The organism is Streptosporangium sp. NPDC050284, assembly GCF_044459525.1.
Lineage (GTDB): Bacteria > Actinomycetota > Actinomycetes > Streptosporangiales > Streptosporangiaceae > Streptosporangium.
Map to the genome: position 1 here is coordinate 115,344 of NZ_JBITIZ010000017.1, position 42,042 is coordinate 157,385.

Genomic DNA, 42,042 nt, shown 5'->3' on the forward strand with positions numbered 1-42,042 from the left:
AGCGTGCGGTGAAAAAGAAGAAGTGCTCGTCGTAGATCTGGTCGAAGGACCTCTTCTCCAGAATGTCGCCCAGGTAGGGGTCCTCGAAGACGAAGACGCCGTCGGGGGCGAGCAGCGCGTCGACGCCGCGGAAGACGGACTTCAGGTAGGGGATGTGGCAGATCGTGTTGGCTCCGTAGATGACGTCGGCGGAGCCCTCGCTCTCATGAACCTCGATCGCGCTCACCTCCTCGAAGAAGTCACCGCGCACCCGCAGGCCGCTCGCCCGCGCCACGTCGGCCACCTTGCCCGACGGCTCGAATCCAAGGTGCCGGACGCCGGCCTCGTGGATGGTGCGCAGCAGCACCCCGTCGTTGGAGCCGATCTCGACGATGAAGGGATCTGGGCCGGTCAGCTCGGTCTTCAGAAAGCGGCGCGCGGTGTCCTCGAAGTGCTTCTGCATCACCGACGATCCGGAGGAGTAGTACGGGTAGTCCTCGTGAAACATCTTCTCCCTCGGCACCTCCTCCACGAGCTGCACCATCGTGCAGTCCTCGCACACGCCGACGGCGAGGCGGTAGAAGAACTCGCCGGGCAGGCCGGGTCCGCTTCGGAAATGGTCGGAAAGCGGCTGGCGGCCGAGGTCAAGGAACTCCACGACGTCGCCGTCGCACACCCGGCACGTGCTCATCACGATCTCCTTCGGTTTCACGGTGTTGTCAACACCTCACGCAGAGCGTCGATCACTACGACCTGGACATCAAGGGATATCGGTGGACACCGGCGGACGCTCCGCGGCCTCGCTCCGAATCCGCACCGAAGCCGGCAAACAGGCCGACCATGGTCCCGCCCTCCGGCCCGATCGACGCCCCGGCCCTGTCGTCGACATCGCACGTTTCCGTTTCCACAGTTTCGGCCGGTTATGCCGAGCCCTCCACGAAGCCCTGGCACAGAGCACCATAAAATATGTTGACGGACCGATTTGAAAGCATCCAATTAAAGATGATCAAGGAGTCTAGGAAAACACTTAATCTTTCCGGGGCGTTGTGCGGCGGCCGCCCGGTTGAATATACATTTAGCCGACCCGGATCGGAGGACTTGTGAAGATACTCTTTATCGCCGGACCGACGAAGTCGAGCGTATTCGGCCTCGCCCCCCTCGCGACCGCCGCCCGGGCGCGCGGCCATCACATCATCCTCGCCTCCTCACCGGAGGCCGTGTCCGCGGCCGTGGGCATCGGCGTACCGGCGTTCTCGATGACTGCGCTGACCCTGACGCAGCTGATGACACTGGATCGCGCGGGCAACGACCTGCGCGTCCCGCAGAACGAGGCGGAGATACCGCTCTTCGTCGGCGGCATGTTCGGGCGGCTGGCCGCCGCCGGCTTCGACCGCCTGCACGACCTGGTGACCGACTGGCAGCCCGACCTCGTCATCGGCGGCCCGCATTCCTATGCCGCGCCCATGCTGGCCGGCCCGCTTGGACTGCCGTGCGTACGGCACCTGCTGACCGGGAACACGGCCGACAGGGAAGGCGTCCATCCCGGAGTGGAGGAGGAACTCCGCCCCGAGCTGGACAAACTGGGGCTGGAGCACATCCCCGCCTTCGACCTGACCGTCGACATCTTCCCAGCGAGCCTCCGGCCCGAGGGCGCCGGCCCCGTGCAGCCATTGCGGTGGACCCCGACGAACGAGCAGCGTCCACTCGAACCATGGATGTTCAACCGGGGAGAACGCCACAGGGTGGTGATAACCGCGGGCAGCCTCGCGACCACCAACCACAGCCTGGCCTTCCTCCTCGGTCTCGTCGACGTCTTCACGGCCCTGGACGTCGAGGTGATAGTCGCGACGCCGGACGAGGTGGCGGAGAGGTTGCGCGGCGAGCACGGCATCGCCCACGCCGGCTGGTTCCCGCTGGACGCGGCGCTGCGCACTTGTGACCTGATCGTCCACCACTCCGGCACCATGACCGCGCTGGCCGCGCTGAACTCCGGGGTGCCGCAGCTGATCATCCCGCAGGAGAGCAGGTCCGTCGGGTGGGCGCAGATGCTCGCCGCCGCGCACGCCGCGATCACGCTGCCCCCCAGGGAGGACAGCCCTGACGTTCTGGCCGCCGCCGGCCGGGAACTGCTGAACAACCCCCTGTACACCCGGGGTGCGGGCGAGATCTCCAGGGAGATCGTCGAGATGCCCCCGCCCACCGACGTCGTCGGCGTCCTGGAAAAGCTCGTGGGAGCCTAGGAGTAGCATGCGCGTGCTCGTGACCGGTGGATGCGGGTTCATAGGTTCACATCTGACGGACGCGTTGTCCGAGCGAGGTGATGCGGTAACCGTTCTCGACGACCTGTCCACCGGCCTGGCCGGACGTGTGGACCCGCAGGTCGTCGTCCACCTACAGTCGATCACGGACGCCGCGGCGCTCACCGGGGTGGTACAGCGGGTCCGCCCGGCCGTGATCTGCCATCTGGCGGCCCAGGCCGACGTGCGGATCTCGGTCGCCGCGCCCGCGACGGACGCGGGGATCAACGTGGTCGGCACCGTCAACGTGCTGGAGGCCGCGCGCGCGGTCGGCGCCAGGGTCGTCTTCGCCTCCACCGGCGGCGCCCTGTACGGCACCGCCACCGAGAGCCCCTCCCCCGAAGGGCTCACGCCCAAGCCCGAGTCCCCCTACGGCACCGCCAAACACTGCGCCGAGCAGTACATCGGCCTCTACAACAGGTTGTACGGCACCGGCCACGCCGTGCTCCGGCTCGGCAACGTCTACGGCCCGCGCCAGGACCCCTCGGGAGAGGCCGGCGTCGTGGCGATCTTCTGCGGCCAAGTCCTGCGTGAGCAACGGCCGACCGTGTACGGCGACGGCAGGCAGACCCGCGACTACGTTTACGTCGGCGACGTCGTCGAGGCCTTCCTCGCCGCGATCGACCACGGGGGGCCCGGAGTATGGAACATCGGCACCGGGAAACCGGCCACCGTCCTGGACGTCCTGGAGGTCATCGGACGGGTCGCCGACCGTACCCCTGAGCCGTTGTTCGCCCACCCCCGCGCCGGCGAGTCGCTGCGCTCCGCCCTGGAGGTGAGCAGCGCGGCCGCCGAGCTGAAGTGGCGCGCCCGCACCTCCCTCGGCGAAGGGATCGCCCGGGTTTACGCGTGGGCGGCGGCCGGTAGTCCGATTCGCGCCCAGCGCTGATATTTGGGGTTCTCCTCAGTTTTCCGGAGATTTCCTCCGCGTACAGTGATGCCATGCCTTCATCGGGAAAGGGAGTTCCTTGACGAGCGCACCGGAACGATCCCGTCACCTTTATCGAGAGATGCGCCTGATCCGCGAATTCGAAGAGCGCTGCCTTGAAATGGCCATTTCCGGGGAACTCGTGGGTGGAATTCATCCGTACATCGGCCAGGAGGCGGTCGCGGTGGGCGTGTGCTCCAGCCTGGCGGTGAACGACGTCATCACCAGCACACACAGGGGACACGGGCACGTGCTGGCCAAAGGGGCCGATCCGAAGCGGATGCTGGCCGAACTGTGCGGCAGCACCGAGGGCCTCAACCGCGGCCGCGGCGGCTCGATGCACGCGGCCGACGTCGGCCTGGGGATCTTCGGCGCGAACGGGATCGTGGGAGCGGGCGCACCCATCGCGGTCGGCGCGGCGTGGGCGGCCAGACGGGCCGGCCGCGATCAGGTGGCGGTGAGCTTCTTCGGCGACGGGGCACTGAGCCAGGGGGTCGTGCTGGAGGCGTTCAACCTGGCCGCGCTCTGGTCACTGCCTGTCGTGTTCGTCTGTGAGAACAACGGGTACGCGACCAGCCTGCCGGTGACCACGGCGCTGGCGGGCGATCCGGTACAGCGGGCCGCCGGCTTCGGCGTCACAGCGCGCACGGTTGACGGCATGGACGTCGAGGCGGTGGCCGAGGCGGCGGCCGAGGCGGTCGACGGCTGCCGGCGCGGCGCCGGCCCCTACTTCCTGGAGTGCCGGACCTACCGCTTCAACGGCCATCACTCTTTCGAGCACCAGGTGGGACTCAACTACCGCGACGACGACGAGGTCGCCCGCTGGCGCGATCGCGACCCGCTGACGCTGCAGGCCGACCGTCTCCCGGCAGATGTCGTCGACGCCGCGGACGAGGAGGTCGCCGCGCTCGTGGCCGACGCCGTGACGTTCGCCCGATCAAGTCCCACGCCGGATCCGGGAGACGCGCTGCTCTACCTCTACGCCAACCAGATGAAGACACGAACCGGGGCGGTGCTCTGATGGCGCATCTGACGTACATCGCCGCGCTGAACCAGGCTCTGCGCGACGAGATGGGCCGCGACGAGCGGGTGTTCGTCCTCGGTGAGGACGTCCGGCTCGGCCTGACCGGCATCACGTCAGGGCTGGCCACGGCCTACGGCGAGGACCGCGTGGTCGACATGCCGCTGTCGGAACAGGGCTTCACCAGCCTCGCGACCGGCGCGGCGATGGCGGGCCAGCGCCCGGTCGTGGAGTACCAGATCCCGTCCCTGCTGTACCTGGTGTTCGAGCAGATCGCCAATCAGGCGCACAAGTTCTCGCTGATGACCGGCGGCCAGGTGAGCGTTCCCGTCACATACCTGGTGCCGGGCTCGGGCTCGCGCTCAGGCATGGCCGGGCAGCACTCCGACCATCCCTACAGCCTCTTCGCGCACGTGGGAATCAAGACCGTCGTGCCGGCAACGCCGTCGGACGCCTACGGTCTGCTGCTGTCGGCGATCCGCGACCCCGACCCCGTCGCCGTGTTCGCCCCCACGCTCCTGATGGGAACGGCCGAGGAGATCACCGGAGAACCGGGGCCGGTTCCGCTCGGCAGTGCCAGGGTCCACCGCGAGGGCACCGATGTCACTGTGGTCGCCATCGGTCACCTGGTGCAGACCGCCCTGCAGGTCGCGGCCGAGCTGGCCGACGAGGTCTCGATCGAGGTCGTCGACCCCAGGACCGTCTACCCGATCGACTGGGCGACGCTGGGTGCGTCCGTCGCGAAGACCGGGCGGCTGGTGGTGATGGACGACTCCAACCGCGCGTGTGGCCTGGGCGGCGAGATCCTGGCCACGGCGGCCGAGGAGTTCGCGCTGGTCGCCCCGCCGAAGCGGGTGTCACGGCCGGACGGGGCAGTCATCCCGTACGCGCTCGCGCTGGATCACGCGCTGCTGCCCAGCGCGCGACAGCTCACCGAGGCCCTTCGCGCCGTACTGAAGTGATACGCGTGATCGACGCGGCAACGAGGCCGGACAGGCCCGCGGCACAGGCCGGGGATGTACTGCGGACAGCCACCCTCCATCGTCGCGTCGTCGGCGTCGTCGGCGTCGTCCGGGTGCCGAGCCCCGGCGCGTCCGGCGCGGGTCCGTTCGTGCCTCGTCCTGGCGCCACCGGGCCGGCGCGCCCTACCTCGGCGGTCTCGAAATCGCGTGCCGTGGAATTCGGGTTCCTGCGCCGGAATTCCGCCGGTGAAGGTTCTCCCTTCACCCGCATTACTTCCCCCGGGGAAAGCTCCCGGCCACAGACGATACAGGGGGCCGGGAGACGAGTCGCGACTTTATGCCGGAGAATAGGGAATCAACTAGTTTTGTCGGAAAATCCATGGTCACAGTCGATTATTGAATAATAGCCGTGCAAGACTCGCCACGATGCCTTGATGATGCTGGAGCGAGTTGTCGTGACTGGATACAGTGCCACCGCGTTGGATGTCGGCGGAGTCATTTACTATGACGAGCCTTTCGAGCTCGCCTGGCTCCAGGGCACGTTCGAACGGCTGTGCGCCACCGACCAGGGAATGACCCTCGGGACTTTTGCCGAACAGGTCGAGCGGCACTACTCGGGGGATGAGATCCTTGCCCGTTCCGAGGAGGCGGCGGAGAGCTGGATACGCGTCCGTGGCGCCTGGGGCGAACTCGCTCAGGAGATTCCCGGCGCGGTGCGGGCCGTCGCCAGGCTGTCCAGGGAGATGCGCACGGTCATCGTGGCCAACCAGCCACCGGAGTGCGCCGGCGTCCTTTCTGCCTGGGGGGTCAGCGCCGCCTGCGAGGCGGTGTTCCTCGACTCGCTCGTGGGGGTGGCCAAGCCTGACCCGGCGCTGCTCGGGATGGCCCTGGACCATCTCGGCGTGCCTCCGGCCGACCTGCTGATGGTGGGCAACCGGGTCGATCACGATGTCCTGCCCGCGCTGGGCCTGGGATGCGCCGTGGCCTTCGTCATGGAGGACTCGGGTTACCGCCGCCCCTTCGGGGTGCATCCGGATCTGGAGAGGGCGTATCGCGCGATCCGCTCCTCCAGGCCCGTTCCCACCGAAGGAGAGCGGATCACGATCACCGCCTCCCTGGCCGAGTTGAGTACCGGCTCTTACTGACCGAGAGGAAGGAGCGCACGTGCGAAAGCGCCCGTCGGCAGTGATCGGGGCTACCGGATTCATCGGATCCCGGCTCGTGTCCGGGCTGCGCCGGGCCGGGCACGAGCCGGCCTCGTTCAACCGCACCTGCCCGCCCGTGGCCGACGGCCGTCCCGCTCCGGGGCTGTGTGAAGCCGAGATCGCCTTCTTCCTCGCGACGCGGACGACCCCGGCCCTCGCGGAGTACCAGCCCGGGGAGATCCTGGCGGAGCGGGCGCTGCTCATCAGCGTGCTGGAGGAACTGGCGAAATCGGGCCGCCGGCCGCTGTTCGTGCTGGCCAGCTCGGGAGGCACGGTCTACGCCCCGCACGCCTGGCCGCCGCACGCCGAGTCCGCCCCCACGGGGCCCACCTCCGCGTACGGCCGGGCGAAGCTGCAGTTGGAGCGCGATCTGCTGCGCTACGCGGACCGGGTGCAGCCGGTGGTGCTGCGGCTGGGCAACGTCTACGGACCCGGCCAGCGGCCCACGCAGGGCTTCGGCGTGCTCGCCAACTGGCTCGCGGCCGCGGCCCGCGACGAGCCGGTCCGCCTCATCGGCGACCCCCAGGTGGTCAGGGACTACGTACACGTGGACGACACCATCAGGCTCCTGGGGATGCTCCATCAGTGCGTCAGGGAGGACAGGGCCGACAAGGTGCCCTCCATCCTGAACGTCGGCTCCGGCGTGCCCACCTCCCTGGCCGGGCTGCTGGACATCGTCTCGGCCGCGGTCGGGCGCGAGCTCACCGTGATCAGGGAGCGCGGCCGGTACTTCGACCAGCGCAGCACATGGCTGGACTCCTCCCTGGCCGCCGCCTCGCTGGGGTGGCGGGCGACGATCAGTCTCAAGGAGGGCGTGCGCCAGTACTGGAAGCAGATACTGGAGGCCCAGTCCAGCGTGGACGTGATCGGCAGCCTGTGATCACACCTGGTCGGACCGGTACCGGGAGGACGTCGGCGTGCGGGGCCGACGCAGTCTCAGCAGGATCTCGTGGACCGCGCCGACGGCGGTGGCCGCACCGTACAGGCAGGCCAGTGGCCAGCCTGCGGTGCGGTGCCTGTTCCACTCTTTGCGCAGTCCCGGGACCGTCTCGTTCCTGCCGGCCTCCGTCCTCCCCTGCCAGTAAGCCCGCCGCAGGAGATAGCGCAGCCGCAGCCTGCCGCGGTCCACGTCGTGCACGACGGAGTACTCCGGCAGCAGCGCTTCCCGCCCGCCCGCCTGTTTCATCAGCTTGATGAAGGTGGTGTCCTCACCGGACTGGAGGCTTTTGCCGGTACGGCTGAGCTTCAGGTCGAAGCGGAGCCCGTGGGCATGGGCGAAGGCGGTGTCCACCGCCATACATGCTCCCCAGATCTTGATCTCGCCTTCGTCGCGGTGCCAGCCGACGAGGTGGAACTGCCCCGAGGTGAAGTACCACGGCAGGCGCCACGACGGCCGACACAGCCGGACGCCGGCCATGTGAGCACCGGCGCGCAGGGACTCACGGACGGCGGTGACGGCCGCCTTGTCGAGCCGGACGTCGTCGTCGGCGAACATCACATGATGCTCCGGCCATTCCGCGAGCACTTCGTTGCGGGAGGCCGACAGCCCTCGGGTGGCACCGACGACGCGCATGGTTCCGCCCGCCGCGCGCACCTCGGCGACCGCCTTCTCCGCCTCCGGGCTCATAGGCCGGTCGAGGAGCACGAAATACTCGTCTCCCGACAACTGCGCCAGGTTATGACGCACGTGTTTGAGCACGTTCTCGCAGCGGAAAGCGCAAATCGCCACCACCATCGGTCGGTCCCGCGGGCCGTCGTCTCGCATCGTTCAGTCTCCACCCGTTGGCGTTAAAAATTCGAGGCCGGCCTTGTCGTCGTTTTATAGGGGAATTCCCAGTGTATTGCCGAGCCGGTTACGCGCACGCCGGATAACATGAACGCACGCCTATTCCACCTGAAGGCCGGGCCTGTTTCCACAGGCATGCCGACCGGCTGCAGGAGATCCGCCGCCCACCTTCCGCGGCGCGGTGTCACCGCGGGAAACCGAGAACGGCATCGCGCCACGGCGGACACCTTTCGCCGACCACCGGTTTTTCTTCCCGAAGGTGGTATGGGCCGGGCGGCGACGCCCTCGGGAGCGCGGGGACGTTCGCTACCGACGCGAAACGACTGCACCGCCGTTACACGGTCGGGCCGGCACCCCGAGGCGGAGGGATCCCCGTCGTCGGGTACGTGAAGGTCACAGTGGGCCAAGACCTCGTGGCGGGCGCTGCGATCGAGACGAGGGGCGGTCCGCGGCTTCCCGATGGACAAACCACCCGTCGAGGAGAAACCAACAGAACCGAGACCGCCGCGCCTGAACCGGTTCGTGCTACAGGCGTGGACATGCCGGCCAACGCTGTCGTCCGGCCGGACATCTCATCGGCTCGCAGGGAGTGCACCACGGTTCTCCGAGTCACAGGGGCGGGGAGCCCTTCTCGCTCGGTCGCCCCCGACTCGCCACAGTCACCCGGTCTCCGAAACCGGATCCGGCCTCATCGGCCGTGGGAGCGGGCTGCCACTCACAGCCGCTCTACAACCTGCCGACGGATCTCATCACCCGCCGCGCTCGTCGACATCCACGGCACGCGCGGTCGCAACAAGTTCACCTACCAGACGCAGCCCGCAGGGCCTGCCCGACTTGTCCGGGACAAACATCCAAAAACTCCATTCGTCGTCGTGTCGCATCCCTGGTCACCCCGGCACAACCGCTTCGAGACCCCGGGCGTTTTCTCGGTGAGGCAGCTTTGGAGCACACCCGCCAGGTGGTGGAGCGGCTACGCGAGCACAGCGACGCGAATTTGTCCTGTCCAACGGTCCGGATGTGTCCGGAGCAGAATGGGAGAGCTTGTATTTGGAGTCGCGGGCGTCGACCCGGCGCGCTTCAACGGGTCGGCCACGACATCATGGCAGAAGCCTTCCGGCGATCTCGTTCCGGCTCTTAAGGAACGGTGAATCTCTCCAGCCGGGGCGGCGGGATGCGGCCGTCTTTCCGCGGAGCTTCGGGCGGCCACGTGCCGGGAAGTAAAATTCCCATCGAATACGCTTTGGCGACGAGCGCCGGACGGTTCGGCACCCGAAGCTGCTGCAAGAGCTTGCTGACGTGATATTCGACCCCTTGGCGACTCAGATAGAGTTTGCCGGCGATCTTGAGTGTTCGTTCACCTGCAGCGATACTTTCTATGATTTTGACGTGTAGTTCCGATAAGGGGGTAGTAGAGTTGGATTGCATGATCCTCTTATCTATCGGCCTTATCCATTCCTATCGACGCCTGTCGATGTGATCGACGATCTCGTCTCTAATTTGTTCTCACATGGCATCCCCCTCTCGCCGGACAGAGATCCGGTCATGCCGTATTACATAGTGATGTCGTGTCGCTACACAGAGAACACGGAACGCGTCCAGGCACGACTTTACAACCCATACCCCACAAGAAACTCATCTGTCAAGGTCTGGGTAACTAGGCCTAACTCAAGCAGTTAGGAATACATGGCAACAATAACACGGAAGACCGGGCCAACAATGATCTTGAAATCGCTCTAGTGGATTTACTAACATTGGTTGCGGAAAACCGAATCGGTCACTGATCCAGATGTGATGGAATCGGTGTTGATATGCCGGTTGGCGGCGGTGTCCGAGTGGCGCTCGACCTGGGGACCACGGCATCCGCCGGTGGTCGTCCGGTAATTACGTCACCGATGTGCCGGCCTGGCCGCCGCGGTACGGAGAACGCGCCCGGTCCCTGATCTGATCGACCAACCGCGACTGAACGCGGATCGCCACTTCCGCGTCGGCCGACGGCTCGGAAGCGCTCACAGCGCGAAGGAACGCGCGGAGGGTATTGGCGAACTGGTCCTCGGGCGGCAGGATCACCTTCCGCACCTCGTTCTGGCGCTCCAGCCGGATCACCGGGTGCCAGGTCGGCGGAGGCGTGTAAGCGCGGTCGACGAAGATCCGCCCTTGGCTGCCCCACAGCGCGTAATCGCAGCGGTAGACATGCTCGAACCCGAAGGCGATATGAGCCGTCCTGCCGTCGGGCGTGGACAGCAACGCGTTGCCCGCCACATCGACACCGTACTTCGGATCCTCCTTCAGCGTCGCGCCGACCACCTCGAGATCGGGGCCGAGGAAACGCTGGGCCGCGCTGAGCGGGTACACGCCGACGTCGAGCAGGGCGCCGCCGCCCAGGTCCGGCCGGTAGCGGATGTCCTTCGGGCTGAGCGGCGGGAAGCCGAAGGTGGCGCTGAGCATGCGCAGCTCGCCGACCTCCCCGCCGGCCACCAGGTTTTGGACGGCGGCGTGCAGGCCGTGCCGGAGAAATGTGAGGTTCTCCATCAGCGTCAGCCCTCGTGCCCCGGCCAGCTCCAGAACCTCGACCGTGTCGACGTATCGTGTGGTGAGCGGCTTCTCCACGAGCACGTGCTTGCCCGCGTTCAGCGTCCTGACGATCCACTCGCGATGTAGTCCAGCGGGCAGCGGGATGTAGACGGCGTCGATGTCCGGCCGTTCCAGGAGCGCCTGGTAGTCCTCCACGGCCTTGCCGCCGAAATGATCGGCGAACACCTTGGCCTTGGCCATGTCCCTGGCCGCGACGGCCACCAACTCGACCGCGGGCTCGCACTGGATCACCGGTAGGGTGCGACGCCAGGCGATGTCGGCGCAGCCCAGCAGGCCGAGCCTGATCGGATGCGTGGACATGACGCTCACCCCAGACTGTGCAGGCAGGTCAGCAGGCTGCGTGCTTCCACGTTGACGTAGTAGCCGTGCCGTAGCAGGGCGGTGAGCTGGTGGGCGGTGACCCAGCAGAAGTCCTCCGGTATCTCCAGCGGGAAGTCTTCGTCCGCTTCCACCAGCAGGTAGCGGTTCTGCGAGTGATGGAACCTGCCGCCCTCCTCGGCGAGGATCGTGTCGTACAGGATCCGCTCGGCGGAGACGCTCAGCACGTAGTCGAGGAAGATCGGCGGGCCCTCGGGATAGTTCTCAGGGTTGCACTGGACGGTGGGCCCCATCTCCATGGCGTCCAGCAGGCCCGCCTGGAAGCGCGCGTGAACGAGCAGGTGCGCCACCCCGTCGATGTTCTTCACCACGAAGGCGACCAGTCCGCGCCCCTGCGGGTGCAACAGCGGCTGGTCCCACTCGGTCACCTCGCGGTGGTTCGCGCGTACGGTGACCCCGATGATGCTGAAGTGCCGTCCGTCATCATGGGTGATCTCGTCCCCGGTGTCGCGCCAACCCGGCAGCCCGCGCAGAGGCACCCGGCGGACGGCCAGCTCGTGACGGCTCTTGGCCGAGGTGAACCAGCTCAGGACGCCCACCATGCCGTGATGGGCCGTGCCCTGCCCGTTGACGGAGCGGGCCAACGCCGCGGCCATCCCCTCCTCCTCCGCGAGCGTGCTGCCGACGTGGGAGAAGAAGGCGGGCAGGCAGGACAGCACGGTCCTGGTGTCCATGTTCACGAGCCCGTCGATCCGCAGTAGTTTCCTGATCTCCCGCAGGGACAGCCAGCAGTGCTCGTCGGAGACGGGCAAGTCCTCGTTGACCTGGACGACCATGTTCCTGTTGCGCTTGCGCAGGAACCAGGAGCCCTGCTCCGACTGCAGGACGTCGACCAGGACCCGCCGGGCGGGCGGGTGAGTGAAGTACTCGAGGTACTTCGTGCGGCTGCCGCGGTGGACGCGGGTGTAGTTGCTCCGCGTGGCCTGGACGGTCGGCGAGAGCTGCATCGTGTTGAGGTTGCCCGGCTCCATCTTGGCCTGCATCAGGCAGTGGGGCACGCCGTCCACCATCTTCACCAACAGGCCAAGGATACCGATCTCCGGCTGGTTGATGATCGGCTGGCTCCACTCGCGAACCGCGCCGTAGCTCGTGTGGACATGCAGCCCTTCGACCACGAAGAACCGACCGCTCTCGTGCGCCAGGTTCCCCGTGGCCTCGTCGAACGCCCATCCGCGCAGCTCGGTCAGCGGCGCGCGGTCCACGTGGCAGCCGGACATCCGGGTCCGCTCCGCGAACCAGGAGAGGAATCCCTCCCTTTCGCCACCTCCGTGGGCAGCAAGGTTACGGTGGCTATCCAGATCTGCTGAGGTCATCACGTGTCCTTAGGTCTTTGGGCCGTCCGGCACGAGGGCTCACCACGACGAGGCCACCTCGGGCACCTGAGAGTTGAGGTCGTGGCGCGAGTCCCGCAGCAACCGCATATCGCTGTCCACCATCATGGCGACCAGTTCCTCGAAGGGGACGGCGGGCTTCCAGCCGAGCCTCTCCCCCGCCTTCGCCGGGTCGGCGCACAACTGGTCGACCTCGGCCGGACGCAGCAGCAGGGGGTCCACGACCACGTACTTGCGCCAATCCAGACCGACGTGCGCGAAGGCCGATGCGACCAGCTCTTTCACGCTGTGCGTGACGCCGGTGCCCAGCACGAAGTCCTCCGGCTCGTCCTGCGCCAGCATCAACGCCATGCCCCGCACGTAGTCGCCGGCGAAACCCCAGTCGCGTTCCGCGTCCAGGTTGCCCAGCTGCAGGGAGTCGCGCAGGCCGAGTTTGATGGCGGCCACACCGAGCGACACCTTCCGTGTCACGAACTCGGCGCCGCGTATCGGCGACTCGTGGTTGAACAGAATGCCGGAGACCGCGAACATGCCGTACGACTCACGGTAGTTCTGCACCGTGTAATGGCCGAACGTCTTCGCCACGCCGTACGGGCTGCGCGGATGAAACGGCGTGAGCTCGTTCTGTGGCGTTTCTCTGGTCTTTCCGAACATCTCCGACGAGGATGCCTGATAAAAGCGCGGCTGCCCCGGCCCCGGAGTCTGGGAGGCGGTTACCCCGCTGACGATCCTGAGCGCTTCCAGACCGCGAAGAACGCCCATCCCGGTGATCTCCGCCGTGGTCGCCGCCTGCTGCCACGAGATGGGGACATATGACAGCGCACCAAGGTTGTAGACCTCGGCCGGCTGCACCTTCTCGATCGACGCGATCAGGCTGGACTGGTCCAGCAGATCACCGCTGACGAGCCTGACCTCCGGATTGGGCCGCTTCCTGTCACGGGTGGCAGGCGGCGCCTGACCCCGTATCATCCCGAATACCTCATAACCGGCCGCGAGAAGGTACTCCGCGAGATAAGTGCCGTCTTGGCCGGTAATCCCAGTGATCAGTGCGCGCTTAGTCAGGATAATCTCCAGCCATGAGGACATCCGCGCGAGGTATCACCTTACGCCGACGGTCAACTGTCATCCAGCCATAGTTGAAACGGGCACATTGCCCATATCACGGCTCACGATACGCAATATTCTTTCCGACATCACGAATCAGGAAAACAGTTTAGTGAATTTACTAGTGAATGCCGAGGCGCCTGGCGCGTCCGCCCTGGGCGGGCACCGCCACAGTCGGCCGGCGCCAAAATCTAGCATTTCCCTCAGCCCCAATCCCGCTAAGGCACGTTAACCTCGGTTACTCCTGTGCCCAGAGGAACGAGCCGAGTGGAAGTTGTATGAAAATCGAAGTCCTCAAACCGTCCTGCAACTTGGATACCGTCAGAGACGGGCGCGGCGGCATTTTCACCTGGGTGCCGCCCGACCCCATCTTGGAATTCAACATGCTGCACCTGCACCCCGGAAAGGTCCGCGGCCTGCACTACCATCCGCACTTTGTCGAATACCTGCTCTTCGTCGAGGGTGAAGGCGTGCTGGTCACCAAGGACGACTCCAACGACCCGAAGTGCCCCGAGGAGTTCATCCACGTCTCTCGCGGGGTGTGCACCAGGACACCGATCGGGGTCATGCACGCCGTGCACGCCATCTCGTCCCTGACGTTCATCGCCATGCTCACCAAGCCGTGGGACGAGTGTGACCCGCCGCTGGTGCAGGTCGAGCCCTTGCCACACACCCTGGAGCGCGTGTGAGAGTCGCCGTCGCCGGCGCGCGGGGCTTCGTCGGATCGGCCATCGTCCGCGCCCTCGGCGGCGCGGCGGTGCCCGTCGGTCGCGAGAACTACGAGGAGGCACGCCGCAGCGGCCCGTTCGACGTGCTGATCAATGCGGCCTGCCCGTCCCGCCGCTACTGGGCGCGCCACCACCCCGAGGACGACCACCGCGAGACGGTGGTCAAGACCGAGGCGTTCCTGCGCGACTGGGAGTGGAAGAGGTTCCTCCAGATCAGCACCATCTCCGCGCGCACCCAGCTGGACACCCCCTACGGCCGGCACCGGGCCGAGGCCGAGGAGCTCTGCGCGGGTCGGCTCATCGTCCGCCTGGGCCCCATGTACGGCACGGGCTACACCAAGGGTGTCCTACAGGACATCCTCGGCGACCAACCGGTTTACGCGGCGGGGTCGTCACGGCAGAGTTTCGCACCGGTCGACTGGTGCGGCCGGTGGGTGGCCGACCATCTCGACGCCGAAGGGCTGTGGGAACTGGGCGCGCGGACGACGATCACCTTGAGGGAGATCAGGGACGCCGTCGGCTCGCGCTCCACCTTCGACAGCGACCGGGTCGATGACCAGTTCCCCGTGGTCACCGAGCCCGAGGCCGACTGGCCGGACGCCTCGGACGTGGTCTGCTGGCTCAAAGATCACAGCCGAGCACGTCTTGGAGAGACATGACAGACCAGGCGCACATGACGGTCATCGACCGCTGCCGCATCTGCGACAACACCGACCTGCTGCCCGTGCTCGACCTGGGCACGCAGGCGCTCACCGGCGTCTTCCCGCGTACCCTCGACGAGCCTGTGCCACGGGTCCCGCTGGAGCTGGTGGTCTGCTCGCCGAGCGGCTGCGGACTGGTGCAGCTGCGCCACACCGCGGACTTCGGTCTCATGTACGGAGAGCGCTACGGCTACCGGTCAGGTCTGAACCGCTCCATGGTCGAGCACCTGCGCGGCAAGGTCGCCGCCATCACGGACATGGTCGAGCTCGGCGCCGGCGACATGGTCGTGGACATCGGCAGCAACGACGGCACCCTGTTGTCGGCCTACCCCGCCGACGGCCCCACCCTGGTCGGCGTGGATCCCGCGGCCTCCGCCTTCGCCGAGTTCTATCCCCCGCACATCGAGCGGATCACCGGTTTCTTCTCCCGCGACCTGCTCGGCGGACGCCGCGCCAAGGTCGTCACCTCCATCGCGATGTTCTACGACCTGCCTCGCCCGCTGGACTTCATGCGCGAGGTACGGGAGCTGCTGACCGACGACGGCATCTGGGTGATCGAGCAGAGCTACATGCCCGCGATGCTCCGTGCCACCGCCTACGACGTGGTCTGCCACGAGCACCTGGACTACTACGCGTTGCGCCAGATCGAGTGGATGGCCGAGCGCGCGGGGCTGAAGGTCCTGGACGCCGAGCTGAACGCGGTGTACGGCGGAAGCCTGTCGGTCGTCCTGGCCAGGCGTACGGCCCGCTCCCAGGTCAACGAAGCGGCCCTGGCGACCATCCGCGGCGGAGAGAAGGACCTCCCGCTCGCCTCGTTCGCGCGGCGGACCGTGGAGCACCGCGACCGCCTGCTCGACTTCCTCGCCGAGTCGCGGAAGAACGGCCTGCTCACCCTCGGGTACGGCGCCTCCACCAAGGGCAACGTGATCCTGCAGTACTGCGGGCTCGGCGAGGCCGACCTGCCGTGCATCGCCGAGGTGAACCACGACAAGTTCGGCTGCTACACCCCGGCCACCGGCATCCCGATCGTCTCCGAGGAGGAGGCCAAGGCACGCCGCCCCGACCAGTTCCTGGTCCTCCCCTGGATCTACCGGGAGCCGGTGATCGCCCGCGAGCGCGACTTCCTGCGCTCCGGCGGGAGACTCGTCTTCCCACTGCCCGAGCTGGAGGTGGTGAAGGCATAGGGTGACCTACTGGAGCGGTCGGTCGGGCTGAAAGACATCCCAGGTCATAACTGTGTCAAGTCGTAGCGATTCAAGGATGATGCGATCAGGCGGTTGCCTCCTCGGGGAGCCCGCCGGTTTTGAGGCGGCCAAAGCGGATGCCGACGAGCCGGCCCCCACGTCCTCGCCCGAGCGCTCCATTCTCCCGGCCAACCAGCGGGGTGCTGTCTTTCGGCAGGATTCAAGGCCCAGGACACAGAAGTGCCCACCCGCCGGACGGCTACCGACCAGCGAGCCGCCCTACGGCGACCCGCTACGACCGATGAGGACACACGTGCCGGCGATTCGGCGAATCACCACGCGCAATGCTCGGTTCCAGCAGTGGGAGTCTCTGCTCACCAACCGCAACAAGCGGACCCGAGCCCGCGAATTCCTGGTCCAGGGAGTCCGTCCGATCTCGCTCGCGGTGAAACACGGCTGGCCCGTCCACGCGCTCATCCACAACGAGCAGCGCAATCCTTCGAAGTGGCTGGAGGAGCTGCTGCGCACGGTGCGAGTCGACCGGATCGCGATGGATCCCGAGATGCTGGCGGATCTGGGCGAGAAGAACGAGGCGCCGCCCGAGGCCGTCGCCGTCGTGGGAATGCCCGACGACGACCTCGGCCGCATCGCGGTCGAGGACGACTTCCTGGGCGTCGTGTTCGATCGCCCGACGAGCCCCGGCAACATCGGCAGCATCATCCGCTCGGCCGACGCCCTGGGCGCGCACGGGCTGATCGTGGCCGGTCACGCCGCCGACGTGTACGACCCGAAATCGGTCAGGGCGAGCACGGGCTCGTTGTTCTCCCTGCCGGCGGTCCGGGTGCCCGCGCCGAGCGACGTGCTGGGCTGGGTGGTCGCGCAACGTAAGCGCGGCAAGCCGATCGTCGTGGTGGGCACCGACGAGCACGGCGACTGCGACGTCTTCGACTTCGACTTCACCCAGCCGACGCTCCTGCTGGTCGGCAACGAGACCAGCGGGCTCAGCAGCACATGGCGCGAGGCGTGCGACACGATGGTGAGCATCCCCATGGTCGGGGCGGCGAGCTCGCTGAACGCCGCGAACGCGGCCACCGCGATCCTCTACGAGGCGTCCCGGCAGCGGATCACCGTGGCGAGGACCGGCCGGCGGCAGTGAGGTCGGCGGCGGCGAAGAAGGCGACCGCTCTGGTACCGATCCGCAGCAGCTGACGGGGGCGGACGCCCGCCCCCGCGGGCACGCGACGGCCCCGGACGGCCACGGCGACCACCGTGTGCGGTGGCAGGACCTCCCCCAGCGCCGCCATCATCGCCGGCAGGTCCTTGTCCTGATGGCCTCCCTGCCAGTTGGTCTGCTCGTTGTAGGGCGGATCGGTGATCACGATGTCCGGCTCGTGACCGTCGATCGCCGCGCCCAGCTGGGCAGGGTCGAAGACGTCGGCCCGCCGGAGCCGGTGGGGCACCGGGCCGCCGCCCGCGGCCAGCCGGCGGGCGAGCCGCTCCGCCGCCTCGGCGGCCTGCGCGTAGCCGGGTTTGTCGAAGCGTTCCGCCTTATCCGCCAGTTCCGCCGCCCTGTTTTGCAGGCCGCTCTCGGTCAGCAGCTCCAGGTTGGCCCGTGCCGTACCGAGTGCGTCCTCAGAAAGGTCGGAGGCGAGCAGTGCCTTGACGCGCGGGCGGTGGAGGAGGGCCAGCACGGTCAGCAGGTAGCCGCTCCCGCAGCAGGGGTCCCACACCACGGCCGGCTCCGCGCCACCGCGCAGAGCCAGGGCTCGCTGGAAGATCTCCGCGGCGAGCCGTACCGGGAAGGCGGGCATGCCGGGGGCGGAGTGGAGAACGGAGCCGCTGGCGAGGTCGCTGTGATCCACCCGTGCCGTCTCGTACAGGTACACCAATCTGCCCGTCCTTGTCGTCGAGGCCCCCCAGGTTACCCCGGCCGCGCCTCGATCCAGCAGAAGCCGGTTGGCGGCAGTGGCTCGATCCCGGTCAGGGTGAGGCCGCCGCTGTCGCACAGCCGCTCGAAGTCGGCACGAGTCCGCTCCAGGCCGTGGCCGTTGACGAGCAAGTTGAGGTCGTTGAGATAGGTGAACGGATTCGCGTCCGGTGGTACCTCGTCGGGAAGAACGTGCTCGATCATCAGGATCCGTCCGTGGGGGGCGACGCTTTGCCGGCAGTGCCGCAGGATCGTCCCCGCCCGGTTGTCGTCCCAGCCGTGCACGATGCTCTTGAGCAGGTAGAGGTCGGCGCCGCCGGGAACGCCGGCGAAGAAGTCGCCGGTCTCGACCGCACAGCGTTCCGCCACTGCTGCTCTGTCAAGGGTCTGCTTCGCCGCTGACGCGCCCGCGGCGCTGTCGTAGACCACTCCTGTCAGCCCCGGGTGCGCCCGCAGCACGGCAGAGATCAGCGTGCCGTCTCCACCGCCCACGTCCACGACGGTCTCGAATCCGCTGAAGTCATAGCCTTTCGCGACCGCTTCGGCCACACTCAGCGTGCCCTGGCTCATCGCGGCGTTGTACAGCCGCGACAGCTCGGGGTGATCGGCCAGATAACCGAAGAAGTCGGTCTTGAACGTCTCCTCGAAGGCGGGGCTGCCCGTGCGCAGGCTGAACTCCAGGTTCTGCCAGGCGCTCAGCATTGCGGGCTCAGTGATCATCCGAGCGAGCGCGTACATCGACCCGGGCCGATCGGCGCGCAGGAGCTCGCCCACCTGGGCGACGCCGAAGCGGCCTGGACTCGCCTCCGTCAGGACCTCCAGCGCGACCAGCGCGCGCAGCAGCCGGAGCATCGCGTTCTCGCGCATGCCGTACTCGGCCGCGAGGTCGGCCGCGCCGCGCTCGCCGTCGCCGATCGCGTCGGGCAGCTTGAGCCGCGCCGCCAGGCCCACCACCTGCGTGGCCATGCCTCCGAAGACGAGCCCCACCAGGCTCTGCCACGGGGGATTCTTCGTCCGTTCTTCCATGGCGCTAACGCTCGTCCTCCCTGCCCAGGCCGAGGCGGATCGCACGCTCGACCGGTGAACACTCTCCATCCGCCCGGTCGAGGTCCAGCTCCCCGACCGGCAGCAGCGACGGCTGGGCCATGAACCGGGGGCGCAGGCCCGTGTTGGAGATGGGCGTGTGCACCAGGAACGGATGGCAGAGGTAGGCATCGCCCGCCTCGCCCGTGGCCAAGGTGAGCGGCCTGTGCGCTCCCACGCCCGCCGCCTCCAGGTAGGTCCCCTCCGGGCCGTACGGCGCGAGCAGCGGCGGCACGTCCAGATGGGAACCAACGCGCAGGAGCGTCGGCGCGTCACGCTCGCCCGTGTCGGTGTAGAGCAGGAGCAGCAGCAACGACCGGCCCCGCGAGGTCACGTTGCAGCGAAGGATCTTGTCATAGTTGGGTGGGACGAGCGCCAGTTCGCCCTCCCAACTCAGCGCGTTCGCCGCCTCCGCTTCGGCTGTCAGGAAACTGGCGTCGATGTGCCAACCGTAGTCCTCGGCCTCCTCCGGCGGCTTCGCCCGGGGAAATCGCACCGGAAATGTGCCGACCTTCTCGATGGGCGTCCATCGTCCGGGCCCGACCAATTGATCGAAAGCGGCGTGCAATTCCGGAGTGTTGGCACTGCGCACGAACGGCTCGGCCTCCTGGAGCCCCAGTCTGACCACTTCTCTGGTCCACGTCCCCGGGTCGTCCGGATCCATGTCGAGCTGCTTCCACAGCAGGCCACACGCCTCGGCGGCAAGATCTCTGGGGAACGCGCCCTCCACCTTCACGAATCCGTCCTGGACGAACCTTTCGATTTGCTCGTCTGTCAGCAACCGGGCACCCATCGCGCTCCTTACTGGAGAGGAGTATCCCGCTCGTTTATATCCACGGAATCGGCTCCGGGCGCGCGTTGACGATAAGAACTAGAATTTTCCTCAGACCCGTGACCCAATGCCGTTTAGATAGGGATTTTGACTGATACTTTCCCTTGATGGTGGGGGCATTGAGGTCGGCCGTCCGACTGACGGATCGGGTGGCGCTGCCGTCGTCTGCGGTGCCGAACCAGAACCGGCTTTACGGTCACGTCACGAGTTCCACGGCTTCGGGAAAGCCGCTCGGGACCCACAGCGCCGGACGGCCGGGAGGCCCGCCGCTTCACTCGCGGTGGCGATGCGGCGGGCTCGGATGCGAAACCGATGCCTTGACGACCTTGGATCGCGGGAGGTCGCTCTCGGCGTAGCCCGTGAACCGTCTTCTCACCCGAGCCGATATCCAGATCGGCACCGCGGCCGGATCATGGCGAACCCGCGCGACCCGGCCATCGGCCTGGCTCGCCTGATCGGCTGGACCGATATCGTCGCCGCGCCCCTACCGTCGCCATCCCGCGGACGGTCAGGTCTCACAACCCGAGAACGCTTCGGCCCCGAGGCCGTACCGGCCGTAGCGAGGGGGACCAGCCCGCACGCCCGGGGTTTGGCCATCCCACCACTTGGGGCGCGCACGGGGGAACCCAGGACGCCCGCCTGGTCGCATGCGGACCTGGAGGACAAATCGGACACCGTTGAACGCGGGCGACGTTCGTCGTTCCTTCCGCGCCGCTCACCACGAGAGCGGGGCCGGACGCGGAGAGGCGGAGACCTCTGGAGGCGTGGCGGCCGGGTCGGATCTTCCCTGGCATCCCCGAGGCGGCGTGGCCGCACGACCCTGTCATGAACAGAGGAGGGCCCCTCGGCTGGTGTCAGCCGAGGGGCCCTGACCTGCGACTTGCTAGTGTGGGCGATACTGGGATCGAACCAGTGACCTCTTCGGTGTGAACGAAGCGCTCTCCCGCTGAGCTAATCGCCCGCCCTGTGCGGCCCCTCACGGTGCCGACGTGGAAAACCATACAGCAATCCGGGAGCACTCGCGAAGCGGTGTTCGCCACTAGAATGATCTTGAAAGACGACACGGTCGGGAGGCAAAGGTCCGAGGATGCATCCGGCGGGGGGCTACGGTGTCATAGCATCGTCCTGATCCGTAGAAGCACCGAACGACCCGCGCTCGACCCGAATCACCCGAGACGCCCTGCCAGGGAGTCGACGGTGACCAAAACGAGACGCAAAACCCTTGCAAATACGGCCCTGTTGGTGATGTTTAGCCAGGTAGATGCCCAAATGTCGCGCTGTGATGTGTGTTACAGAAGGGCGTGGAGGCGGAATCTTTCCTACAGGTTTCTTTGTTCCGCGTGGTAGCTCACGAGGGACGAAGCCGTTCGCAGCAGTGAGAGCAGTGAAAGCCCCGCAGAGGGGACCGACGACGAAAAAGGTTTGGCTGACGATGAACAGCGCCACCGTCTCTGCCGAGCTAGGCCTTCGGCTTGTGGTCCCCGACCGTACCACCGTCCCCCTGCTCGCCGGACTCAGCTATACGGCCGGTGATCCGTACGCGATCAGGATGGCCTTCCACGTGGGCAACGACGAGCCCGTCGAGTGGATCTTCGCTCGCGAGCTGCTGACGGTCGGCATCGTGCGGCGGGTCGGCGACGGGGACGTCCAGGTGTGGCCGGCGCGCGCCGACGGCGAACGCACGTTGCACATAAGCCTCACCTCGCCGTTCGGCCAGGCCCTGTTCGAGGTGCCGCTGGCTCCGCTCACGGAGTTCCTGCACCGGACCTACGAGCTGGTCCCCGCCGGTCGCGAGACCGACTTCATGGACCTCGACGCCGAGCTCAGCAACATGCTCTGGAGTTCCTGACCCGCGCCCCGCGGGGCCGTGCCCGGCTACCGAAATCGTCCGCGGCGCTCCGCCCCTCAGGCCGGGGAGCACGTCAGGTTCCGGATCTGAGCAGGTCCCGCATCCGGGCGATCTCGATGCCCTGGCCCGCCACGACGTCCTTGGCGGTGGCCAGCATGGCCCGGTCGGCGCCCTCGCGCAGCTGGAGCCCGGCCATCGTGACCGCCGCCTCGTGATGAGTGATCATGAGGGTGAGGAAAAGCGTGTCGAAGGCCGTCCCCCTGGCCGCCCTGAGCCGGTTCATCTCCTCCAGCGGGAGAGTGTGCGCGTCGTGGCCGCCGTGTTCGCCCGGAGTCCTTCCCACCGTCTTCAGCCATGAGGTCATGGCCGCGATCTCGGGTCGCTGCGCGGCGGTGATCCGCTCGGCGAGCCTTCGCAGGGACGGGGACGACGATCTGGAGGGCACCAGCGCCGCCATCTCCAGCGCCTGCCGGTGGTGCGGGATCATGCCCTCGGCGAACCTCACGTCGGCCGCGGTGACGCGCGCCTCGGACTCTCCCAGCCTCTCGCCCGGTCTCGCCGTGCGACCGCTCTCTCCAGGGCCACCAGGGATGATCACGGACACGCCGGATTCGGCGACGAGCGGGGCAGGCCGCTCCGATCCGGTCTCCGCGCATCCACCGAGAACCGATATCACCATGATCATGGCGATAACCTGACTCGGCACACGCATCCTCCGCATAGCTTCAATAATGGGGCAAGTGGACCGACATATTGGGGGCACCGTGCGACCGATCGTGGCATTCGGCCTGGCCGGGTTACTTCTCGTGGCCGGGTGCGGGGCGGATCCGACCCCCGCGGCCTCGCCACCGTCCGCCGCCACCTCGGCCCCTCCGGCCACGCCGGAGGAGAGCCCGAGCTCCACGGGGCAGACGACCTCCGCTCCCGACATCTCCGGTGACGGCATCCACAGCGACAACATCACGCATGTGGCCAACGTGCCTCCCGGCGCCCCGCTCGACGGACCCCAGGCGTGGGGGACCGACCTGGCCTTCCAGGGGGACTACGCGTTCGTCGGCAACTTCGACGGCTTCACCGTCTTCGACATCTCCGAGCCGTCGAGTCCCTCGGTGGTCAGCCGGGTGCTCTGCCCCGGTGAGCAGAACGACATCTCGGTGAGCGGGGACCTGCTGTTCCTCTCGATCGACTCCGTCCGGGCCGGCACCGAGTGCGACGCCCAGCGCGGAGAGCCGGAGTCCGACGGCTTCGAGGGCATCCGGATCTTCGATATCTCGGACAAGAGCCACCCGAGGTTCGTCTCGGCGGTCCGTACCGACTGCGGCTCCCACACTCACACCCTCGTGCCCGGCAAGAGCTCGGACAAGGTCTACCTCTACATCTCCTCCCCTGGCCCGGAGCCCGAGTCGACGACCTGCCCCGCGCCGCACAACAAGATCTCCGTGGTCGAGGTGCCCGTCAAGGCTCCGGAGACCGCCAAGGTGGTCTCGAAGCCGGTGCTCTCCGACCAGCTCCCCGAGGACGGGATCGGCGGCTGCCACGACCTCACGGTCTACCCGGAGAAGGACCTCGCCGCCGCCGCCTGCTTCGGCGACGGGATCCTGCTGGACATCGCCGACCGGGTCAATCCCAAGGTGCTCCAGCACGTGAGCGACAAGGAGAACTTCTCCATCTGGCACTCGGCGACGTTCAACAACGACGCCACCAAGATCATCTTTGGGGACGAGCTGGGCGGCGGCGTCAGCGCGACCTGTGACTCCAACACCCCGAAGACCAAGGGCGCCAACGCGGTGTACGACCTCGGCAAGGACCGCAAGCTCACGCTCCGCGGCTACTTCAAGATCCCGAGGGAGCAGGCCGCCGAGGAGAACTGCGTCGCGCACAACGGGTCGCTGCTGCCGGTGCCGGGCAAGGACATCATGGTCCAGGCGTGGTACCAGGGCGGGGTGTCCGTCTGGGACTTCACCGACGCGGACAAGCCCCGGGAGATCGGCTTCTTCGAGCGGGGCCCGATCCCGGGGCTCGGCGGATCCTGGTCGGCGTACTACTACAACGGCCACATCTACTCGAGTGACATCACCAGGGGCCTGGACGTGCTCCGCATCGACGACCCGCTCACCGATCCGGCCTCCAAGGTCAAGATCAAGGAGCTGAACGCGCAGACCCAGGTGTCCTACTAGCCCCGTTTCCCACACGTGCCACATCGTCGCGTCTCAGCGGTGATGTCCGATCGACGCGGCAGGTGAGTCCTCGCGTCGATCGGGGGGCGCGTGCGGGATACGGGATCGGCGAGCAGCCGGACGACCGGCCCGGTGAGGGCGCGCCCTCACCGGAGCCGGGAGCCGGGGCTCAGGGGTCGCTCAGGGATCGAGGTCGGCGGCGGAGCGCTCGGCGAAGACCCGCATGGCCTTGGCGGTGATCGGGCCGGGCGCGGCGGGCAGCACGGTCTGGTCGACCGCGCGGATCGGCTGGATGTCGCGGGTGGTGGAGGTGAGGAACGCCTCCTCGGCCTCGTACAGGGCCGAGAGCGGGACGTCCTCCTCGATGCCCCCGCACCACTCCAGGGCGAGCGCGCGGGTGACCCCCGCCAGGCAGCCCGAGGCGAGCGTGGGGGTGAGCAGCCTCCCGTCGCGTACGACGAAGATGTTGCTGCCGGTGCCCTCGCAGAGGTCGCCCGCGAGGTTCTCGAAGATCGCCTCGCCTCCGCCCCTGGCCTTGGCGTAGAACAGCGCCTTGGCGTTGTCGCCGTAGGAGGTGCTCTTCACCCCGGCGAGCGCACCGCGCTCGTTGCGCGGCCAGGGCACGACGGTGACGTCGGCGGTGGCCGGGAACGGCTTCTGCTCGTCGACGATCACCACGGTCGTGCAGCCCTGGTCGCCCCGGTCGGAGCCGAGCGGTCCCGGGCCGCTGGTGTAGGTGACGCGGACGCGGCCGAGCTTCCAGGGCGGGGCCTCGGCCAGGCAGGCGCGGACCCCGTCGGCGATCGCCTCCACGTCGGGGTCGGGCAGATCCATCCGCCGCGCCGAGAGCGTGAGCCGGTCGAGGTGGCGGGTGAGCGCGAACGTGGTGCCGTTCACGCACTTGATGGTCTCGAACACCCCGTCACCGACCATCAAGCCGTGATCGAATACCGAGACGGTGGCCTGATCCGGAGCGACAAGTGCCCCGTTAAGCCATATAGGTACGTTCATCCGACTCCTTCTGAACCTGATGTTGATGCCAGCGCGATGAGCCGGGAGGCCTTCAACTCGGTCTCGTCCCATTCGCGTCGCGGGTCGCTCCCCCAGGTTATGCCCGCGCCGGTACCGAAACGGATCTCGTCGGACGACAGCCAGAACGTGCGGATCCCCACGGCCAGGCAGGCCCGCCGCCGGTCGGCGTCGACCCAGCCCACGGTCCCACAGTAGGGCCCGCGCGGCTCTGGTTCGAGCTCATCGATGATCCGCAGGGCCGAGGATTTCGGGGCCCCGGTCACCGAGCCCGGCGGGAAGGTCGCGGAGAACAGGTCCGGCCACCCGTACTCCGGCGCGAGCCGCGCCCGGACCGTGGAGACCAGGTGCACGAGACCCGGGTGCTCCTCCACCTCGCACAGGGCGGGCACGCTCACCGAACCGACCACCGCGACCTTGCCCAGGTCGTTGCGGACGAGATCGACGATCATCACGTTCTCCGCGTGGTCCTTCTCCAGCAGATCCCCCGCGGTGACCCCGGTTCCCTTGATCGGCCTGGACTCGACCACATCGCCGTTCCTGGACAGGAAGAGCTCCGGGGAGGCCGACACGACGGCCAGTCCCGGCAGGCTCACCGTGGCGGCGTAGGGGGCGGGGTTGCCCTCCGCCAGCCGTACGGCCAGGGCGAGCGGGTCCGGCTCCTCCCCCGCGGGGAGCGGCGCGGTCAGCACCCGGCAGAGGTTGGCCTGGTAGACCTCGCCACGCTCGATGTGGGCGCGGACGCGCCGTACGCCGTCCTCGTAGGCGGCCCGGTCCAGGGAGGTGCGCCACGACGACGGGTGCGGCCCCCGCCAGGGGCCTCGCGGCGCGGGCAGCGGTGCCCTGCGGACGTCGCCGAACCGGGCGCACGTCACCTTGCCCTCGTAGTCGACCACGACGGCCCACCACCCCTCGCCGTCCAGCGCGGCGAGATCGGTGGTGAGGTCCCGGAGCCCGGTTGCCAGATATCCGGTGACATGCGCAAAAGAATCATGCACTTCCCTATTGTCCCGCTGCTCCGGCCGGCAGCCGTACCAGGGTGCGGGCGGCGGACAGGAGCCGGTGACGGCGGCCGCGCCCGCCGGCCCCGTCGGCGGGCCGGGAGCCGCCGGCCCGTGGCGGCGCCGTACCGGCCCTACGACAGCGGACCGGTGATCGTCTCCGCTGCGGCGACGATCGCGTTGGCCGCGACGAGCTGGACCACCGTCTCGATCTCCGGAGCGAGGAAGCGGTCGGGGCCCGGCCCGGGAACGGACTGGCGCAGGGCGTCCACGACGGCCGCGGTCGCCGGGGCCGGCCGCAGCGGGGTGCGCAGGTCCAGGGCCCGCGCGGCGGTGAAGACCTCCACCGCGAGCACCCGGGTGAGGCCGTCCACCGAGCGGCGCAGCTTGCGCGCGGCCGACCAGCCCATGGAGACGTGGTCCTCCTGCATCGCGGAGCTCGGGATGGAGTCGACGCTCGCGGGCGCGGCCAGGCGCTTGAGCTCGGAGACCACCGCCGCCTGGGTGTACTGAGCGATCATGTGGCCGGAGTCGACGCCGGGGTCGTCCGCGAGGAAGGCGGGCAGGCCGTGGTTGCGGGCCACGTCCAGCATGCGGTCGGTGCGGCGCTCGGAGATGCTCGCCATGTCCGCGACCGCGATGGCCAGGAAGTCGAGCACGTAGCCGACGGGGGCCCCGTGGAAGTTGCCGTTGGACTCCACACGGCCGTCGGCGAGGACCACCGGGTTGTCGATCGCGGAGGCCAGCTCCCGCCCGGCGACCAGGGCGGCGTGCGCCAGGGTGTCGCGGGCGGCCCCCGCGACCTGCGGGGCGCACCTGAGGGAGTATGCGTCCTGGACGCGGGTGCAGGTGCCGTCCCGGTGGGAGTCCATGATCTGCGAGCCGTCGAGCAGTGCCCTGAGGTTGGCGGCGCTGGCCGCCTGCCCGGGATGCGGGCGCAGGGCCTGCAGGTCGGCGGCGAAGACGCGGTCGGTGCCCAGGAGCGCCTCCACGCTCATGGCCGCGCTCACGTCGGCGGTCCTGAACAGGCGGGTGAGGTCGTCCATCGCCAGGATGAGCATGCCGAGCATGCCGTCGGTGCCGTTGACGAGCGCGAGCCCCTCCTTCGCCGCGAGCTCCACGGGCTCGATCCCCGCCTGCTTAAGCGCCTCCGCGGCGTCGGCCCGCTCCCCCACGGCGTCGCGGACGACACCTTCGCCCATGATCGTGAGGGCCACGTGGGAGAGCGGCGCGAGGTCACCGGAGCAGCCGAGGCTTCCGTACTCGTGCACGACGGGGGTGATCCGCGCGTTGAGCAGGCCCTCCAGCACCCTGGCCGTCTTCGGGCGCACGCCGGTGTGGCCGGTGGCCAGGGTGTGCAGGCGCAGCAGCATCATCGCCCGGGTGACCTCGATCTCGACCTCGGGGCCCGACCCGGCGGCGTGCGAGCGTACGAGGGATCGCTGCAGCTGGGCGCGGAGCGAGGGGTCGATGTGCCGGGTGGCCAGCGCGCCGAACCCGGTGGAGACGCCGTAGGCGGGGGTGGGGCTCTCGGCCAGCTCGTCCACCCGGGTGCGGGCCGCCGCCATGGCGGCCACGGCGTCGTCGCCGAGGCGTACGGGGGCACCGTGCCTGGCGACCCTGACGACCTCCTCGAAGCTCAGCGGCTCCGGCCCGATGGTCACGACCTCGTTGTCGCGCATGCTGCCAACTCTCTCGCGTAAGGTGAGTCGCGGTAACTGGTGAAACCATACCTGGCTCCTTACATCTCAAGATAGCGGCCGTATTCGGTTTGGGGAGTCGCCGGGTATTCGCTAGAGTTCTCACAGTGAGTCCGGGCCGGTCCCGGAAGCACGCGGAAGTGGCTCAGTGGTAGAGCATCACCTTGCCAAGGTGAGGGTCGCGGGTTCGAATCCCGTCTTCCGCTCGGAAAAGGGGCATCCGCCCCCCACTCGGTGGAGTGGCCGAGAGGCGAGGCAACGGCCTGCAAAGCCGTCTACACGGGTTCAAATCCCGTCTCCACCTCTGGTTTTCAGCGAGGACGATTAGCTCAGCGGGAGAGCGCTTCCCTGACACGGAAGAGGTCACAGGTTCAATCCCTGTATCGTCCACCATCCGCCACTGATCATGGCGAAAAGACCGTCAACGCCCCCTCGGGAGTCGTTGACGGTCTTTTTCTTGTTCCAGACCGATCTTCCTGCTCCGAGCCGATCACCGTCGGCCCGGTCGTGGTCTCCTGTTCCGGAAGGCGAGCGGTGTCGGTACCCGAGAGGCCGCTGGTGCACCCAAGGTGCCGCCGGGCCGGGTGAGCCCGGCGGCACGGTTCTCAGCGGTCGCCGGGCGGCGACTCCAGCGACTCCAGCCAGCCCTCGATGGCACGGGCCATCGAGGGAGACCTGTCCTCCAGCATGGTGTAGTGGTCACCCTCGACCTCACGGAGGACGTGGTCGGTGTGCCAGGAGGCGCGCCAGCCGTCGGTGACGGGTATCTCACCGTCGAAGCCGGTCAGCGGGGTGTCCGGGTGCAGGAACAGGATGGGCGCGCGCACCTCGCCCACCGTGCTCTCACGGAACAGGCGGTAGTAGCGGCCCATCGCCGCCAGCCGTGCGCTGGTGAACGGGCCGAACGACGCCTCCCTGTCGAACATGCCCCGCACCAGTTGCATGCCTATGTCGTCGATGACCTTGTCATCGGGCATGAAGGTGTCCAGCAGGATCAGTCCTCGCGGGTTGATCCCGATGCTCTCCAGGTAGCCGACGGCGGCGTGCGCGAAGATACCGCCCGCGCAGTAGCCGAGGACCACGAACGGCTCGTCCCCCGCGGCCCGGCGTACGGACTCCGCCCACACCCGCACCGCGGCGTCGACCGTGCCGGGGAGCCTCTCCTCCTTGGCGAAACCGGGCACCGTGAGCGCGAAGAGGTCCCGTACACCGCGGAAGTTCGCCGCGAGCCGGGCGAACTGGGTCGCCCCGCCCAGCGCCATGGGGGTGCTGAAGCAGAAGAGCGCGGATGTGCCGGGACCGGAGGCGAGCTTGACCGGCGGCGGGATCTCGTCGAGCTCCCCGACCGAGGAGAAGGAGGGACGCAGGTCGGCCATCGCCCGCAGGAGCCCCATGGCCTCGTGCATCTTCCCCGCGCGGGCGGCCTCGTGGAACAACGCGCTGGGGGTCTCCGAGGGATCCGCCCCGCCCGGCGCGTTCTCCCCGGCACCGTCCAGGCGGGCCGCCAGCTCGCCCAGGAGATGTTTTGCCAGGTCGGAGGGGTTGGGATAGTCGAAGACCACCGTCGCGGGCATCCGCAGCCCGGTCGCCTTGACAAGGCCGTTGCGCAGTTCCATGGAGGTCAGGGAGTCGAAGCCCGCCTCCAGGAAGTTCTGGTGCGCGTCGACCGCCTCGGGGCCGGGGTGGCCGAGCACCCTGGCGGCGTGCACCCGTACCGCCTCGCGGAGCACGTCCAGTCTCTCCTCCTCGGGCAGCCCGGAGAGCCTCGCCGTCAACGGCGCTCCGTCCGCCTCCTCCTCACCGTCGCCGTCGTCGAGGATCGCGGTGACCTCGGGAAGGGCGCGCAGCAGCGGGCGGGACCTGGAGAGGGTGTACGCGGGGGCGAACCGGCTCCAGTCGATGTCGGCCACCACCAGGTGGGACTCGTCGTGGTCAAGGGCCTGGCCGAGCGCGGCCGTGGCCGCGGAGGGCTCCATGGCACGCACGCCGAGGCGGCGCAGCCGGGAGCCGACCTCGTCGTCCACCATTCCGCCGCCGCCCCAGGCACCCCAGGCGACGCAGGTGGCCGCCGTTCCACGGGCGCGGCGCCGAGCGGCCAGCGCGTCCAGGAACGCGTTCGCCGCGGCGTACGCCGCCTGTCCCCCCTGCCCCCACACGGCCGCCCCCGAGGAGAACAGCGCGAACAGGTCCAGCGGCCGGTCGCCCAGCAGCTCGTCCAGGTGACGCGCGCCCGCCACCTTGGCCAGCCCGACCTCGGCGAACTCCTCGACCGTGGTGCCGGGCAGCGGCGCGCCGTCCCTGACGACGCCGGCCGCGTGGACCACCGCGCGGAGCGGGTACTCGGCGGGCAGTGAGTCCAGCAGGCGGCGGAGATCCTCGCGGTCGGCGACGTCGCACGCGGCGATCGTGACCGTGACGCCCAGGGCCGCAAGCTCGGCCTCCAGCTCGACGGCGCCCTCGGCCGCGCGGCCGCGCCGGCTGGTCAGGAGCAGGTGCTCGACGCCCCGGCCCGCCAGCCAGCGGGCCACGTGCGCGCCGACCCCGCCGGTTCCACCGGTGACGAGCGCGGTACCGCTCAGTCGCCGGGCACCGCCGGAGCCGGAGGCGCTTTCGACCGCGCCGAGCGGTGCTCGCACCATCCGGCGGGCGAGGATCCCGTTCTGCCTTACCGCCAGTTGTTCCTCTCCGCCCGGCCCTGCCAGCACGCCGCAGAGGCGGTCGACGGCCCGCTCGTCCGGAGAGGGGGGCAGATCGACGAGGCCGCCCCAGGTGTCCGGGTGGTCCAGGGCGAGGACGGTGCCGATCCCCCAGACCTGCGCCTGGAACGGGGCGGCGCCCCCGCTTCGTCCTGGCTCCGCCCGAGAGGTCTCCGCGGCCCCCGATGGGCCGGTGTCCACCGCGCCGGAGGTCACGGCCCACAACGGCGCCGTGACGCCCGCGTCGTTCAGGGCCTGGACGAGGGTGACGGTCGCCGCCGTGCCGCGTGAGAGTCCCGGGTGCACCGGGTGGAGGTGTTCGTCCAGCGCCAGCAGGGAGAGCACACCGGTTACGGACTCGTCGGCGAGCCGGTCGCGCAGCGCCGAGGTGAGCGCGGCGCGGTCCTGCCCGCCCACCTCGAAGGGAATCACCCGGGCGCCGTTCCTGGCGACCCCCGCGACGACCGCGTCCACCGCGGGGGTGCCGTCCGCGGGCAGGGCGACCAGCCACGAGCCGGTGAGCGGGCCACCCGCCGGCTCGCCGACCGGCCGCCAGGCCACCCGGTAACGCCAGGAGTCGATCGTGGCCCGCTCCCGCGTGCGCCGACGCCAGGAGGACAGCGCGGGCAGCATCTCCTTCAGGACATCGGGAGCGAGGTGCAGGTCGTCGGCGAGGCTCAGCGCGTTCCCGTGCTCGACCGCCTCCCAGAAGGCGGTGTCCACCGGGTCGGCGGCCGGGGCCCGCACGGCCGGTGAGGACTCCAGCCAGTAACGTCGCCGCTGGAAGGCGTAGGTCGGCAGGTCCACCGGGCGGGCCCCGGGATACAGGCCGGACCAGTCGACGGTGACGCCCCGGACGTGCAGCTCGGCGGCGGAGGCGAGGAGCCGGGGCAGCCCGCCCTCGTCGCGGCGCAGGGTGCCGGTGACGACGGCGTCGTGGCCGAGCGCGTCGAAGGTCTCCTGCAGGCCCATGGTGAGCACCGGGTGCGGGCTGGTCTCGACGAACACGCCGTACCCCTGCGCGGCGAGCGCGCGGACGGCGCCGTCGAAGCCGACCGTGCGGCGCAGGTTGGTGTACCAGTACTCGGCGTCGAGGCCGGTGGTGTCGATCCAGTCGCCGGTCACCGTGGAGATCATCGGCACCTCGCCCGAGCGGGGCTCGATCGGCCCGAGGTCACCGAGCAGGCGCTCGCGCAACTCCTCGACCTGCGCGGAGTGTGAGGCGTAGTCGACGGGAACCCTCCTGGCCCGCACGCCCTCCCCGGTCAGCTCGTCGATCAGCTCGTCGAGGGCGTCCGGGACGCCGGAGACCACGACCGAGCGGGCCCCGTTCACCGCCGCGACGGAGATCCGGTCCCGCCAGGGCTCCAGCCGCGCGGTCAGCTCATCGACGGGCAACCCGACGGAGACCATGCCCCCGCGCCCGGCGAGCACGTCGCCGATGGCTCGGCTGCGCAGGGCGGCGACGCGGGCGCCGTCGCCGAGGGAGAGCGCCCCGGCGACCGTGGCGGCGGCGATCTCACCCTGGGAGTGGCCGATCACGGCGTCGGGGCGGATTCCGTAGCCGCTCCAGAGCCGGGCGAGCGACACCATGACCGCCCACAGCACCGGCTGGACCACGTCCACCCTGTCCAGCGGGGGTGCCCCCGCCTCCCCGCGCAGCACACCGGACAGCGACCAGTCCACGAACGGCGCCAGTGCCCGCTCGCAGTCGGCGATGTGCGCGGCGAAGAGGGGGGAGGCGGCGAGCAGTTCCGTGGCCATCCCGGCCCACTGCGAGCCCTGACCGGGGAAGACGAACACCGTCTTGCCCGGCGTCCCGGCCGCCACCCCGGTGACCGCGCCGGTGACCGGGCCTGTGACGGTGTCGCCCGAGACCAGCCCGCGCACTCCTGCCAGCAACTCCTCGCGGTCGCGTCCCACGACCACGACCCGGTGCGGGAAGGCGGTGCGCGCGGCCAGGGCGAGGCCGATGTCGGCGACCGGCCGTCCGGGGTGGTCCTCGGCGTAGACGAGAAGCCGGTCGAGCTGTGCTCGCAGGACGGGCGCGCTCTTCGCCGAGACCGCCCACGCCGCCGCGCCGCCCGGCAGCGCGAGCATCGGCACGGTCTCCCCTGCCTCCCCTGCCTCCCCTGCCTCTCCCGGCTCCCCGGACGGGCCTTCGGCGGCCGGGGCCTGCTCGACGATCACATGGGCGTTGGTGCCGCTGACACCGAAGGAGGAGACGCCCGCACGGCGGGGCCGGTCGACGTCGTCCGGCCACTCGACGGGTTCGGTCAGCAGCCGGACGTTTCCCGCCGTCCAGTCCACGTGGGAGGAAGGCTCGGACACGTGCAGGGTGGCGGGCAGGACACCGGCACGCAACGCCATCAGCATCTTGATCACGCCCGCGACCCCGGCGGCGGCCTGGGTGTGGCCGATGTTCGACTTGATCGAGCCCAGCCAGAGCGGCCGGTCCTGCGGACGGTCTCCGCCGTACGCGGCGAGCAGGGCCTGCGCCTCGATCGGGTCGCCGAGGGTGGTCCCGGTGCCGTGCGCCTCGACGGCGTCCACGTCGAACGCGGCCAGACCGGCGTTGGCCAGCGCGCGGCGGATGACCCGTTGCTGGGACACCCCGTTCGGTGCGGACAGGCCGTTGCTCGCACCGTCCTGGTTGACCGCGGAGCCGCGGATGACCCCGAGGATCGGGTGACCGTTGCGGCGCGCGTCGGACAGCCGTTCCAGCAGCAGCATGCCCGCGCCCTCACCCCACCCCGTACCGTCGGCGTCGTCGGAGAACGCCTTGCAGCGGCCGTCTCGCGCGAGACCCCGCTGGCGGCTGAACTCCACGAAGGCCTCGGGCGTGGCCATCACGGTCACCCCTCCGGCCAGGGCGAGCGTGCTCTCCCCGCGCCGCAGCGACTCGCACGCCCAGTGCAGCGCCACCAGGGACGACGAGCACGCGGTGTCGACGGTGACCGCCGGGCCCTTGAGCCCGAACACGTAGGCGACCCGCCCGGAGATCACGGCGGTGGAGTTGCCGGTCAGCAGGTGGCCCTCCACGCCCTCCGGCAGCGCGTCCAGGCCGGTGCCGTAACCGCTGGAGAAGGCGCCGACGAAGACACCGGTCTGGCTGCCCTTCAGCGAGGTCAGGTCGACGCCGGCCCGCTCGAAGGCCTCCCACGACACCTCGAGAAGCAGCCGTTGCTGCGGGTCGGCGGCGAGCGCCTCACGCGGCGAGATACCGAAGGAGCCCGCGTCGAAGTCTCCGGCGTCGTAGAGGAAACCGCCCTCGCGGGTGTAGCTGGTTCCCGGCCGGGTGAGCTCCGGGTCGTACAGGGTCTCCAGATCCCAGCCCCGGTCGCCGGGGAACTCCGAGACGCCGTCGCGGCCCTCCGCGACGAGCCGCCACAGGTCCTCGGGGCTGCGCACCCCCCCGGGGAATCGGCATCCCGCCGCGATGACCGCGATCGGCTCGCGGTCCTTGGCCTCCACCTCGCGCAGCCGCTGCTGGGCCTGCTGGAGGTCCGCGGTCACCCGCCGGAGATAGCCGAGGAGCTTCTGCTCGTCCGCCATGTCACGTCACCTTCCCCACACGTCGAGCCGGGCGCCCACCGCTGGGGCGTTCGGTACGGAGAGACCGTTCATCACGGCAGGAAAATTCGGGAACACGGGGCTCAGAGCCCCTTGTCGATCAGTGCGAACAGCTCGTCGGCGCTCGCCGACTCCACGCCCTCGCCGACGGCCGTGCCGTTCGCGTACGGCTCGGGCCTGTCTCCGCGCCACTGGGCCAGCAGACCTCCCAGACGTGTGGCGATCGTGAACCGCGTCTCCTCGTCGGGTGTGATCTCGGTGAGCACCCGGCCCAGCCGGTCGAGCTCCCGCAGGACCTGCGCCTCGGTCGGTGCCTCGTCCGGCACCAGTTCCGCGCGCAGGTAGTCGGCGAGGGCGGTCGGGTTCGCGTAGTCGAACACCAGCGTGGCGGGCAACCGCCTGCCGGTCGCGGTGTTCAGCCGGTTGCGCAACTCGACCGAGGTGAGCGAGTCGAAGCCCATCTCGTCGAAGGCCCGGTCGGCCTCCACCTGGTCGGTGGAGGTGTGGCCGAGCACGGCGGCGACCTCGGCCCGCACCAGGTCGAGCAGCATCCGGTGACGGTCGGCCGGAGGGAGCGCGGCCAGGCCGGCGAGCAGGTCCGCACCGGTCTGTCCACCCCCGGCGGCCGTCGCGGTACGGCGGGCCGGCGCGCGCACCACACCCCGCAGCAGTGGCGGCAGCCGGTCGCCCTTGGCCGCCAGCGCCTTGGCGTCGAGGCGGATCGGCACCAGCGCCGACTCCGGCCTGCCCGCCGCGGCGTCGAGCAGTGCCAGGCCCTCCTCCGGTGTCAGCGGCACGACACCGTCGCGGGCCATCCGGCCGATGTCGGCGTCGGTGAGGGTGCCGAGCATGCCGCCGACCTCGGCCCAGGGGCCCCAGGCGAGCGAGAGCGCGGGCAGTCCCTGCGCGCGCCGCAGCCCGGCCAGCGCGTCCAGGAACGCGTTGGCCGCCGCGTAGTTACCCTGCCCGGTGCTGCCGAACGTGCCGGCCACCGACGAGAACAGTACGAACAATGACAGGTCGAGGTCGCGGGTCAGCTCGTGCAGGTTCAGCGCGGCGTCCGCCTTGGGGCGCAGCACCCTGTCCACCCGGTCGGGGGTGAGTGAGGCGATCGTCCCGTCGTCCAGTACGCCCGCGGCGTGCACCACCGCGGTGAGCGGATGCTCGGCGGGCACCCCGGCCAGCAGCTTCGCCAGAGCGGTCCGGTCGGCCGCGTCGCAGGCGACGATCTCGACGTTCGCCCCCAGGGCCGTCAGTTCGGCACGCAGCCGCTCCGCCCCCTGGGCGGCGGGACCGCCACGACTGGTCAGCAGGAGGTTGCGGACACCGTGGGCGGTCACCAGGTGGCGGGCGACGAGGCCGCCGAGGCCGCCGGTGCCGCCGGTCACCAGCACGGTGCCGTCCTGGGCGAGCGGCACGGGCAGGGTGAGCGCGACCTTGCCGACGTGTCTGGCCTGCGACAGGAAGCGGAACGCCTCGGGGGCACGGCGGATGTCCCAGGCGGCCACCGGCAGCGGCCGGATCACCCCCCGCTCGAACAGGTCGAGGAGGGCACGCAGCATCTCCCCGATCCGGTCGTACCCGGCCTCGACGAGGTCGAAGTCGCGGTAGCGGACCCCGGGATGTTCGGCGGCCACGGCCTCGGGCGCGCGAACGTCGGTCTTGCCCATCTCCACGAAACGGCCGCCGCGCGGCAGCATCCGCAGCGAGGCGGCGACGAAGTCGCCCGCCAGCGAGTTGAGCACCACGTCGACCCCTCCCCCGCCGGTCGAGGCGAGGAAGGAGGATTCGAAGTCCAGGGTGCGCGAGGAGGAGATGTGGGCCTCGTCCAGCCCCATGGAGCGTAGGACGTCCCATTTGCCGGTTCCGGCGGTTCCGTAGACCTCGGCTCCGAAATGCCGGGCGAGTTGCACGGCCGCCATGCCCACTCCGCCCGCGGCGGCGTGGATCAGTATCTTCTCCCCCGCCTTCAGGCCCGCCAGATCCACCAGCGCGTAGTACGCGGTGAGGAAGGCGACCGGCGTCGACGCGGCCTGGGCGAAGGTCCAGCCGCCGGGTACGGCGACCAGCTGGCGGTGGTCGGTGACGGCCAGCGGGCCGAACGCGCCGCCGTCGAACATGCCCATCACCCGGTCGCCCTCGGCGAACGCGGTGACGCCGGGACCGACCTCCACGACGCGGCCCGCTCCTTCGAGGCCCATCGCGCCCGCCTCGCCCGGATACATGCCGAGCGCGTTGAGCACGTCCCGGAAGTTCACCCCGGCGGCGCGGAGCTCGACCCTGACCTGTCCCGGCGCCAACGGGGCGACGGCCGCGGGCGCGTCCAGGAAGGCCAGGTTCTCCAGGGTGCCCTTGTCCAGGCTGTCCATCCGCCAGGAGGCGGCGCCCTCGGGCGGCACGAGCCCGGCGCCGGTCGCCCGGACGAGCCTGGCGGCCAGCACGGCTCCTCCTTCCCGCAGCGCCACCTGCGGCTCGCCGGTCGCGAGCGCGGCGGGAAGCCGTCCCGCCGACGCGGCGTGACCGTCCAGGTCGGCCAGGACGAACCTGTCCGGATTCTCCGCCTGGGCGGAGCGGACCAGGCCCCACACCGCGGCGCCCGCGACGTCACGGGCGGTCTCACCGGATCCGGCGGAGATCGCTCCCCGGGTCACGAAGACCAGCCGGGAGCCATCGAGGCGGTCGTCGGCCGACCAGGCCCGAGCCAGGTCCAGCGCCCGGTGGACGGCCGAGCGGACGGCCCCCGCCACAGCCTCCGTGCCGGTTTCCGTGTCGATCTCGGTGTCGGTGTGGGGTCCGGCGGCGTGAGCATGGGCGTGGTCATGAGCGGTCGTCTCGCCGACGCTCTCCGCGCTCACGAGGACGACGTCGGGAACGGTCGCACCGGAGTCGAGGGCCGCGACCAGCTCCTCGATCCCGGCGTAGGAGGCCGGGGAGATCCCGGCCGCGCGCAGCGCCTCCCCGGCAGCGGGGACGTCGCCGCCGAGCAGCGCCCATTCCCGCGCCGGTACGGTCCCGGCCTCGACCGGGACCCACTCCACCCGATGCAGCGAACGCCCGGGGTCCGTGCGTGCGCCGGCGAGGTCGGCGGAACCGATGGGCCGCAGCACGAGCGAGCCGATCGACACGACAGGACGCCCGGCCTCGTCGGCCGCCTCCAGGCGCAGCGAGTCGCCTCCGGTCGGCACCATCCGCACCCGCAGGCCTGACGCCCCGGCGGCGTGCAGTTCCACCTCCGACCACGTGAACGGCAGCGCGGCGTGCTCCGTCGAGGCGTCACTGAGGGCAAGGGCGTGCAGGGCGGCGTCCAGCAGCGCCGGGTGGACGCCGAAGAGCGCGGCGTCGGCGGCGACGCCCTCGGGCAGCGCGATCTCGGCGAACACCTCGTCGCCACGCGTCCAGGCCGCCCTGAGGCCGCGGAAGGCCGGACCGTAGCGGAGGCCGAGGTCGACGAGCCGGTCATAGAGGCCGTCCGTCTCCACCGGCTCGGCACCGGGCGGCGGCCACTGGCCGAGGTCGAAGTCTCCGGTGGTGCCCGAGGAGGTGAGGAGGCCGGTGGCGTGCCGGGTCCACGCCTCGTCGGCCGCGGTCTCCTCGGCACGTCCGTAGACGCTGATCGCGCGGGCCCCGGAGTCATCGGGCGCGCCGAGCACGACCTGCACCTGGACACCGCTCTGGCCGGTCAGGACCAGCGGGGCCTCCAGGGTGAGCTCCTCGATCCTGTCGCAACCGACCTGGTCCCCGGCGCGGACGGCGAGTTCCACAAGCCCGGTGCCGGGGAACAGCACCGTCTCGCCCACCGCGTGGTCTGCGAGCCACGGGTGTGTACGGGCCGAGAGACGGGCGGTGAACAGGTGCCCACCGGAGTCGGGCAGCTCGACGGCGGCACCCAGAAGGGGGTGACCTGGCGTGTCGAGGCCGACGGACTCAGGGTCGCCGGAACTGGGGACGTGCAGCCAGTAGTCGCGGTGCTGGAAGGCGTAGGTGGGCAGTTCGACCCGGCGTGGTCTCTCCACTCCGGCCGCGGTGGCGGCGTCGGTGAAGAACGCCTCCCAGTCAACGGCCACCCCCCGCGCATGCAAGGTGCCCAACGCCGTGACCAACTCCGAAGCCTCACCACGATCCCGGCGCATCACCGGCACGAACACCGCCCCAGACCCACCCCCCGAACCAGCCGAACCCGGCCCATCACCGAAAGCACCACCGGAACCGTCACCGGCCAGGCACTCCTGCCCCATCGCCGACAACACCCCCTCCGGCCCCACCTCCACGAACGTCTCCACCCCCGCCGAAACCAACACCCCCACCCCATCGGCGAACCGCACCGCGCCTCGCACCTGCTCCACCCAGTAGTCCGGCGAACACAGCTGCTCAGCCGTAGCCGACTCCCCGGTCAACGTCGACACGATCGGAATCCGCGGCGAATCGTAGGTGAGCGTCCCGGCCAGGGTGCGGAAGTCCTCCAGCATCGGATCCATCAACGGGGAGTGGAAGGCGTGCGACACCCGCAACCGCTTCGTCCGCACCCCACGAGCGTCCAACTCGGCCGCGACGGCCAGAACCGCCTCCTCCGCCCCGGAGACCACCACCGACGCGGGACCGTTCACCGCGGCGACCGACACCTCCTTCTCCCGCCCGGCCAGCAGCTCGACGAGCTCCTCCTCGGAGGCCCGCACCGACACCATCGCCCCACCCACAGGAAGCGCCTGCATCAACCGCGCCCGCGCCGCCACCAACGCACACGCATCCGCGAGCGACAACACCCCCGCCACATGAGCAGCCGCGATCTCCCCGACCGAGTGACCGGCCAGCACATCCGGCCGCACTCCCCAGGACTCCACCAGCCGGAACAACGCCGTCTCCACCGCGAACAGCGCCGGCTGAGCCCACCCCGTCCGATCCAGCTCCTCCGCCTCCACCGACCCCGGCTCGGCGAACACCACCTCCCGCAGCGACCCCTCAAGCAGCGGCTCGAACTCGGCGAACACCGCGTCCAACGCCTGCGCGAACACCGGGAACCGCTCATACAGCTCCCGGCCCATCCCGGCCCGCTGGCTACCCTGACCGGTGAACAACACCGCCACCCGGCCGTCACCCACCCGACCCCGCACCACACCCGAACCCGCGACTCCCCCGGCCAGCCCCGACAACCCGGCCACCACACCCCCACGATCCCCGCCCACCACCACCGCACGATGATCGAAGGCGGACCTTCCCGTGGCCAGCGAGTGCGCGATGTCCAGCGGCCTCAGGTCCTCGCGCTCCTCCACGAACGCCGCCAGGCGCGCGGCCTGCGCGCCCAACGCCTCCTCGCCGCGCGCCGACACCACGAACGGCAACGGCAGCCCCCCGGCGAACTCCGCCACCGGAACCGGCAGACCCCCCTCGACCTCGGTGTCGACGGGCGCGGGGGCCTGCTCGATGATGACGTGGGCGTTGGTGCCGCTGATACCGAAACCGGAGACTCCCGCGCGGCGCGGGTGACCGTTCTCCGGCCACTCGACGGGCTCGGTCAGCAGCGACACCGCACCCGCCGACCAGTCGACGTGCGGGGTGGGCTCGTCGACGTGCAGGGTCCTGGGCAGCAGGCCGTGCCGGAGGGCCATCACCACCTTGATGACGCTCGCCACCCCGGCGGCGGCCTGGGTGTGGCCGATGTTGGACTTCACCGAGCCCAGCCACAGGGGACGATCGGCCGGGCGGTCCTGACCGTAGGTGACGAGCAGCGCCTGGGCCTCGATCGGGTCGCCGAGCATGGTGCCGGTGCCGTGCGCCTCCACCGCGTCGACGTCGGCGGCCACCAGTTCGGAGTTGGCGAGCGCCTGGCGGATGACACGCTGCTGGGAGGGGCCGTTCGGAGCCGACAGGCCGTTGCTGGCACCGTCCTGGTTGACCGCGCTGCCCCGCACCACCGCCAGCACCGGATGACCGTTACGACGCGCGTCCGACAGCCGCTCCAGCAGCAGCAGGCCGATCCCCTCGGAGAAGGCGGTGCCGTCGGCGGCCGCGGCGAAGGCCTTCACCCGGCTGTCGGGGGCGAGGCCTCGCTGGCGGCTGAACTCCACGAAGATCTCGGGAGTGAAGATGATCGTGACGCCGCCGGTGATGGCCATGGAGCACTCGTCCCTTCTGAGGGACTCGCACGCCATGTGCAGGGTCACCAGCGAGGACGAGCAGGCGGTGTCGGCGGTGACCGCGGGTCCCTCGAGACCGAGGGTGTAGGAGATCCGCCCGGACATGACGGCGGTGGAGGTGCCCGTCAGCAGGTGACCCTCGACCCCCGCGGGGAAGACACCCTGGCCGATGCCGTACCCGCTGGAGGCCGCGCCGACGAAGACGCCCGTCCGGCTGCCCTTCACCGTGGCGGGATCGATGCCCGCCCGTTCCAGCAGTTCCCACGAGGTCTCCAGCAGCAGCCGCTGCTGCGGGTCGGACGCCAGCGCCTCGCGCGGGCTCATCCCGAAGAAGCCCGCGTCGAAACCGCCGGCGTCGGCGACGAACCCGCCCTCGCGGGCGTAGGTGGTGCCGGGGGTGTCCGGGTCGGGGTGGTAGAGCCGGTCCAGGTCCCAGCCCCGGTCGCCGGGGAACCCGGACATGGCGTCCTTCCCGTCCGCGACCAGCCGCCAGAGCTCCTCCGGGCTGTTCACCCCACCGGGCAGGCGGCAACTCATGGCCACGACCGCGATCGGCTCGCGTTCCCTGGCCTCCACCTCGCGCAGGCGGCGTCGGGTGTGCTGCAGGTCGGCGGTGGCACGCTTGAGGTAGTCACGCAGCTTGTCGTCATTCGGCATCGGACGTCAACCAGCCTCGGGGCAGTAGGGATTCGTCATGGGGTGCGCCGTCGGGAGGCGCCGTCAGGAGGCGCCGAGTTCCCCGTCGAGGACCGCGAAGAGCTCGTCGTCGGTGACCGACTCGAAGTCCTGCCGGGGCTCGGCCTCCACCGGGTCGCCGTGCGTGTCGTCCCACTTGCGGAGCAGCGCCCGCAGCCGGGCTGTGATCTTGTCGGTATCCCCGCCGTTCCTCGTGTACAGGAGGGTCTCCAGCCGGTCGACCTCCGCGAGCACGGACGCGGAGGGGTCGGCGGCGGGCGGGGCGATCTCGTCCCTGATGTGCTCGGCGAGCACGCTGGGGTTGGGGTAGTCGAAGACCAGGGTGGTCGGCAGGCGCAGCCCGATGGCACCACCGAGCCGGTTGCGCAGCTCGACGGCGGTGAGCGAGTCGAACCCGAGCTCCTTGAACGCCCTCTCGGGTTCCACCGAGTCCACACTCGTGTGCCCGAGCACCCCGGCGGCCTCGGCGCAGACGAGCTTGACGAGCGCGGCCAGCTGCTCCTCCTCCGACAGACCCGCCAGGCGCTGTTCGAGACCGGAGGCGCTGGAGGTGACGCCTCCCACGGCCCGGACGACCCGGCGGGCGGGGGCGCGGACGAGGCCCCGCAGCAGCGCGGAGCGCAGGCCGTTCTCGCCGCGCAGCGCGGCGAGGTCGAGGTGGATCGGCACGAGCAGCGCCTCGTCGAAGGCGCGGGCCGCGTCGAACAGGGCCATCCCCTCCTCCGACGACAGGGCGACCAGTCCTGAGCGGGCCATCCGCTCCACGTCGGCGTCGGCGAGGTGGCCGGTCATGCCGCTGCGCTGGTTCCAGAAACCCCAGGCCAGCGAGAGCCCGGCCAGCCCCTGAGCCCTGCGGTGCGCCGCCAGCGCGTCGAGGAAGGCGTTGGCGGCGGCGTAGCTGCCCTGCCCCGCCCCGTCCAGCACCGCCGCGGCCGAGGAGAACATCACGAACGCCGACAGGTCCAGGTCACGGGTGAGCTCGTGCAGGTTCCACGCCGCGTCCACCTTGGGCCGCAACACCGCGTCCACCCGTTCCGGGGTGAGGGATTGGACCAGCCCGTCGTCGAGGACGCCGGCGGTGTGCACCACCCCGGTCAACGGCCGATCCGCCGGAATCCCCGCCAAAACAGCCGCCAACCCCTCACGATCGGC

29 protein-coding genes and 4 tRNA genes (1 of these 33 cut by a window edge) are annotated in these 42,042 nt (G+C 69.7%); 16 read left to right on the top strand and 17 right to left on the bottom strand.

What is annotated here, in order from left to right:
- On the bottom strand, window positions 1-670 hold the 5' portion of the coding sequence (locus ACIBH4_RS32555) for a class I SAM-dependent methyltransferase (protein WP_362767045.1). 554 nt of this gene lie to the left of the window's left edge; only the first 670 of its 1,224 coding nucleotides appear in the window; its start codon is at window positions 668-670; its stop codon lies off the left edge, out of view.
- 409 nt (window positions 671-1,079) lie between these two features.
- Here ACIBH4_RS32555 and ACIBH4_RS32560 point away from each other — a divergent pair, with 409 nt between their 5' ends.
- The 6 genes from ACIBH4_RS32560 to ACIBH4_RS32585 all read left to right on the top strand — a co-directional run bounded on the left by ACIBH4_RS32560 (window position 1,080) and on the right by ACIBH4_RS32585 (window position 7,272).
- The gene (locus tag ACIBH4_RS32560; protein ID WP_362767048.1) at window positions 1,080-2,219 is read left to right on the top strand and encodes a glycosyltransferase; all 1,140 of its coding nucleotides are present in this window, start codon (window positions 1,080-1,082) and stop codon (window positions 2,217-2,219) included.
- A 7-nt stretch (window positions 2,220-2,226) separates the two neighbouring features.
- Window positions 2,227-3,165 carry an NAD-dependent epimerase/dehydratase family protein gene (locus ACIBH4_RS32565; RefSeq protein ID WP_362517971.1) on the top strand — a complete coding sequence of 313 codons (939 nt, stop codon included), beginning with the start codon at window positions 2,227-2,229 and terminating at the stop codon, window positions 3,163-3,165.
- A 121-nt stretch (window positions 3,166-3,286) separates the two neighbouring features.
- Window positions 3,287-4,225: a thiamine pyrophosphate-dependent dehydrogenase E1 component subunit alpha gene (locus tag ACIBH4_RS32570; RefSeq protein WP_362517974.1), complete on the top strand. Its 939-nt coding sequence runs from the start codon at window positions 3,287-3,289 to the stop codon at window positions 4,223-4,225.
- Entirely contained in the window at window positions 4,225-5,187 is a 963-nt protein-coding gene (locus tag ACIBH4_RS32575; RefSeq protein WP_362517977.1) for a transketolase C-terminal domain-containing protein, read from the top strand. The genes ACIBH4_RS32570 and ACIBH4_RS32575 overlap by 1 nt, the downstream gene beginning before the upstream one ends.
- 455 nt (window positions 5,188-5,642) lie before the next feature.
- On the top strand, window positions 5,643-6,332 hold the full coding sequence (locus tag ACIBH4_RS32580; protein ID WP_362517981.1) for an HAD family hydrolase: 690 nt from the start codon (window positions 5,643-5,645) through the stop codon (window positions 6,330-6,332).
- A 19-nt stretch (window positions 6,333-6,351) separates the two neighbouring features.
- A complete protein-coding gene (locus ACIBH4_RS32585) occupies window positions 6,352-7,272 on the top strand; it encodes an NAD-dependent epimerase/dehydratase family protein (protein WP_362517984.1) in 921 nt (306 codons plus the stop codon).
- On the opposite strand, the gene ACIBH4_RS32590 is transcribed toward ACIBH4_RS32585, so the two are convergent.
- The gene (locus tag ACIBH4_RS32590) at window positions 7,273-8,079 is read right to left on the bottom strand and encodes a hypothetical protein (RefSeq protein WP_362517987.1); all 807 of its coding nucleotides are present in this window, start codon (window positions 8,077-8,079) and stop codon (window positions 7,273-7,275) included. It lies immediately after the preceding gene.
- Window positions 8,080-8,299: 220 nt separating this feature from the next.
- Here ACIBH4_RS32590 and ACIBH4_RS32595 point away from each other — a divergent pair, with 220 nt between their 5' ends.
- Window positions 8,300-8,692, top strand: a complete 393-nt coding sequence (locus ACIBH4_RS32595; protein ID WP_362518060.1) for a hypothetical protein — start codon at window positions 8,300-8,302, stop codon at window positions 8,690-8,692.
- 620 nt (window positions 8,693-9,312) lie between these two features.
- Here the strand turns inward: ACIBH4_RS32595 and ACIBH4_RS32600 are convergent.
- The 4 genes from ACIBH4_RS32600 to ACIBH4_RS32615 all read right to left on the bottom strand — a co-directional run bounded on the left by ACIBH4_RS32600 (window position 9,313) and on the right by ACIBH4_RS32615 (window position 13,565).
- Window positions 9,313-9,603, bottom strand: coding sequence for a LuxR C-terminal-related transcriptional regulator (locus tag ACIBH4_RS32600; RefSeq protein WP_362517990.1), 291 nt, complete (start codon window positions 9,601-9,603; stop codon window positions 9,313-9,315).
- 456 nt (window positions 9,604-10,059) lie between these two features.
- Window positions 10,060-11,070 (bottom strand): Gfo/Idh/MocA family oxidoreductase, encoded by a 1,011-nt coding sequence (locus tag ACIBH4_RS32605; RefSeq protein WP_362517993.1) that lies wholly within the window; start codon window positions 11,068-11,070, stop codon window positions 10,060-10,062.
- Between the two features lie 5 nt (window positions 11,071-11,075).
- On the bottom strand, window positions 11,076-12,461 hold the full coding sequence (locus ACIBH4_RS32610; protein WP_399173399.1) for an NDP-hexose 2,3-dehydratase family protein: 1,386 nt from the start codon (window positions 12,459-12,461) through the stop codon (window positions 11,076-11,078).
- 39 nt (window positions 12,462-12,500) lie between these two features.
- Window positions 12,501-13,565 (bottom strand): GDP-mannose 4,6-dehydratase, encoded by a 1,065-nt coding sequence (locus ACIBH4_RS32615; RefSeq protein WP_362517996.1) that lies wholly within the window; start codon window positions 13,563-13,565, stop codon window positions 12,501-12,503.
- Window positions 13,566-13,894: 329 nt separating this feature from the next.
- Between ACIBH4_RS32615 and ACIBH4_RS32620 the strand changes: the two genes are divergently transcribed.
- The 4 genes from ACIBH4_RS32620 (at window position 13,895) to ACIBH4_RS32635 (ending at window position 17,352) form a co-directional block, all read left to right on the top strand.
- A complete protein-coding gene (locus tag ACIBH4_RS32620; RefSeq protein WP_362517999.1) occupies window positions 13,895-14,272 on the top strand; it encodes a cupin domain-containing protein in 378 nt (125 codons plus the stop codon).
- Window positions 14,269-14,970: a hypothetical protein gene (locus ACIBH4_RS32625; RefSeq protein ID WP_362518002.1), complete on the top strand. Its 702-nt coding sequence runs from the start codon at window positions 14,269-14,271 to the stop codon at window positions 14,968-14,970. The genes ACIBH4_RS32620 and ACIBH4_RS32625 overlap by 4 nt, the downstream gene beginning before the upstream one ends.
- The gene (locus tag ACIBH4_RS32630) at window positions 14,967-16,196 is read left to right on the top strand and encodes a class I SAM-dependent methyltransferase (protein WP_362518005.1); all 1,230 of its coding nucleotides are present in this window, start codon (window positions 14,967-14,969) and stop codon (window positions 16,194-16,196) included. The genes ACIBH4_RS32625 and ACIBH4_RS32630 overlap by 4 nt, the downstream gene beginning before the upstream one ends.
- 313 nt (window positions 16,197-16,509) lie before the next feature.
- Entirely contained in the window at window positions 16,510-17,352 is an 843-nt protein-coding gene (locus ACIBH4_RS32635; protein WP_362518008.1) for an RNA methyltransferase, read from the top strand.
- On the opposite strand, the gene ACIBH4_RS32640 is transcribed toward ACIBH4_RS32635, so the two are convergent.
- The 4 genes from ACIBH4_RS32640 to ACIBH4_RS32655 all read right to left on the bottom strand — a co-directional run bounded on the left by ACIBH4_RS32640 (window position 17,321) and on the right by ACIBH4_RS32655 (window position 20,999).
- Window positions 17,321-18,082 (bottom strand): rRNA methyltransferase, encoded by a 762-nt coding sequence (locus tag ACIBH4_RS32640; protein WP_362518067.1) that lies wholly within the window; start codon window positions 18,080-18,082, stop codon window positions 17,321-17,323. The genes ACIBH4_RS32635 and ACIBH4_RS32640 overlap by 32 nt on opposite strands.
- Window positions 18,083-18,117: 35 nt before the next feature.
- Complete coding sequence (locus ACIBH4_RS32645; protein WP_362518011.1) at window positions 18,118-19,149, bottom strand: methyltransferase; 1,032 nt, start codon at window positions 19,147-19,149, stop codon at window positions 18,118-18,120.
- A gap of 4 nt (window positions 19,150-19,153) precedes the next feature.
- Complete coding sequence (locus tag ACIBH4_RS32650) at window positions 19,154-19,999, bottom strand: phytanoyl-CoA dioxygenase (protein WP_362518014.1); 846 nt, start codon at window positions 19,997-19,999, stop codon at window positions 19,154-19,156.
- 928 nt (window positions 20,000-20,927) lie between these two features.
- Window positions 20,928-20,999, bottom strand: a tRNA-Val gene (locus ACIBH4_RS32655).
- A gap of 471 nt (window positions 21,000-21,470) precedes the next feature.
- On the opposite strand from ACIBH4_RS32655, the gene ACIBH4_RS32660 reads away from it, so the two are divergent.
- Entirely contained in the window at window positions 21,471-21,887 is a 417-nt protein-coding gene (locus tag ACIBH4_RS32660; protein ID WP_184547867.1) for an SsgA family sporulation/cell division regulator, read from the top strand.
- Between the two features lie 73 nt (window positions 21,888-21,960).
- On the opposite strand, the gene ACIBH4_RS32665 is transcribed toward ACIBH4_RS32660, so the two are convergent.
- Window positions 21,961-22,572: a DUF305 domain-containing protein gene (locus tag ACIBH4_RS32665; protein ID WP_362518018.1), complete on the bottom strand. Its 612-nt coding sequence runs from the start codon at window positions 22,570-22,572 to the stop codon at window positions 21,961-21,963.
- A gap of 79 nt (window positions 22,573-22,651) precedes the next feature.
- Here ACIBH4_RS32665 and ACIBH4_RS32670 point away from each other — a divergent pair, with 79 nt between their 5' ends.
- Complete coding sequence (locus ACIBH4_RS32670) at window positions 22,652-24,064, top strand: hypothetical protein (protein WP_362518021.1); 1,413 nt, start codon at window positions 22,652-22,654, stop codon at window positions 24,062-24,064.
- 180 nt (window positions 24,065-24,244) lie between these two features.
- On the opposite strand, the gene ACIBH4_RS32675 is transcribed toward ACIBH4_RS32670, so the two are convergent.
- From ACIBH4_RS32675 to hutH, 3 genes are all read right to left on the bottom strand, one after another.
- Window positions 24,245-25,075, bottom strand: coding sequence for an aminotransferase class IV (locus ACIBH4_RS32675; RefSeq protein ID WP_362518024.1), 831 nt, complete (start codon window positions 25,073-25,075; stop codon window positions 24,245-24,247).
- Complete coding sequence (locus ACIBH4_RS32680) at window positions 25,072-26,091, bottom strand: anthranilate synthase component I family protein (protein ID WP_362518027.1); 1,020 nt, start codon at window positions 26,089-26,091, stop codon at window positions 25,072-25,074. The genes ACIBH4_RS32675 and ACIBH4_RS32680 overlap by 4 nt, the downstream gene beginning before the upstream one ends.
- A 137-nt stretch (window positions 26,092-26,228) precedes the next feature.
- Window positions 26,229-27,776, bottom strand: a complete 1,548-nt coding sequence (gene hutH / locus ACIBH4_RS32685) for a histidine ammonia-lyase (protein WP_362518030.1) — start codon at window positions 27,774-27,776, stop codon at window positions 26,229-26,231.
- A gap of 152 nt (window positions 27,777-27,928) precedes the next feature.
- Between hutH and ACIBH4_RS32690 the strand changes: the two genes are divergently transcribed.
- The 3 genes from ACIBH4_RS32690 (at window position 27,929) to ACIBH4_RS32700 (ending at window position 28,187) form a co-directional block, all read left to right on the top strand.
- A tRNA-Gly gene (locus ACIBH4_RS32690) sits at window positions 27,929-28,000 on the top strand.
- Between the two features lie 27 nt (window positions 28,001-28,027).
- Window positions 28,028-28,098, top strand: a tRNA-Cys gene (locus ACIBH4_RS32695).
- Window positions 28,099-28,112: 14 nt separating this feature from the next.
- Window positions 28,113-28,187 (top strand) — tRNA-Val (locus ACIBH4_RS32700).
- A 212-nt stretch (window positions 28,188-28,399) separates the two neighbouring features.
- On the opposite strand, the gene ACIBH4_RS32705 is transcribed toward ACIBH4_RS32700, so the two are convergent.
- From ACIBH4_RS32705 to ACIBH4_RS32715, 3 genes are all read right to left on the bottom strand, one after another.
- On the bottom strand, window positions 28,400-34,045 hold the full coding sequence (locus ACIBH4_RS32705) for a type I polyketide synthase (RefSeq protein ID WP_362767051.1): 5,646 nt from the start codon (window positions 34,043-34,045) through the stop codon (window positions 28,400-28,402).
- A gap of 101 nt (window positions 34,046-34,146) precedes the next feature.
- Entirely contained in the window at window positions 34,147-40,851 is a 6,705-nt protein-coding gene (locus ACIBH4_RS32710; protein WP_399173406.1) for an SDR family NAD(P)-dependent oxidoreductase, read from the bottom strand.
- A 63-nt stretch (window positions 40,852-40,914) separates the two neighbouring features.
- Window positions 40,915-42,042: beta-ketoacyl reductase (locus ACIBH4_RS32715; protein WP_362522377.1), on the bottom strand; the 1,128-nt coding region annotated here is incomplete at its 5' end.

Excerpts from the sequence above, each read along its gene's own strand:
- ACIBH4_RS32605 (WP_362517993.1), bottom strand. The coding sequence starts at position 11,070 with ATGTCCACGCATCCGATCAGGCTCGGCCTGCTGGGCTGCGCCGACATC.
- ACIBH4_RS32610 (WP_399173399.1), bottom strand. The coding sequence starts at position 12,461 with ATGACCTCAGCAGATCTGGATAGCCACCGTAACCTTGCTGCCCACGGA.
- ACIBH4_RS32660 (WP_184547867.1), top strand. The coding sequence starts at position 21,471 with ATGAACAGCGCCACCGTCTCTGCCGAGCTAGGCCTTCGGCTTGTGGTC.
- ACIBH4_RS32630 (WP_362518005.1), top strand. The coding sequence starts at position 14,967 with ATGACAGACCAGGCGCACATGACGGTCATCGACCGCTGCCGCATCTGC.
- ACIBH4_RS32570 (WP_362517974.1), top strand. The coding sequence starts at position 3,287 with ATGCGCCTGATCCGCGAATTCGAAGAGCGCTGCCTTGAAATGGCCATT.
- ACIBH4_RS32645 (WP_362518011.1), bottom strand. The coding sequence starts at position 19,149 with ATGGAAGAACGGACGAAGAATCCCCCGTGGCAGAGCCTGGTGGGGCTC.
- hutH (WP_362518030.1), bottom strand. The coding sequence starts at position 27,776 with ATGCGCGACAACGAGGTCGTGACCATCGGGCCGGAGCCGCTGAGCTTC.
- ACIBH4_RS32705 (WP_362767051.1), bottom strand. The coding sequence starts at position 34,045 with ATGGCGGACGAGCAGAAGCTCCTCGGCTATCTCCGGCGGGTGACCGCG.
- ACIBH4_RS32600 (WP_362517990.1), bottom strand. The coding sequence starts at position 9,603 with ATGCAATCCAACTCTACTACCCCCTTATCGGAACTACACGTCAAAATC.
- ACIBH4_RS32615 (WP_362517996.1), bottom strand. The coding sequence starts at position 13,565 with ATGTCCTCATGGCTGGAGATTATCCTGACTAAGCGCGCACTGATCACT.
- ACIBH4_RS32710 (WP_399173406.1), bottom strand. The coding sequence starts at position 40,851 with ATGCCGAATGACGACAAGCTGCGTGACTACCTCAAGCGTGCCACCGCC.
- ACIBH4_RS32575 (WP_362517977.1), top strand. The coding sequence starts at position 4,225 with ATGGCGCATCTGACGTACATCGCCGCGCTGAACCAGGCTCTGCGCGAC.
- ACIBH4_RS32650 (WP_362518014.1), bottom strand. The coding sequence starts at position 19,999 with ATGGGTGCCCGGTTGCTGACAGACGAGCAAATCGAAAGGTTCGTCCAG.
- ACIBH4_RS32565 (WP_362517971.1), top strand. The coding sequence starts at position 2,227 with ATGCGCGTGCTCGTGACCGGTGGATGCGGGTTCATAGGTTCACATCTG.
- ACIBH4_RS32665 (WP_362518018.1), bottom strand. The coding sequence starts at position 22,572 with ATGATCATGGTGATATCGGTTCTCGGTGGATGCGCGGAGACCGGATCG.
- ACIBH4_RS32675 (WP_362518024.1), bottom strand. The coding sequence starts at position 25,075 with ATGAACGTACCTATATGGCTTAACGGGGCACTTGTCGCTCCGGATCAG.